This window comes from Allosphingosinicella sp. (assembly GCF_036402135.1).
GTDB lineage: Bacteria > Pseudomonadota > Alphaproteobacteria > Sphingomonadales > Sphingomonadaceae > Allosphingosinicella.
The window spans coordinates 1-54,417 of sequence record NZ_DASWTN010000041.1; the positions used below are offsets into that span (position 1 = coordinate 1).

General features: G+C 64.5%; 59 protein-coding genes, 1 tRNA gene, 2 other RNA genes and 2 pseudogenes (1 of these 64 only partly in view). 28 read left to right on the top strand and 36 right to left on the bottom strand.

From position 1 onward, the window contains the following. Positions 1–331: 331 nt before the first annotated feature. From rplS to VGD10_RS11685, 4 genes are read right to left on the bottom strand one after another with little or no spacing between them, the layout of a single operon-like run. Positions 332–760, bottom strand: coding sequence for a 50S ribosomal protein L19 (gene rplS / locus VGD10_RS11670; protein WP_331040995.1), 429 nt, complete (start codon positions 758–760; stop codon positions 332–334). Positions 761–765: 5 nt separating this feature from the next. After that, the gene (trmD, locus tag VGD10_RS11675; RefSeq protein ID WP_331040996.1) at positions 766–1,503 is read right to left on the bottom strand and encodes a tRNA (guanosine(37)-N1)-methyltransferase TrmD; all 738 of its coding nucleotides are present in this window, start codon (positions 1,501–1,503) and stop codon (positions 766–768) included. Between the two features lie 5 nt (positions 1,504–1,508). Continuing rightward, complete coding sequence (locus VGD10_RS11680) at positions 1,509–2,234, bottom strand: metallophosphoesterase family protein (protein ID WP_331040997.1); 726 nt, start codon at positions 2,232–2,234, stop codon at positions 1,509–1,511. After that, positions 2,231–3,736 (bottom strand): serine hydrolase domain-containing protein, encoded by a 1,506-nt coding sequence (locus VGD10_RS11685; RefSeq protein WP_331040998.1) that lies wholly within the window; start codon positions 3,734–3,736, stop codon positions 2,231–2,233. Before VGD10_RS11685 ends, VGD10_RS11680 begins: the two co-directional genes overlap by 4 nt. Before the next feature lie 89 nt (positions 3,737–3,825). On the opposite strand from VGD10_RS11685, the gene VGD10_RS11690 reads away from it, so the two are divergent. Beyond that, positions 3,826–4,770, top strand: coding sequence for an NAD(P)/FAD-dependent oxidoreductase (locus VGD10_RS11690; protein ID WP_414639529.1), 945 nt, complete (start codon positions 3,826–3,828; stop codon positions 4,768–4,770). A 101-nt stretch (positions 4,771–4,871) separates the two neighbouring features. Here the strand turns inward: VGD10_RS11690 and rimM are convergent, their stop codons facing one another. From rimM to ffh, 3 genes and pseudogenes are all read right to left on the bottom strand, one after another. Next, the gene (gene rimM, locus VGD10_RS11695) at positions 4,872–5,357 is read right to left on the bottom strand and encodes a ribosome maturation factor RimM (RefSeq protein WP_331040999.1); all 486 of its coding nucleotides are present in this window, start codon (positions 5,355–5,357) and stop codon (positions 4,872–4,874) included. Between the two features lie 210 nt (positions 5,358–5,567). Further along, positions 5,568–6,020: pseudogene (gene rpsP, locus VGD10_RS11700) on the bottom strand (30S ribosomal protein S16); the annotation flags it as partial. Between the two features lie 27 nt (positions 6,021–6,047). Then, a complete protein-coding gene (gene ffh, locus VGD10_RS11705) occupies positions 6,048–7,535 on the bottom strand; it encodes a signal recognition particle protein (RefSeq protein WP_331041000.1) in 1,488 nt (495 codons plus the stop codon). A gap of 203 nt (positions 7,536–7,738) precedes the next feature. Here ffh and VGD10_RS11710 point away from each other — a divergent pair, with 203 nt between their 5' ends. From VGD10_RS11710 to VGD10_RS11735, 6 genes are all read left to right on the top strand, one after another. Continuing rightward, on the top strand, positions 7,739–9,361 hold the full coding sequence (locus tag VGD10_RS11710; protein WP_331041001.1) for a putative bifunctional diguanylate cyclase/phosphodiesterase: 1,623 nt from the start codon (positions 7,739–7,741) through the stop codon (positions 9,359–9,361). A gap of 54 nt (positions 9,362–9,415) precedes the next feature. After that, positions 9,416–10,234, top strand: a complete 819-nt coding sequence (dapF, locus tag VGD10_RS11715) for a diaminopimelate epimerase (RefSeq protein ID WP_331041002.1) — start codon at positions 9,416–9,418, stop codon at positions 10,232–10,234. Next, entirely contained in the window at positions 10,231–11,460 is a 1,230-nt protein-coding gene (mtaB, locus tag VGD10_RS11720; protein ID WP_331041003.1) for a tRNA (N(6)-L-threonylcarbamoyladenosine(37)-C(2))-methylthiotransferase MtaB, read from the top strand. Before dapF ends, mtaB begins: the two co-directional genes overlap by 4 nt. After that, positions 11,457–12,383: a signal recognition particle-docking protein FtsY gene (gene ftsY, locus VGD10_RS11725; protein ID WP_331041004.1), complete on the top strand. Its 927-nt coding sequence runs from the start codon at positions 11,457–11,459 to the stop codon at positions 12,381–12,383. Before mtaB ends, ftsY begins: the two co-directional genes overlap by 4 nt. Positions 12,384–12,385: 2 nt before the next feature. Beyond that, on the top strand, positions 12,386–12,994 hold the full coding sequence (locus tag VGD10_RS11730; RefSeq protein ID WP_331041005.1) for a septation protein A: 609 nt from the start codon (positions 12,386–12,388) through the stop codon (positions 12,992–12,994). An 83-nt stretch (positions 12,995–13,077) separates the two neighbouring features. Further along, positions 13,078–13,356 carry a hypothetical protein gene (locus VGD10_RS11735; protein ID WP_331041006.1) on the top strand — a complete coding sequence of 93 codons (279 nt, stop codon included), beginning with the start codon at positions 13,078–13,080 and terminating at the stop codon, positions 13,354–13,356. Here VGD10_RS11735 and VGD10_RS11740 read toward each other — a convergent pair. From VGD10_RS11740 to pspF, 3 genes are all read right to left on the bottom strand, one after another. Continuing rightward, positions 13,353–13,979 carry a superoxide dismutase gene (locus VGD10_RS11740; RefSeq protein ID WP_331041007.1) on the bottom strand — a complete coding sequence of 209 codons (627 nt, stop codon included), beginning with the start codon at positions 13,977–13,979 and terminating at the stop codon, positions 13,353–13,355. The genes VGD10_RS11735 and VGD10_RS11740 overlap by 4 nt on opposite strands. A 58-nt stretch (positions 13,980–14,037) precedes the next feature. Then, on the bottom strand, positions 14,038–14,553 hold the full coding sequence (locus VGD10_RS11745; protein WP_331041008.1) for a tetratricopeptide repeat protein: 516 nt from the start codon (positions 14,551–14,553) through the stop codon (positions 14,038–14,040). Between the two features lie 65 nt (positions 14,554–14,618). After that, the gene (pspF, locus tag VGD10_RS11750) at positions 14,619–15,659 is read right to left on the bottom strand and encodes a phage shock protein operon transcriptional activator (protein WP_331041009.1); all 1,041 of its coding nucleotides are present in this window, start codon (positions 15,657–15,659) and stop codon (positions 14,619–14,621) included. 169 nt (positions 15,660–15,828) lie between these two features. Here pspF and VGD10_RS11755 point away from each other — a divergent pair, with 169 nt between their 5' ends. From VGD10_RS11755 to VGD10_RS11795, 9 genes are all read left to right on the top strand, one after another. Then, positions 15,829–15,996 (top strand): hypothetical protein, encoded by a 168-nt coding sequence (locus tag VGD10_RS11755; RefSeq protein ID WP_331041010.1) that lies wholly within the window; start codon positions 15,829–15,831, stop codon positions 15,994–15,996. A gap of 130 nt (positions 15,997–16,126) precedes the next feature. Then, on the top strand, positions 16,127–16,807 hold the full coding sequence (pspA, locus tag VGD10_RS11760) for a phage shock protein PspA (RefSeq protein ID WP_331041011.1): 681 nt from the start codon (positions 16,127–16,129) through the stop codon (positions 16,805–16,807). 4 nt (positions 16,808–16,811) lie between these two features. Continuing rightward, the gene (pspB, locus tag VGD10_RS11765; RefSeq protein ID WP_331041012.1) at positions 16,812–17,099 is read left to right on the top strand and encodes an envelope stress response membrane protein PspB; all 288 of its coding nucleotides are present in this window, start codon (positions 16,812–16,814) and stop codon (positions 17,097–17,099) included. Next, positions 17,096–17,479 carry an envelope stress response membrane protein PspC gene (pspC, locus tag VGD10_RS11770; RefSeq protein WP_331041013.1) on the top strand — a complete coding sequence of 128 codons (384 nt, stop codon included), beginning with the start codon at positions 17,096–17,098 and terminating at the stop codon, positions 17,477–17,479. Before pspB ends, pspC begins: the two co-directional genes overlap by 4 nt. A gap of 13 nt (positions 17,480–17,492) precedes the next feature. After that, positions 17,493–17,807 carry a hypothetical protein gene (locus VGD10_RS11775; protein ID WP_331041014.1) on the top strand — a complete coding sequence of 105 codons (315 nt, stop codon included), beginning with the start codon at positions 17,493–17,495 and terminating at the stop codon, positions 17,805–17,807. 24 nt (positions 17,808–17,831) lie between these two features. Beyond that, entirely contained in the window at positions 17,832–18,074 is a 243-nt protein-coding gene (locus tag VGD10_RS11780; protein WP_331041015.1) for a hypothetical protein, read from the top strand. Between the two features lie 11 nt (positions 18,075–18,085). After that, complete coding sequence (locus tag VGD10_RS11785) at positions 18,086–18,307, top strand: hypothetical protein (protein ID WP_331041016.1); 222 nt, start codon at positions 18,086–18,088, stop codon at positions 18,305–18,307. A 23-nt stretch (positions 18,308–18,330) separates the two neighbouring features. Then, the gene (locus VGD10_RS11790; protein WP_331041017.1) at positions 18,331–18,738 is read left to right on the top strand and encodes a SufE family protein; all 408 of its coding nucleotides are present in this window, start codon (positions 18,331–18,333) and stop codon (positions 18,736–18,738) included. 23 nt (positions 18,739–18,761) lie between these two features. Next, complete coding sequence (locus tag VGD10_RS11795) at positions 18,762–19,190, top strand: PaaI family thioesterase (RefSeq protein ID WP_331041083.1); 429 nt, start codon at positions 18,762–18,764, stop codon at positions 19,188–19,190. On the opposite strand, the gene VGD10_RS11800 is transcribed toward VGD10_RS11795, so the two are convergent. From VGD10_RS11800 to VGD10_RS11845, 10 genes are all read right to left on the bottom strand, one after another. After that, entirely contained in the window at positions 19,187–19,717 is a 531-nt protein-coding gene (locus tag VGD10_RS11800; RefSeq protein ID WP_331041018.1) for a J domain-containing protein, read from the bottom strand. The two genes, VGD10_RS11795 and VGD10_RS11800, sit on opposite strands and share 4 nt — an antisense overlap. 52 nt (positions 19,718–19,769) lie before the next feature. Next, positions 19,770–20,128, bottom strand: an RNA gene (gene rnpB, locus VGD10_RS11805) — RNase P RNA component class A. A 10-nt stretch (positions 20,129–20,138) separates the two neighbouring features. Beyond that, positions 20,139–20,828: an N-acetylmuramoyl-L-alanine amidase gene (locus VGD10_RS11810; RefSeq protein WP_331041019.1), complete on the bottom strand. Its 690-nt coding sequence runs from the start codon at positions 20,826–20,828 to the stop codon at positions 20,139–20,141. 38 nt (positions 20,829–20,866) lie between these two features. After that, positions 20,867–21,712 (bottom strand): protein-glutamate O-methyltransferase CheR, encoded by an 846-nt coding sequence (locus VGD10_RS11815; RefSeq protein WP_331041020.1) that lies wholly within the window; start codon positions 21,710–21,712, stop codon positions 20,867–20,869. Then, positions 21,709–22,851: a chemotaxis-specific protein-glutamate methyltransferase CheB gene (cheB, locus tag VGD10_RS11820; RefSeq protein ID WP_331041021.1), complete on the bottom strand. Its 1,143-nt coding sequence runs from the start codon at positions 22,849–22,851 to the stop codon at positions 21,709–21,711. Before cheB ends, VGD10_RS11815 begins: the two co-directional genes overlap by 4 nt. Further along, positions 22,848–23,213 (bottom strand): response regulator, encoded by a 366-nt coding sequence (locus tag VGD10_RS11825; RefSeq protein ID WP_331041022.1) that lies wholly within the window; start codon positions 23,211–23,213, stop codon positions 22,848–22,850. Before VGD10_RS11825 ends, cheB begins: the two co-directional genes overlap by 4 nt. Before the next feature lie 60 nt (positions 23,214–23,273). After that, entirely contained in the window at positions 23,274–23,708 is a 435-nt protein-coding gene (locus VGD10_RS11830; RefSeq protein ID WP_331041023.1) for a chemotaxis protein CheW, read from the bottom strand. Beyond that, positions 23,705–26,050, bottom strand: coding sequence for a chemotaxis protein CheA (locus tag VGD10_RS11835; RefSeq protein ID WP_331041024.1), 2,346 nt, complete (start codon positions 26,048–26,050; stop codon positions 23,705–23,707). Before VGD10_RS11835 ends, VGD10_RS11830 begins: the two co-directional genes overlap by 4 nt. 80 nt (positions 26,051–26,130) lie before the next feature. After that, on the bottom strand, positions 26,131–26,766 hold the full coding sequence (locus VGD10_RS11840) for a histidine phosphotransferase family protein (RefSeq protein ID WP_331041025.1): 636 nt from the start codon (positions 26,764–26,766) through the stop codon (positions 26,131–26,133). Between the two features lie 133 nt (positions 26,767–26,899). Beyond that, positions 26,900–27,451, bottom strand: a complete 552-nt coding sequence (locus VGD10_RS11845) for a hypothetical protein (protein ID WP_331041026.1) — start codon at positions 27,449–27,451, stop codon at positions 26,900–26,902. A gap of 120 nt (positions 27,452–27,571) precedes the next feature. Here VGD10_RS11845 and VGD10_RS11850 point away from each other — a divergent pair, with 120 nt between their 5' ends. Further along, positions 27,572–28,420 carry a transcriptional regulator gene (locus VGD10_RS11850; protein WP_331041027.1) on the top strand — a complete coding sequence of 283 codons (849 nt, stop codon included), beginning with the start codon at positions 27,572–27,574 and terminating at the stop codon, positions 28,418–28,420. A gap of 7 nt (positions 28,421–28,427) precedes the next feature. Here VGD10_RS11850 and VGD10_RS11855 read toward each other — a convergent pair whose 3' ends face one another. Next, the gene (locus VGD10_RS11855; protein WP_331041028.1) at positions 28,428–29,966 is read right to left on the bottom strand and encodes a tetratricopeptide repeat protein; all 1,539 of its coding nucleotides are present in this window, start codon (positions 29,964–29,966) and stop codon (positions 28,428–28,430) included. Between the two features lie 170 nt (positions 29,967–30,136). On the opposite strand from VGD10_RS11855, the gene VGD10_RS11860 reads away from it, so the two are divergent. The 3 genes and pseudogenes from VGD10_RS11860 to mtgA all read left to right on the top strand — a co-directional run. Further along, a complete protein-coding gene (locus tag VGD10_RS11860; protein WP_331041029.1) occupies positions 30,137–31,090 on the top strand; it encodes an RluA family pseudouridine synthase in 954 nt (317 codons plus the stop codon). A gap of 62 nt (positions 31,091–31,152) precedes the next feature. Then, positions 31,153–32,058 (top strand): RNA polymerase sigma factor RpoH, encoded by a 906-nt coding sequence (gene rpoH, locus VGD10_RS11865; RefSeq protein WP_331041030.1) that lies wholly within the window; start codon positions 31,153–31,155, stop codon positions 32,056–32,058. Positions 32,059–32,060: 2 nt separating this feature from the next. Beyond that, positions 32,061–32,771, top strand: a pseudogene (mtgA, locus tag VGD10_RS11870) (monofunctional biosynthetic peptidoglycan transglycosylase); the annotation flags it as partial. A gap of 200 nt (positions 32,772–32,971) precedes the next feature. On the opposite strand, the gene VGD10_RS11875 reads toward mtgA, so the two are convergent. From VGD10_RS11875 to VGD10_RS11905, 7 genes are all read right to left on the bottom strand, one after another. After that, complete coding sequence (locus VGD10_RS11875) at positions 32,972–33,295, bottom strand: YbaB/EbfC family nucleoid-associated protein (RefSeq protein WP_331041031.1); 324 nt, start codon at positions 33,293–33,295, stop codon at positions 32,972–32,974. Beyond that, positions 33,295–34,938 (bottom strand): DNA polymerase III subunit gamma/tau, encoded by a 1,644-nt coding sequence (locus VGD10_RS11880; protein ID WP_331041032.1) that lies wholly within the window; start codon positions 34,936–34,938, stop codon positions 33,295–33,297. Before VGD10_RS11880 ends, VGD10_RS11875 begins: the two co-directional genes overlap by 1 nt. Before the next feature lie 257 nt (positions 34,939–35,195). Next, positions 35,196–35,290, bottom strand: an RNA gene (ffs, locus tag VGD10_RS11885) — signal recognition particle sRNA small type. Positions 35,291–35,442: 152 nt separating this feature from the next. Next, positions 35,443–36,912, bottom strand: a complete 1,470-nt coding sequence (locus VGD10_RS11890) for a S41 family peptidase (protein WP_331041033.1) — start codon at positions 36,910–36,912, stop codon at positions 35,443–35,445. Positions 36,913–37,074: 162 nt separating this feature from the next. Then, positions 37,075–37,410 carry a 2Fe-2S iron-sulfur cluster-binding protein gene (locus VGD10_RS11895; RefSeq protein ID WP_331041034.1) on the bottom strand — a complete coding sequence of 112 codons (336 nt, stop codon included), beginning with the start codon at positions 37,408–37,410 and terminating at the stop codon, positions 37,075–37,077. Next, complete coding sequence (locus VGD10_RS11900; RefSeq protein ID WP_331041035.1) at positions 37,407–38,528, bottom strand: cysteine desulfurase family protein; 1,122 nt, start codon at positions 38,526–38,528, stop codon at positions 37,407–37,409. Before VGD10_RS11900 ends, VGD10_RS11895 begins: the two co-directional genes overlap by 4 nt. Next, on the bottom strand, positions 38,525–39,571 hold the full coding sequence (locus VGD10_RS11905; protein WP_331041036.1) for a cysteine desulfurase family protein: 1,047 nt from the start codon (positions 39,569–39,571) through the stop codon (positions 38,525–38,527). Before VGD10_RS11905 ends, VGD10_RS11900 begins: the two co-directional genes overlap by 4 nt. A 97-nt stretch (positions 39,572–39,668) precedes the next feature. Between VGD10_RS11905 and VGD10_RS11910 the strand changes: the two genes are divergently transcribed. Next, positions 39,669–40,325: an alpha/beta hydrolase gene (locus VGD10_RS11910; RefSeq protein ID WP_331041037.1), complete on the top strand. Its 657-nt coding sequence runs from the start codon at positions 39,669–39,671 to the stop codon at positions 40,323–40,325. On the opposite strand, the gene VGD10_RS11915 is transcribed toward VGD10_RS11910, so the two are convergent. Next, positions 40,318–40,476, bottom strand: a complete 159-nt coding sequence (locus VGD10_RS11915) for a hypothetical protein (RefSeq protein ID WP_331041038.1) — start codon at positions 40,474–40,476, stop codon at positions 40,318–40,320. The two genes, VGD10_RS11910 and VGD10_RS11915, sit on opposite strands and share 8 nt — an antisense overlap. A gap of 88 nt (positions 40,477–40,564) precedes the next feature. Between VGD10_RS11915 and VGD10_RS11920 the strand changes: the two genes are divergently transcribed. Together VGD10_RS11920 and VGD10_RS11925 are read left to right on the top strand one after the other, a co-directional pair. Beyond that, complete coding sequence (locus VGD10_RS11920; RefSeq protein WP_331041039.1) at positions 40,565–42,433, top strand: ABC-F family ATP-binding cassette domain-containing protein; 1,869 nt, start codon at positions 40,565–40,567, stop codon at positions 42,431–42,433. Between the two features lie 44 nt (positions 42,434–42,477). Further along, positions 42,478–42,735: a hypothetical protein gene (locus VGD10_RS11925; RefSeq protein ID WP_331041040.1), complete on the top strand. Its 258-nt coding sequence runs from the start codon at positions 42,478–42,480 to the stop codon at positions 42,733–42,735. Here VGD10_RS11925 and VGD10_RS11930 read toward each other — a convergent pair. Further along, complete coding sequence (locus tag VGD10_RS11930; protein WP_331041041.1) at positions 42,711–43,694, bottom strand: threonine/serine dehydratase; 984 nt, start codon at positions 43,692–43,694, stop codon at positions 42,711–42,713. The genes VGD10_RS11925 and VGD10_RS11930 overlap by 25 nt on opposite strands. A gap of 153 nt (positions 43,695–43,847) precedes the next feature. Here VGD10_RS11930 and VGD10_RS11935 point away from each other — a divergent pair, with 153 nt between their 5' ends. From VGD10_RS11935 to VGD10_RS11945, 3 genes are all read left to right on the top strand, one after another. Beyond that, a complete protein-coding gene (locus VGD10_RS11935; protein WP_331041042.1) occupies positions 43,848–45,035 on the top strand; it encodes a type III PLP-dependent enzyme in 1,188 nt (395 codons plus the stop codon). A gap of 107 nt (positions 45,036–45,142) precedes the next feature. Further along, positions 45,143–46,198 (top strand): 1,9-bis(guanidino)-5-aza-nonane synthase, encoded by a 1,056-nt coding sequence (locus VGD10_RS11940; protein ID WP_331041043.1) that lies wholly within the window; start codon positions 45,143–45,145, stop codon positions 46,196–46,198. A 62-nt stretch (positions 46,199–46,260) separates the two neighbouring features. Further along, positions 46,261–46,701 (top strand): MAPEG family protein, encoded by a 441-nt coding sequence (locus VGD10_RS11945; RefSeq protein ID WP_331041044.1) that lies wholly within the window; start codon positions 46,261–46,263, stop codon positions 46,699–46,701. 227 nt (positions 46,702–46,928) lie between these two features. Here the strand turns inward: VGD10_RS11945 and VGD10_RS11950 are convergent. Next, positions 46,929–47,005: transfer RNA gene (locus VGD10_RS11950), tRNA-Arg, on the bottom strand. Positions 47,006–47,086: 81 nt separating this feature from the next. Between VGD10_RS11950 and VGD10_RS11955 the strand changes: the two genes are divergently transcribed. Next, complete coding sequence (locus tag VGD10_RS11955; RefSeq protein WP_331041045.1) at positions 47,087–47,581, top strand: hypothetical protein; 495 nt, start codon at positions 47,087–47,089, stop codon at positions 47,579–47,581. Here VGD10_RS11955 and VGD10_RS11960 read toward each other — a convergent pair. From VGD10_RS11960 to hemB, 4 genes are read right to left on the bottom strand one after another with little or no spacing between them, the layout of a single operon-like run. Then, positions 47,571–48,119 carry a gamma carbonic anhydrase family protein gene (locus VGD10_RS11960; RefSeq protein ID WP_331041046.1) on the bottom strand — a complete coding sequence of 183 codons (549 nt, stop codon included), beginning with the start codon at positions 48,117–48,119 and terminating at the stop codon, positions 47,571–47,573. The genes VGD10_RS11955 and VGD10_RS11960 overlap by 11 nt on opposite strands. Next, entirely contained in the window at positions 48,098–48,643 is a 546-nt protein-coding gene (locus tag VGD10_RS11965) for a GNAT family N-acetyltransferase (RefSeq protein ID WP_331041047.1), read from the bottom strand. Before VGD10_RS11965 ends, VGD10_RS11960 begins: the two co-directional genes overlap by 22 nt. Continuing rightward, complete coding sequence (locus VGD10_RS11970; RefSeq protein WP_331041048.1) at positions 48,640–50,916, bottom strand: fused MFS/spermidine synthase; 2,277 nt, start codon at positions 50,914–50,916, stop codon at positions 48,640–48,642. Before VGD10_RS11970 ends, VGD10_RS11965 begins: the two co-directional genes overlap by 4 nt. After that, positions 50,864–51,862, bottom strand: coding sequence for a porphobilinogen synthase (gene hemB, locus VGD10_RS11975; protein WP_331041049.1), 999 nt, complete (start codon positions 51,860–51,862; stop codon positions 50,864–50,866). The genes VGD10_RS11970 and hemB overlap by 53 nt, the downstream gene beginning before the upstream one ends. A 123-nt stretch (positions 51,863–51,985) precedes the next feature. On the opposite strand from hemB, the gene VGD10_RS11980 reads away from it, so the two are divergent. Then, positions 51,986–52,846: a diacylglycerol kinase family protein gene (locus tag VGD10_RS11980; protein WP_331041050.1), complete on the top strand. Its 861-nt coding sequence runs from the start codon at positions 51,986–51,988 to the stop codon at positions 52,844–52,846. Here VGD10_RS11980 and VGD10_RS11985 read toward each other — a convergent pair. Beyond that, positions 52,843–54,417, bottom strand: partial view of a valine--tRNA ligase gene (locus tag VGD10_RS11985; RefSeq protein ID WP_331041051.1) — the 3' portion only. Its footprint extends 1,062 nt past the window's final position; 1,575 of the gene's 2,637 nt are visible here — the last part of the coding sequence; the start codon falls outside the window, past its right edge; it ends in the stop codon at positions 52,843–52,845. The genes VGD10_RS11980 and VGD10_RS11985 overlap by 4 nt on opposite strands.

The following is a 54,417-nucleotide window of genomic DNA, read 5'->3' on the forward strand; positions in this document are numbered from 1 at the left end:
GCATCTCGCGCCCGACATTGCCGGTCGCCCCCACCACGACTACGCGGTAGCCCATGTCATACTCCAGTCTTTGGTTTGACTGGCGATCTAATGCTTGAGAAGGGGAAAAGGAAGCGCAGCGCCTTATGAGTGGGCTCCGCCGTGAAAGGGAGAACCCGGCGGAGCCCAAACTCGGGAAGCTGCCCCCCAGCTCTCGAGTCCCCGCCTTTCTACCTGCGCCCGTTGATCCAGGTTATTCATCCAGCCGCTAAATCGCCTATCACTTTCGATAGGCAACAAAAAAGGCGGCGATCCGGAGATGCCGCCTTTCTTGTTTCAATGAAGCCGAGGCTCAGCCTTCGGCGGTTTCCGTCTCGGGCGTAGCGACGGGCGCTTCGGCCTGGGCTTCGGAGCCCTGGCGAACATCGCGGCGCTCGGCGATCCGAGCGGCCTTACCGGTGCGGCCACGGAGATAGTAGAGCTTGGCGCGGCGAACGACGCCGCGGCGGACCACCTCAATGCTGTCAATGTTCGGGCTGTAAAGCGGGAAGACGCGCTCGACGCCCTCGCCGAACGAAATCTTGCGGACGGTGAAGCTGCTGCCGAGGCCCTTGTTAGCGCGGGCGATGCAGACGCCTTCGTAATTCTGAACGCGGGTGCGGTCCCCTTCGACGACGCGGACGCCGACGCGGAGGGTGTCGCCCGGGCGGAATTCCGGGATCGACTTGGACGACTTGAACTGCTCGATGGCCTCGGCCTCGAGGGTCTGGATGAGGTTCATTTCCTTTAACCTTCGTCTTCGCGCTGCGCGCCAGAGGGCGACCGCCTTCGTGCGCCCCCGTGGCGCTCGATCAGGTCCGGCCGCCTTGACCGTGTATCTGCCTCCGCCATTTGCTTACGCCAGGCGGCGATCTTCGCATGATCCCCCGATCGCAGCACTTCAGGGATCCTGCGCCCTTCCCATTCATAAGGTCGGGTATAATGAGGGTATTCGAGGAGGCCCGCTTCGAAGCTTTCCTCCTCACCGCTCGAAGGCGCGCCCATTACGCCAGGAAGCAGGCGAACGCAAGCGTCGAGAAGCGCGATTGCCGCGGTTTCTCCGCCCGATAGCACATAGTCGCCAATTGAGACTGGACGAATGGGCCGCGCCTCGAACAGCCGCTCGTCGATCCCCTCGAAGCGGCCGCAAAGAATGGAGATGCCGGGGCCGGAAGCGATTTCGCGCACGAGGCCTTGGGTCAGCGGCTCCCCACGCGGCGTCATGGCGAGCATCGGTGCGTCGCGCTGGCGCTCCAGAACAAGGTCGACCGCAGAGGCAAGCACGTCCGCCCGCATTACCATTCCAGCGCCGCCGCCTGCCGGCGTGTCGTCGACAGAGCGGTGCTTGTCGGTGGCAAAATCGCGGATCTGCACCGCCTCCAGCGACCAGATGCCGTCAGCCAGCGCCCGCCCGGCGAGGCTTTGGCCGAGCGGCCCCGGAAACATCTCGGGGTAAAGCGTCAGTACGGTCGCCGCGAAGGCCATGGAGATTAGGCCATCCGACCAGTGCGGAGCGCGACTGCCCAGTCCAGGCGGCCATTCTGTTCCGCCCGTCGGGCGGCGCTCTCATGATCATATGCCACTTCTACGAATTCGATCTCTCCTTGATCGACATGGGCATAGCGGACGCTGGGCGAACCGCTCTCCATGACGTGAGGGACCGGGAGATCGTCCGCATAGGCGGGCAGTCCCGCGCTTCCAGGATTGGCGATGGTCCGGCCGTCGGGGAGCCGGACAAGGCGAGGCAAATGGGTATGGCCGCAAAGGATCAGGCGCTCGGTTCGGCCGCCGCTTCGTTCGACGACCTCCGCCTCGGTGGCCTGCCGAACCCCTTCCTGATCGACATGCTCCAAGAAATATTCGACATCCCGCCTCGGTGAGCCATGGCAGAGGAAAATGCCGTTCTCGAGCTCCAGCGTCTCAGGCTGTTGTCCAAGCCATTCGAGATGGCTGTCCGAAAGCACCCCAATCGTGTGTCGGTCCGAAAGGTTCATACGCTCCTTAGGCAGCGTCAGGAGTTGACGCTCGTGATTGCCACGGATGGTCGTCCAGTTGCGCGCCATCAGATAATCGGCGGTTTCCGCCGGCCAAAGCGGTCCGGACAGACTGTCGCCCAAGTTCACAAAGTGCGTGCAGCCCGCCGCCTCCGCGCTCCAGACAACTGCCTCAAGCGCCGGTAAATTGCCGTGAATATCCGACACAACAGCTAATTTCACGGCGCGGCGACGCTAAGGCGGAGGGCCTGGATGGTGGCGGGATTGGTGGGCGCGAGGAGGAGGTTGCCGTTGAGGCGGCCGTGCTCGCACCGCCATTGGAAGGTGCCGGCGAGCGCGCCTGTCGCGTTAATCGGCGCGCTGATGTCACAGGCGCCGACCTCGGACTTCAGCCGCGCCAGCTCCTTCGCCCAATTCTCCACCGAGCGGTCCATCAGGAAGTTCATCGCGAGGCTCTTTTCCGAGCCCGCCACCGTTCCTGCCCGATAGATGGAGCCTGCCGCCGCGTAGCTGGCCGCGAGCGAGGGCGCGACGGGCAGCTTGCGGCCCAACAAGGCCCCTGCCCGCTGCAGCGCGACGGCCGCGTCCCAGGCAGCGCCGGAGCCGCCATTATAGGTGCGGTTGCTGAAGACGAAGATGCCGACATTGTGGTCGGGCATGAGCATCATGTGCGAGCCGTAGCCCGGATAGCCGCCGCCATGGCTCAAGGTGAGGCCGAGCTCGCAATCGGCTGCGGCGATGAGGCCCATGCCGTAGGTCGCCGCTTGCCGGCAGGCCTCGGCGCCGCTGCGGCCGAAACGCTGGCGCAGCTGGGGATAATTGGAGCCCTGAGCCATTTCGCGGACGGTGGCGCGGCGGACCGGTCCCCTGTCCGGATCGTCACGGGCCGGCCAGGCGGAGAGCAGGAAGGCGATCCATTTGGCATAATCGTTGGCGCTGGTCTGGACGCCGCCCATCGCACCGAACACGCCGTGGCGCATGGTCGGCTCCTCGCTCCAGGCATTATTCTCCCAGCGATAGCCGATCGCCCGCCGCTCGATGGGCCAGTCGCGCACTTCGTAGCCGGTGCTCGTCATGCCGAGAGGCCGCTGGATGGTGCGGCTGATATATTGGTCGTAGGGAAGGCCGGAGACGTTGGTGATGATGCGGCCGAGCAGCGCATAGCCGAAATTCGAGTATTCGAACGCCGTGCCCGGCGCGCGGGTGAAAGGCACGCCTTCCTTCAGCATGCGCGTAAACTCGGCTTCGCTGATCACCTGCTGGCGGTCGCCCCAGGGATCGTCGGTAACGAAGCCGCCATTGTGCGTGAGGAGGTCGCGAACGCGGATGCGCGGCGAATCCGCGGTCGGATAGCGCCAGCCCTTCAGCTCCGGCACATAGGTTTCGGCGAGCGCATCCAGCGAAAGCTTGCCCTCGTCCCGCAGCTTCAGGATCGCGAGGGCGGTGAAGGCCTTCGACATGGAAGCGATGCGGAACAGGCTGTCGGGCGTAACAGGGCGCCGGGCGATTAGGTCTTGAACGCCGAGGCTTTTCACATGGACGAGGCGGCCGTCGGCGACGATGCCGTAGACGAGACCAGGCGCATGGCTGTCCAGCTGGAAATCCGCGAAAATGCGGTCGATCTGTGGGACCGCCGCGACAATCCTCTCAGGTGCAGGCTGGGCGGCAGACGCGATCGGCGTGAAGGCCAAGGTGGCCGCACAAATCAGCTTCAGAAATTTCATTGCTCTCCCTCTCGTCCCGCTTCTTAACCGGCTACGCAGGCTTGTGCCAGCGAGCCGGAACCAAGGGGCAGGCGCCGCGCTGAGCGGCCATGGACGAAATGGATTATGACTGCCTGGTGATCGGCGGCGGGCCCGCGGGGCTGACTGCGGCGATCTACCTGACCCGCTTTCACCTGAGGCTGAAGGTGGTGGATGCGGGGAAGAGCCGGGCGAGCTGGATTCCCTGCACCCACAATCATGCGGGCTTTCCGGGCGGTATTTCGGGCAAGGAGCTGCTGCAGCGGATGCGGGAGCAGGCGCAGATGTACGGCGCTTCGATCGAAACGGCGCGGGTGACGCGGCTCGACCGGATCGAAGGTGGGTTCCAGGCGGAATGGGGCGGCGGCTGCGTGACGGCGAAGACGGTGCTGCTCGCGACCGGAGTCACCAACCGGCGCCCGCCGATGGACGAGGATCTGCACGATGAGGCGCTTTCGAAGGGTCTCATCCGCTATTGCCCGATCTGCGACGGCTACGAGGTCACGGACAAGCGCGTGGGCGTGATCGGCAGCGGCAGCCACGGCGTCGCCGAGGCCGTATTCCTTCGCGGCTTTACTGAGGACATCACCCTCATCGCGCCTGACAAGGCGCACGACCTCGCGCTCGAGGATCAAGAGAAATTGCGGCAGTTCGGCATTACGTGCGTGGACGGCCCCGCCCATGCGGTTGCCGCCACCGAAGCATGCATCACCATCGACACCGTGGAAGGCCATTATACCTTCGACAGCGTTTATCCGGCGCTCGGCTCCGACACCCATACCGAGCTTGCCGAACAGGTGGGCGCGGTTATTTCCGATACCACCGAATGCGTGGTGGTTGACGACCATCAACGGACCAGCGTCCCGGGCTTCTACGCGGCGGGCGACGTGGTGATCGGCCTCGACCAGATCAGCCATGCCATGGGCGAAGGCGGCGTCGCCGCGACGACTATTCGAAACGACCTCGCCAAGGAGCGGCCGATCGTCCGCGAGGCGCTGCAGAAGAACGTCGGCTAACGTTCACTCGTCAGGCCGGACTTGATCCGGCATCCAGCTTCTTGTCGGGATTCTGAGAAGAAAAGCTGGACCCCGGATCAAGTCTGGGGCGACGCTGAGGTTCAGGCGAGGAAGACGGGGTCCACGGTGATCTTGCCGCCCTGAAGGTCGGCGATGCCGTCGCGGAACGGCACCATAGTGCGCTTCCCATCCGGCTTCTCGATTTCGAGGATGTCGCCCGCACCGAAATTTTCGACTGCGACGACTGTGCCGAGCGCCTCGCCTTCCGCGCTTTCGCAACGGAGGCCAATCAGGTCGGCGTGATAATATTCGCCCTCCTCAAGCGGAGGCAGAGCGGAGCGCGGGACCGTCAGCAGCTGGCCGCGGAGGCCTTCAGCCGAGGTGCGGTCGTTTATCTCGGCGAAGCGGGCGATGGGCGTGCCGCCGCCCGCCTTCACGGACTTCAGCGTTAGAGTGCGTTCGCCGACCTGCACCGTCTGATGACGCTGCAGGCTTTCGGCGCTCTCAGCGAACAGTTTCAGGCGAACCTCGCCGCCGATGCCATGGGCACCTGTGATGGCGGCGAGGGTAACCTGTTGTTCGGGCAATTAGCCCTCGGCCTTTTCCGCACCTTCGGCGGGAGCGGCGTCTTCGGCGCCCTCGGCCGGCTCGTCGGTGGACTCGCCCTTGTTGGCAGCCTCGTCGGCCGGAGTCGCTTCGCCCTCGCCGCCTTCGGCAGCGGCTTCGGAAGCCTCTTCAGCAGCAGGCGCTTCCTCGGCAGGAGCGGCAGCTTCCTCGGCAGCCGGCGCTTCTTCAGCCGCAGGCGCTTCGTCGGCGGCCGGAGCGGCTTCCTCAACGGCGTCCGCAGCAACCTCTACGGTCTCTTCCTCAGCCGCAGGCTCTTCAGCCGGCGCGGCAGCGGCTTCGGCAGCCTCGGCCTCGCGGGTCGCACGCTCCTCGGCGCGCTCCTTGGCCTTCTCGCCCGGCTCACCCTTCTTGGGATTGTTGCGGGTGGGGCGCTCCATCAGGCCGGCCTGATCGAAGAAGCGGAGCACGCGGTCCGATGGCTGGGCGCCGACCGACAGCCAATGCTTCGCGCGCTCGGTGTCGAGCTTAACGCGCTCGGCGCTGTCCTTGGGGAGCAGCGGATTGTAGCTGCCGATACGCTCGATGAACTTGCCGTCGCGCGAATTGCGGGAGTCGGTGACGACGATCTTGTAATAAGGACGCTTCTTCGCGCCGCCGCGAGCGAGCCTGATTGCAACTGCCATTTTCTTCTTCCTTTCTGAAACTTACACTTATTTCTTGATAAACTTGTCGAAGCCGGGCGGGAGGTTGAACGGCTGCCCGCCGCCACCCGCGCCCGGCAGTCCCGGGAGCCCCGCGGGAGGGGCCGCGCCGCCTCCGCCGAGCATGCCTCCAAGGCCGCCGGCACCGCCGCCGCCAAAAAGCGAGCCAAGCTTTCCAAGCCCGCCCATCTTTTTGATCTTCTTCATGGCCGTAGCCATTTCCTGATGCATCTTGAGGAGGCGGTTCACGTCCTGAACGGTCGTGCCGGAGCCGTTGGCGACACGGATCTTCCGCTTGGCGTTCATCAGCTCGGGCTTCGATCGCTCCTTCGGCGTCATCGAGCCGATCATCGCGTCCATGCGAAGGAGGATGCGGTTGTCCATGCCGGACTGATCCATCGCATTCTGGATCTTCTTCATGCCCGGAAGCATGCCGGCGAGCGCGCCGAGGCCGCCCATCCGCTGCATTTGCTGAAGCTGGTTGCGGAGGTCGTTCAGGTCGAACTGACCCTTCGCCATCTTCTTGGCGAGCGCTTCGGCCTCTTCGACCTTGATCGTTTCCTGGGCGCGTTCAACGAGGGAGACAACGTCGCCCATGCCGAGGATGCGGCCGGCGACGCGTTCGGGATGAAAGCCTTCGAGCTTGTCGATGCCTTCGCCGACGCCCGCGAACTTGATCGGCTTCCCCGTGACCGCGCGCATCGACAAAGCCGCGCCGCCGCGGGCATCGCCGTCCATGCGGGTGAGGACGACGCCGGTGAGGTCCACCTGGTCGGAGAAGCTCTTGGCAACGTTGACCGCGTCCTGGCCGGTCAGCGCGTCGACGACGAGCAGGATTTCCTGCGGCCGCGACACTTCGGCCACCGCCTTCATCTCGTCCATCAGCGCCTGATCGACGTGGAGACGACCCGCTGTGTCGAGGAGGAGAACGTCGAAGCCCTGGAGCTTCGCCGACTGGAGCGCGCGCCGGGCGATATCGACCGGCTGCTGGCCCTGAACGATCGGAAGCGTCGCGACTTCGGCCTGCGTGCCGAGAACCGCAAGCTGCTCCTGCGCCGCCGGACGGTTGACGTCGAGCGAGGCCATCATGACTTTCTTGCGGCCGCCCCCTGCCTTGCCGTCGCTCAGGCGCTTGGCCAGCTTGGCGGTGGTGGTGGTCTTACCGGAGCCCTGAAGGCCAACCATCATTACGATTGCGGGCGGCGTCACGTCGACGTTGAGCTCGGATTCGTCAGCGCCGAGCATCTCCACGAGCGTGTCGTGCACGATCTTCACGACCTGCTGACCCGGCGTGATCGACTTCAGCACCTGCTGGCCGACCGCCTTCTCAGTCGCCTTGTCGACGAACTCGCGCACCACGGGCAGCGCGACGTCGGCCTCGAGCAGAGCGATCCGGACCTCGCGCATCGCGCCGCGCACGTCGGCTTCGTTGAGCGCGCCGCGCCCGCGCAGGCGGTCGAATACGCCGCTCAGCCGGTCGCTGAGGCTCTCGAACATGTGCTACTCCAGTCCTTCGCTCATGGCCGCAACGCAAAACACGCCGGCGGGCGAAACCTCGCCGGCCAGCGTGCGTCCTTGGACGCGCCCAAAACTCTATCCCGTTGAAAGGATCGGCGCCCGATACAGGGAGGGAACCTTAAGGTCAAGGTAAGAGCCGTTTAACGCGATTTTCATTCCGCCCGCATTAGCAATGCACCAGAATGTTGAAGCGGTCTCCATTGAACAGCGGCACAGGCGCAGCGCGAAAGGGCAGCCGCGACCTCCTGTTCATCAGTATCGGCCTCTCGGCGCTGGTGATCTTCGCCGGCATCGGCGACACGCTCTTCCACCTCATAGACCAGAGGCTTGGCGAGATCGGCGCCAATCATAGCAGCCTGATCGTCAGCCTTCTGATCCTCAACCTGGGTGTCACTTTGTTCGGCTGGCGGCGCTACCGCTCCGCTCTTCGCGAGGTGGAGGATCTGACGGAATCCGAGAAGCGCGCTGAGGCGCTCGCCGCCGCCGACCCGCTGACCGGTTTCCTCAATCGCCGCTCGCTTTCGGAGGCTGCCGACGCCCTGCTCGTCGCCGCGCCGCAGAAGCGGCAGGCGGTGGCCATGCTCATCGTCGACATCGATGGCTTCAAGACCGTCAACGACCTTCACGGTCACCTGACCGGCGACAATCTCCTCCGCATGACGGCCGAGGTGATGCAGAAGCACCTTCCTGCAGGGGCCGCCGCCGCTCGATTGGGCGGCGACCAATTCGCCGCGGCTTTCGCCTTCGACCCGAACGACCGCGCCTTCGTGGAGGCTGTGGCGGCGAATATCGTCGACCGGCTCGGCAAGCCGTTCGATCTCGCCGGGGTCCATACCCATGTCAGCGCATCGGCCGGCATCGCCCGTTCCGACGTCGATTGTGCTTCGGTCGACGCGCTTATCCGCCGCGCCGACATCGCCATGTATTCGGCGAAGCGCCAGGGGCGCGGACGCCACGCCTGGTTCGACGCGTCGATGCAGCGTGAGCTTCAAAGCCGGAACGCGACCGAAGCCGGGCTCCGCAAAGGCATACCGGCAGGCGAGTTCGTGCCCTATTTCGAGCAGCAGATCGAGCTTCTGACCGGCGAGCTGAAGGGCTTCGAAATGCTCGCCCGCTGGCAGCATCCGGAGCGGGGGTTGGTGCTTCCCGACGAGTTCATTTCCGTGGCCGAGGAATGCAACCTCATCGGCGACCTTTCGATGTCGGTGATGCGGCAGGCGATGGAGGAAGCCCGCAACTGGGACAGTGAGCTGACGCTTTCGGTCAACATCTCGCCCAACCAGTTCAAGGACCCGTGGCTGGCGCAGAAGATCGCCAAGCTGCTTGCGGAGACGGGCTTTCCAGCGGAGCGGCTGGAAGTCGAGATCACCGAAAGCTCGCTGTTCGAAAATCTCGGCCTCGCCCAGGCGATCGTGTCGAGCCTCAAGAACCAGGGCATTCGGCTTGCGCTCGACGATTTTGGCACCGGCTATTCGAGCCTTGCGCACCTCCGTGCTCTGCCATTCGACAGGATCAAGATCGACAGAAGCTTCGTTCGCTCGATCAACGACAATGCGGAAAGCGCGGCGGTGGTGACCGCGATCACGCGCCTTGCTGACAGCCTCAACCTCGCCGTTACGGCGGAGGGCGTCGAAGATGAGGGGATCGAGGCGCGGCTACGTTCGATCGGTGCCTATTGTGGCCAGGGCTGGATATTCGGAAAGCCGATGCAGGTGGAGGAAGTGCGGACGCTCCTCGCCGGCAAGGGTCTCCTCCCGGCCGCTCGTATGCCGGCACCCAAGAAGAAGCTTCGCGCCGCCCGCTGAAGCCCAGCCTCAGCGGAGGTGGACTTGAACCGCGCCGCTCCTTAGATCGCCGCCATGGCGCGCCGCTTCCATAAAATGCACGGCCTCGGCAACGACTTCGTCATCTTCGACGCTCGCGACGAGCCTCTGGAGATGGACGCCGCGCGCGCCCGCGCCATCGCCGACCGGAAGGCCGGCGTTGGCTGCGACCAACTGATCCTGATCGAGCCGTCGGAGACTGCGGACGTCCGCATGCGCATCTTCAATTCGGACGGCGGCGAAGTCGAAGCTTGCGGCAATGCTTCACGCTGCGTCTCTTTGCTCATCGGCGGCGGCAGCATCGAAACGTTGGGCGGCATCATCACGGGCACAGCCAACGGTTCGTCGGCCACCGTCGACATGGGCGAGCCGCGCTTTGGCTGGGACGAAATCCCCCTCGCCTACCCCATGGATACCAGCGCGATGCCGGTCGGTTGGGAGGAGCTTCAGAACCCCGTTGCCGTCAATGTCGGCAATCCGCACGTCGTGTTTTTCGTGGAGGACGGTAGCGGGATCGACCTTGGCCGGCTGGGTCCGCTGATCGAGAACGATCCGCTTTTCCCGGAGCGGGTGAACGTCAACCTTGCCGAAATCCGCGTCGGCGGGATGAATGTCGACGGCGTTCGCCTGCCGGGCATCGACCTTCGCGTCTGGGAACGGGGCGTCGGGCTGACGCAGGCCTGCGGAACGGGCGCCTGCGCGACGGCAGTGGCGGCGATGAAGCGCTGGAACATGGGTCCAGCCATCGGCGTGAGCCTGCCCGGCGGCACGCTGAAGATCGAATGGCAACCCGGCGAGGCGATCCGCATGAGCGGTCCCGCCGCCCATGTCTTCACCGGCGAGATCGAGCTGTGAGCGGGCCTAAAGTCATCACCATGGGCTGCCGTCTCAATGCCGCGGAGAGCGAGGCCATGCGCCTGATCGCGGGCAATCGGGACGACCTCATCATCGTCAACAGCTGCGCCGTCACCAATGAAGCCGTGCGCCAGGCCCGACAGGCGATCCGGCGGGCGAAGCGGGAAAGGCCTGATGCCAGCATCGTCGTCACCGGTTGCGCGGCGCAGGTGGAGCCTGAGACCTTCGCCTCCATGCCCGAAGTGGCGCGGGTGCTCGGGAACCGGGAGAAGTTTGAGGCTTCGAACTTCCTTAGCGACGTTGGCGAGGTCCGCGTCTCCGACATAATGGCTGTGCGGGAGACGGCGCCGCATCTCGCCGCCAGCTTTTCGGACCGCTCGCGCGCGTTCGTCGAGGTGCAGAATGGCTGCGACCATCGCTGCACTTTCTGCATCATCCCGTATGGCCGCGGGAACAGCCGCTCGGTGCCTGCCGGGCTGGTGATCGACAAGATCAAGGCGCTGGCATCGGAAGGCTGCCAAGAGGTCGTCCTAACGGGCGTCGATGTTACCAGCTACGGTCCGGACCTGCCGGGCAGCCCCACCCTCGGACAATTGATCGAGCGTATCCTTCGCCATGTGCCCGAGCTTCCGCGCCTTCGCCTCTCCTCATTGGACAGCGTCGAGATAGACGACCGGCTGGAGGAGGTCATAACGGCTGAGCCGCGCTTCATGCCGCACCTTCACATGAGCTTTCAGGCCGGCGACGACATGATCCTTAAGCGCATGAAGCGCCGTCACAGCCGCACCCAGGCGGTCGAGACCGTGCAGCGGCTCAAGGCCAAGCGGCCGGACCTGGCGATCGGCGCAGACATTATCGCCGGCTTTCCCACGGAGACCGAAGAGATGGCCGAGAACAGCCTGAAGCTGATTGACGATTGCGACATAGTCCTGGGGCACATCTTTCCTTATAGCCCCAAGAAGGGCACCCCTGCCGCCAGGATGCCGCAGGTGCCGCACGCAGCCATTAAGGAGCGCGCCTGCCGCCTTCGCGAGGCGACGGCGCGCCGGAAGACGCTGTGGCTGAAAAGCCTGATCGGCACCCGCCAGAAAGTGCTGGTGGAGAAAGGCGGGCTCGGCCATGCGGAGAATTTCGCGCCCATTCGAATGCGGGGGGAAGCAGGAAAGATCGTGGAGGCAAGGATCGTGGCATCCGAAGGCGGAGTGCTGATTGGAGAGCCGGTTTGAGCGAACAAAGCTGGCTCGAGCGCCTGCGCGGGGGCTTCAGGAAAACGTCGGATCGGCTGGGGGACAATCTCACCGGCCTGTTCACCAAATCCGCGCTCGATGAGAACACGCTGGACGAGATCGAGGAGGCGCTGATCGCGTCGGACCTCGGCCCTTCCACAGCCGCCAAGGTGCGCACGCGGCTTGCAAACGAACGGTTCGAACGCGGCCTGACCGAAGCTGGTGTTCGCGAGATCGTCGCCGAGGAACTCGCCAAAATTCTCGCTCCAGTGGCGAAGCCGCTGGAGATCGACGCTTTTCCGCGGCCGCAGGTGATCCTCGTGGTTGGCGTCAACGGCTCCGGCAAGACCACCACCATCGCCAAGCTCGCCAACCTGTTCCTGGAACAGGATTACGGCGTCCTGCTCGCCGCCGGCGACACATTCCGCGCCGCCGCCATCGGGCAGCTCAAGATTTGGGCGGAGCGGATCGGCGTTCCCATCATCACCGGACCCGAGCGCGGGGATCCGTCCGCGGTCGTGTTCGACGGCGTCAAGAAGGCGACTGCGGAAGGCATCGACGTGCTGATCGTCGATACGGCAGGCCGGCTCCAGAACAAGAAGGAGCTGATGGACGAGCTTGCCAAAATCCGGCGCGTGCTCGGCCGGCTCAATCCGGAAGCGCCCCACAATGTGGTGCTGGTGCTCGACGCCACCACGGGCCAGAATGCATTGAGCCAGATTGAGGTGTTCAAGGAAGTGTCAGGCGTGACAGGTGTCGTTATGACGAAGCTGGACGGCACAGCGCGGGGCGGCGTGCTGGTGGCCGCGGCAGAGCAATATGGGCTACCCATCCACGCGATCGGCGTGGGAGAGCGGATCGACGACCTTCGGCCGTTCGACCCCAACCAAGTCGCCAGAGCCATTGCAGGTGCAGGAGAGTGAGCGTGGAAGCGGCGAAAAAGGCGGAGCCGGGGCCGGGCGCCCGTCTAGCGATCGATCTGGGCCCGCTCCTCATCTTCTTCGGCGTGAACGCCTGGTTCGACGACGTCATCCTAGCGACCGGCGCCTTCATGGTGGCGATGGTCGCGTCAATGGCGGTGTCGCAGCTGAAGTACCGGCATATCTCGCCGATGCTATGGTTTTCGGCCGTGATGGTGGTGGTGCTCGGCGGCATCACGATCTGGCTGCACGACGAGACCTTCATCAAGATCAAGCCGACCATCTATTATACGACGGTGGCGGCGCTGCTGCTGTTCGGCATGGCGACGAAGCGCAACCTCCTGAAGACCGTGCTCGGCAGCGCCTATCCCGGACTGTCTGAAAAAGGCTGGCAGATACTGACCCGCAATTGGGCGATCTTCTTCATCGTCATGGCCTGCGTGAACGAGGCGGTGTGGCGGACCACGAGCACCGATTTCTGGGTCGGCTTCAAACTTTGGGGCTTCCTTCCCGCCACTTTCCTCTTCGCGCTCGCCCACATCCCGATGCTGGTGCGGCACGGTATGGAACTGGAGCAGGGGAAGGAAGAACCGCCCGTGCCGCCTTCCCAGTGACTGCCAAAATCCGGCCCCCTGAAAGGAACCTCACCTGCTCTGAACCGCTTACCTTCCGTAACGTCGTTTAACTGGGGTAACGAGTGGCGCTGCTTTCCAATCCTTTCCGAAAGAACAAAGCGTTCGGGCGGATCAGGCACGCGCCTGCGGTGAATTTCGAACGCGGTCAGAAGGCGGAGCAAGCCATCGAGCGCGGCAAGTATCTCGAATGCGGAACACGGGACGACGGGGCGCTCGTCATGTCGCTGGCGACCGATCCGCCGCTCGTCGTCGTAGCCCGCCTCGAGAGTGGTGAGGGCGCCAAACCGGACCTCACCATCCTTGCGGTCGTCGAAGTGAAGGGCAGTTCGGCAGCGCGCTAGCCGGGCTGGTTCGCCCTCTCCTCACCGCGGCCGTCGAGGTTCTCGGCTACGAACTCCCAGTTGACGATGTTGCCGAGCACCTTCTCGGCGAAGTCCGGGCGGGCGTTCCTATAGTCGATATAATAAGCATGCTCCCACACATCGAGCGTGAGCAGCGGCCTCATGTCCTCGTGAGCGACTGGCGTATCCGCATCGTGAAGCGAAGTGATCCTGAGCGCGTCGCGGTCCAGCACCAGCCAGGCCCAGCCGTTGGAGAAATGGCCGACAGCCTCCTCCTTCAGCTTCGCGAGCAGCTGCTCGGTCGAGCCAAAAGCCTCGTTGATCATCCGCGCGAGCTTGCCGGTCGGCCGTTGCGCTTCCGGCGGGGCAAGGCACTGCCAGTAGAAGCTGTGATTCCAATGCTGCGCACTGTTGTTGAACAGGGGCTGGTCGCCGCGCTCTCGGGCTGCGCGGATCACCTCTACCAGCGAGGCGCCGGCAAGCCCCTTCTCCCCGGCAAGGGCGTTGGTCTTGTCGACATAGGCCTTGTGATGCTTGCCGTGATGGAAGCTCAAGGTTTCGGCGGACATGAATTGGCCGAGCGCACCCTGCCCGTAAGGCAGCTCAGGTAGTGTGAATGGCAATGTGGAACCCTCCTGCGCATGAAACGCGCAGGAAGGCCCAGGTTTCAGCCGTGAAGAACTATTTCTGGTTCACACGGAAGCGGGAGAGGTCCTGCTTCGGTGCGTCCCACTTCGGCGCATTCTCGCTCGCCTTTTTGTAGTCCAGATAGGCTGAGCGGATGTTGCCCAGCTCCTCGTTGGCAACGCCCCGCCCGTAATAAGCGAGGGCTGGCCGTTGCGTGTTCTTCTGCAGTGCCACACTGAACAGAGGCAACGCTCCCTGCGCATTGCCAACTTTTATGAGAGCCGCACCCTTGTTGAGGTAAGCCTCCGCCTGATTGGGGTCGAGCGCGATGGCCTTGTCGAAATCGCGCACACTCCCGTCGATATCCCCACGTCGGAGGAGCAGGATGCCCCGATTAACATGCGTGGCGACAAGGTCGTGTGGTGCCAGCGGCTCACCGGAAATAGCTTCATCGCACGCGGCAAGTTGCTCGCGGGTGGGCATGCTGAGGGAATCGGCTGCCATGAAGCAGCTTTTCGCGGCGCTATTGCCTAAGGATAGAACGCTTGCCGCGGCGGGAGCGGCGATCATGATGCCCGCTGAGAACAAGAAGAATTTTCCGAACGTCATAGCTCAGTACCTCCTGTCCGCTCTGTCTACTCCCTTTTTGGCTCCGATGCCATGATGTCGTGGCGCTTCAGCGCGTGACGCAACTGGTCGTAGCTCAGCTGTAGCGCGGCCGCAGCAGCCCTTTGATTCCAGCGGCATTTTTCGAGCGCGGCGGCCAAGATTGCTTTTTCATATTCGGCGATTGCCAAGCGGAAGTCGGCGCAGCCGGCAGGGTCAAAACGACTCGGGGACACAGAGGAGATCTGGAGGGGAGCTTCGCCCAACTCCTCAATCCTCTGCTCCGAGATCGGTCGCCAAGGGGATTCGAAAGGGTCGAATTGGATCGCGTCGATGGGCAGCGAGGGGTCGGGCCAGCGGTAGACTGCCCGTTCGACCACATTGCGCAATTCGCGCACATTGCCCGGCCAGTCGTAGGAGAGGAGGCGATTGGCGGCGGCGCTGCTGAAGCCGGGCCAGCTCGGCCATTCGAGCTCTAGGGCCATGCGGCGGGCGAAATGGTCGGCGAGGATGGGGATGTCGCTGGTCCGGTGCCGGAGCGGCGGCAGGGTGACCACTTCGAACGAGAGACGGTCGAGAAGGTCGGCGCGGAAGCGGCCCTGCTCGACGAGTGCGGGCAGATGCTCGTTGGTCGCGGCGACGATGCGGACATCAACCTTGGTCGGGCGGCTGGCGCCGATCCGTGTCACTTCGCCATACTCGACGGCGCGAAGGAGGCGGTCCTGCGCGGGCGAGGAAAGCGTGGCAAGCTCGTCGAGGAAGAGCGTGCCGCCGTCCGCTTCCTCGAACCGCCCCGCCCGCGATTTGGCGGCGCCAGTGAAGGAGCCGGCCTCATGGCCGAACAGCTCCGCCTCGATCAGGGTCTCCGGGAGGGCCGCGCAGTTCATCACGACGAGCGGGCCGTCCCAGCGGGAGGAGAGGTGATGGAGGCGCTCGGCGATCAGTTCCTTGCCTGTGCCGCGCTCGCCAATGACGAGCACGGGCCGGTCGAGCGGCGCGGCGCGGCTGGCGCGCTCCACCGCGTCCAGAAAGGAGGATGACTGTCCAACGAGCTGGGTGGTTCGCTCCATCACCAACTTTTGGGACTATTTCCCACGTCTTGGCAAGCTACAGATGGGTGTAAATGCTCGCATTTCAGCAGTTTTCCTCAGTTTTCCGCCACTGCCGAAGTTTGGCATGCTCCCTGCTATAGTTAGGACAAGCCGCCTGAGCGGGCGGGCAAAAGTCAGGGAGACTGTCATGTTCAACTTCGATCGCACTGATCTTCAGCGCTTCGCCGTCGCGGCGGTCGGCGCCCTCATCCTCACCGGAACTGCCGTCGGCGCCGCAGTCGGCCCGGCCCGCGCCGTCGAAAAGGCGCCTGCCCAGTTCGCCCATTTCGTGGCAGCGAGCGAGGCACGTGGCTGATCCGGAAATCTTCGGCCCGTTGGACGACATTCCTCCTCGTCCCACCGGCGCCCCAAGAGGCCCCCGTCCCGTGGGAACTGCAGTCCCGCGCGCGGCGGATTTCATTCGTACCACCAAGGAGTTCCTACCCATGGGTATCTTTTCGCGGACGCGCGATATCATTGCCGCCAATTTCACAGACCTTCTCGACAAGGCCGAAGACCCGGCCAAGATGATCCGGATGATCATCATGGAGATGGAGGAGACGCTGGTAGAGGTTCGCGCCTCCGCCGCGCGTACCATCGCCGATCAGAAGGAAATGCGCCGGCAGATCGGCAAGCTCGAGAAGCTTCAGGAAAGCTGGACCGAAAAGGCCGAGCTCGCCCTTTCCAAGGACCGCGAGGACCTAGCCAAGGCGGCGCTGGTCGAGAAGCAGAAAGCGGGCGACATGGCCGAAAGCCTCAAGGCCGAAGTAGCGGTGCTGGACGATGCGCTCCGTGCGTCGGAGGCCGACATCGCCAAGCTTCAGGCGAAGCTCCGCGAAGCCCGCACGCGTCAGAACGCGATCGTCAGCCGCCTCGAGAGCGCGCACAACCGGGCGCGGATGCGGGAGATGTATGCCGGCACCAAGGTGGACGAAGCCTTCTCTCGCTTCGACATCCTGGAGCGGCGAGTAGATTTTGCCGAAGGCCGCGCGGATGCGCTGAGCCTCGGTTCACCGGCGAAGACGCTGGAAGAGGAAATCGCCGAGCTTCAGGCCTCCGACCAAGTCGAAGCCGAACTGGAAGCGCTGAAGGCCAAGCGCGCCGGCAATCAGAGCCAGGAGGGCTGACAAGATGGAAGAAGTGCTGATCCCGCTGATCGTCGTTCCGACGCTCTTTATTGCCCTCCCCTGGCTGATCTTCCACTACGTGACGAAGTGGAAGAGCCAGGCGACGCTGACGGCCGAGGACGAAAACCTGCTCGACGAGCTTCATGAGACTGCGCGCCGCCTCGACGAAAGGCTCTGCTCGATCGAGCGGATCATGACCGCGGAAAATCCCGGCTGGCGGCAGGTCGCCTGCGATCCGGCAAGCATCGGCATCGAGGACCAGCTTCAGTCGCTGAAGAGGATCAAGCAATGACCGAACCGCGCCGCACGAAATTCTATCGCGACAAACAGAACGGCAAGTGGCTCGGCGTCTGCTCCGGTATCGCCGATTATACCGGCATCGATGCGACCATAATCCGCATCGGCATGGTGCTCGCCACGGTCATGGGTTCGGGCGCACCGATCCTGGTCTATATCGCCGCAGGCATGATCGCGCCGGTGAAGCCGCGCGAGCTCGACTATCAGCGGCCTGAGGACGCCAAATTCTGGCAGGGCGTCCGCGCTTCGCCGCGGCGGACAGTGCGGGACGTGCGCTCCAAATTCCGCGACATCGACCGGCGTCTTGCCGACGTTGAGACTTACGTGACGAGCTCCAACAGCCGCTTGTCGCAGGAAATTGAAAAGCTGCGCTAAGGGGAAACAGACTATGGGTTTTCCGTTCGAGACATTCGCGCCCGTGATTGCGATGATCGGCATTCTCGCCGTCGGCGGGTGGATCTTCACGACCTGGCTCCGCATCAAGCATGGTTATCCGCTGGACGGCGCCTGGGGGCAGGCCGTCTATCCCAAGACTAGCAGCGAGACGATGGAGCGGGTGAAGCTGCTCACCGCCGAAAACGCGCAGCTGAAGGCCGAGCTTGGCTCGATCAAGGACCGCCTCGCCACGGTCGAGCGGATCGTGACCGACGACAGCCATCGCCTGACGCAGGAGATCGAAAGCCTGCGCCTGCCGAAAAACTAACGAAATACCAGAAGGGAATAGGGGATGAATCCGTTTGAAATGGTGGTGATCATTGTGGCGATCACCGCAATTGCCAGCATCTACAGGGCGAAGCACGGCATCCGCCGCGACCGCCGAGGCAATGAATATCAGGTCGACAATGCCGAGAATGAGCGGCTTCGCCATGAGGTGAAGGAGCTTAAGGAGCGGCTTGCGGTGCTTGAGCGGATCACGGTCGAGAAGGAAAACTCCCTCGCCCGGGAGATCGAGCAGCTAAGGGACCGCTGAGGGAGCGGCCGATGGACCCGGCGCTTCTTGCCCTGGCCGTCGCCACAGTCTTAGGGCTCGGCATCGCAGCTGCCGCGGCGCTCAAAGGCTGGCGGGGATGGCTCGAGCTGAAGCAGCTCGAGCTGATGAACCGCCCCGCCGGCGCCCCCTCCTCCCTCTCCCGCGTGGAAATATTCGAGCTGAAGGAGCGTATCCGCCGCCTCGAAGCGATTGCGAACGGTAGCGAGCAATAGCCAAACCCGTCTATGGGGCGGCCATGACTCTCCCCAATCTTGCCGATATCGAAGCCGATTACGAGCTTCTTGAGCCGGACGACCGCTACCGGCTGCTCATCGACCTCGGCCGTGCGCTCGAGCCGATGCCGGATGCGCTGAAGACGGACGCGACGCTTGTCCGCGGCTGCTCGGCCTCCGTCTGGGTCTATCCGACTGAGCTAGACGGCAAGCTCCACTTCCTTGCCGACAGCAACGCTGCCATCACCAAGGGCATCATCGCGCTCGTGCTGACGGCGGTGCAGGACAAAAGCGCGGAGGAGATCCTTGCTACCGATATCGAGGCTGCTTTGGAGCCTTTCGACCTTCGCAATCAGCTAAGCTCGAACCGCACGCAGGGCATTCCGAACATGATCGCCTTGATCAGGGCGACGGCGGAACGCCTCAAGTGACCGCCCGCCCCGATCTCAGCAAGATGGAGGGCTTCGATCCGGAGCTGTTCACCTCCTATGCGAGCCAGGTCGGACATGGCGGCGCGCTCGGCATCTCTTACGTCGGCCATGGCGAGGATTGGGTCGAGCTGGGGCTCGACTATCAGGATAAGCTGATCGGGGTGACGAGGACCGGCGTGATCGCTTCCGGCCCCATCATCAGCCTGATGGACATGGCGCTCAGCATGGCGATCTGGGTGAAACTCAACCGATTTCGGCACCAAGCGACGCTGGACATGCGCGTCGATTATCTCCGCGCGGCGACGCCCGGGCGAAAGATCGTCGGACGCGGCGAATGCTATGCGGTGACGAAAAGCGTCGGCTTCGTCCGCGGCCACGCCCATGACGGCGACCCGGCCGATCCGGTGGCCCACGTGGCAGCCACCTTCATGTTCACGAAGAGCTGGGGTTAGACGGCCGTCCGCCGCTCCTCGGCGCGTTTCAGAACGTCATAAGCCGCCTGCACCGCCTGGAAGCGCTGGGCGGCTTCCTTGTCGTCGGGCTTCACGTCCGGGTGATTGGCCTTAGCGAGGCGGCGGTAGGCAGTCTTGATCTCGTCGAATTCGGCGTCGCCTTCGAGTTCAAGCACGTCGAGCGCGCGCATTTCGTCGCGGCTCCTGCTGCCGTCGCCGGGGCCGCACCAGCCATAATGCTGCGCCTGCTTGAAGCCGCCCGCATCGCGCCGCTCGCCCGCCTCGCGCGCGGCTGCGTCCTCGGCTGAGAGGCCCTCGAAATAATTCCAGTTCTTATTGTATTCGGCGGCGTGCGTTTCGCAGAAGTACCAGCGTTCGGGGCTGTTTGGCGATTTGGGGGCCGGACGGTCGCCCGGTTCGTTACAGCCGTGGCGGTCGCAAAGGCGCACCTGCTTGGTAGCGCGCTCGCTGCCATAGCCCCGCCAGCGCGGAAAACCCCAATCATTAGAACGCGTCTGCTTCGCCATCGTGAGCCCAGATAGAGTGCCGATAGAGCCGCGGCTAGGCGGCGGAGAAGAAAAAGCCAGAGGGTCTGTAAGCCGGGTTCTGTCCAGCGGATCGCTCCGCTTGGACGGCCATTCATCTGGGAGACGGATCGCTCCGCCCCTCAAGCAACCAACCCGGGCCGCAGGCCGGAACTAGCCATGCGCAGCCCCTAGTCGGTCTTGCTCCCGGTGGGGTTGACCGTGCCGCCTTCCGTTGCCGGAGGCGCGGTGCGCTCTTACCGCACCCTTTCGACCTTACCGTGCCGAAGCGCGGCGGTTTGCTTTCTGTTGCACTGTCCCTGGGGTCGCCCCCGCCGGGCGTTACCCGGCACCGTCGTTCCGTGGAGCCCGGACTTTCCTCGGCAATCAAGCCGCGGCCGTCCAACCCTCTGGCTCGGCCTATCTAGTCGTCGCCCTGCGGTTTGGGAAGAAGGAGCGCCAGAAGGATCGCCCGGCATTCACCGTCGATCTCGCCGTCGATCAGTTCGGGGCGGAACCGGCGCTGGAAGGCGACTACGGCGGCAAGCGGGTCTGAAACGTCGTAGCCGAACCGCTCGAGCGCCAACAGGAAACCACTGTCGGTCCAGTTCGGGTCCATCAGATTCTTGGTCGGGCGCGGCAGAGCGAGCCTGAGCTTCGCAAGCGTCCCCCAGGGGAAATATTCGCCCGGATCCTGCTTGCGGGCCGGAGCGACATCCGAATGACCGACGATGTTGCCGCGGGTGATGCCGTGCCGTTCCTTGATGTCGGCGAGGAGCGGGATCAGCGCGTCGATCTGCGCATCGGGAAAGGGGCGGTAGCCGAATTCGTGGCCGGGATTCACGATTTCGATGCCGATGCTGCAGGCATTCACGCCGTGGATGCCGCGCCAGTACGACTTGCCCGCGTGCCAGGCCCGCTTCTCCTCAGGCACCATGCGGAGAATGCTGCCGTCCTCGTCTACCAGATAATGGCAGGATACCTTCGCTTCGGGGTCGCAGAGCCGCTCGATCGCGCCGTCCGCGTCCGGCATGCCGGTATAATGGAGCACGATCATGGAGACCGGCTGGTCCCGATCGTCGCAATTCAGAGAAGGCCGGTCGATGAAATCCATCACCTCCCTTTGCGCTCTAAAACGGCCGCCGCGTCAAGTCAGGCGGCGCTGCGGGCTCGCACGGCCAGCGCCTCGCGCTTGATATAGAGGCCGCGCTGAGCGGGGTCGGAGACGAACTCGTCCGTCTGGCCAATCACCGTTTCGCCGGCGCCGAGCATCAGCACCGCGTCGTGGCGGGCTGCTTCGGCAAGGCGGCCGAACACCTGCCGCCGGGCGGCGTTCGAGAAATAAAGGAGCACGTTCCGGCAGAGGATGATGTCGAACGGCGCGGCCTGCGGCGGCTTGTCCATCAGGCTGTGCACCTGGAAGCGGACCGACTGCCGAAGCTGATCGGAAATCTGCCACTGCTGCCCCTCCCGTTCCTCGAACCAGCGGATCATCTGCAGGACGGGAAGGCCGCGCTGGACCTCGAACTGGGAATAGAGGCCGCGGCGGGCGCGCTCGATAGCGGAAAGCGAGACGTCGGTGCCGATTATATCGATCTTCCAGTCGGCCCAGCGCGCCGCCTGCTCGGCAAAGCTCATGGCGATCGAATAGACTTCCTGTCCGGTCGAGCAGCCTGCGCACCAGATGCTGATCCGCTTTTCCTGCGCCCGCGCTGCTTCCAGGCGCTTCAGCGGCTCGCCGAGCAATGTATCGAACGGCGTGCGGTCGCGGAAGAAATAGGTTTCGTTGTTGAGCAAAGCCTCAACCACCTGATCGGCAAGCGCCGCCTCACGACCCGTGACGAGGAGGGCGATGAGCTGATCGAGCGTCGCGAGATCGCGCTCGCGCATCAGAGACTTCAGCGCCGTTTCGATGCGCCAGCGACGGCTCATGGTGAGCTGCTGCCCGGTGCGGTTCTCGAGGAGCGAGGCGAGGATGCGGCTGGATACGTCGTTCATACCCGGCCCCTTTCGGCGCGTGCGGCAACCCGGCCGGCAAGATCGGCGGGCGAGAGCACGGCGGAGGCGAGCCCCGCTTCGGCGATAGCCCGCGGCATGCCCCAGACCGCGGAGGTTTCCTCGTTCTGGACGATCACGGCGCCGCCATTGTTGACGAGACGCGTGCTGCCGACGAGGCCGTCACGGCCCATGCCGCTGAAGACGACGCCGAGGCCGGCCTTGCCGTACACCTCGCCCATCGACCAGAGCATCGGATCGGCGGACGGGCGGCAGCCGGAGCTGACTGTCTCGCGGCTGATGCGGACGAATACGTCGCTGCCGGCCCGCTCCAGCTCAATATGGCCTTCGCCGGGGGCGATCAGAATGCGCTCGGGATGAAGCGGCATGCGATCTTCGGCAATGTGCGTGAGGCGGCCGGACGCGGCTTCGATCTGGCGAGCGAAGAAAGGCATGAATACGGGCGGCAGATGCTGCGTGATGAGGATCGGGGCGCCGATCTGGTTCGGCAGCGCGCGCAGGAATTCGCTCAAGGCGTGAAGGCCGCCCGTCGAGGCGCCTAACGCAAGGCAGCCGAGCTTGTGGTCCGGCATGGCGCGGAGTTTCACCGCAGCCGGCTTTGCTGCAGCCGGTGCAGGCGCGGGTGCGGTTTGGACGCCCTGGTCTTCCTCGTCGGAGCCAGCACGGCCGATTGCACGGAGGCGCTGGACCAAAATGTCGGAGAAGCGGCCGGCAAAGCTGTTGGCGCCTGGCTTCGGCAAGGTGTCGGCGGCGCCGAGTGCGAGTGCGCGCACCGTCGTTTCCGCACCTTCCTCGGCCAGCGAGGAGACGATCAGCACCCGGGCGCCGTTGCCGGCACGGAGGATGTCGGGAAGCGCGTCGAGGCCGCTCGTGCCGGGCATTTCGACGTCGAGCAGGACCACGTCCACGCGGACGCTCTTCAGCGCGGCGAGCGCCTCGCCTGCATTGCCAGCGGTGGCGACGATTTCGAAATCTTTATGGGCGGAGATCATCCGCGACAGCACCGACCGGGCGATCTGGCTGTCGTCGACGATCATCAGCCGGATCGGCGCGCGCGAAACGCTCGCCTGATCCGCTCTGTCGGCGGAGCGGCCGGGGATGGCCGCCTGTGCCCGGGTCACGCGACCCCGACGATCTGGAGCTTGCTTTCGAGGGTCTCGCGGTCGAACGGCTTCATCACATATTCGTCGGCGCCGGCATCGATCGCCGCACGGATATGCGCCGCATCATTCTCAGTCGTGCAGAAGACGACCTTGGGCTGGACGGGGTGAGCCGCACTGCGGAGGTTCTTGAGGAACTCCATGCCGCTCATCTTCGGCATGTTCCAGTCGAGCAGGACCACGTCCGGCATCCTGTCGCCGCAGCGGTCGAGAGCCTCCTGGCCGTCCTCCGCCTCGTCCACGTTGAAGTTCAGCGTCTCGAGGATGTGACGCGCAACCTTCCGGATAACCTTGGAATCATCGACTACTAGACAGCTCTTCATGCCCGCTCTCACTTTCACGCAAACTCATAAGGGTAATTGGTAATCACAGTCTTAATCGCGTCATGCGGCCTGTGCGGCAGAGCCGGCCAGCAGCGCCTGGGTGTCGATCAGGAGGAGTAGGTCCCCTTCCGCCTCGACCATGCCCTTGGCAACGCGGCGCCAGCCGCCCGAAAGCGTGGTGCGGACGGGGCGGACCTCGCCGTTCGTCTCCACCACATCCTCGACGCTATCGACGATGAGGGCATAAGGATGCCCATCCGCCTCGACGACGATCGCCTCGCGCAAATCCTTTTCCGAGGCGCGGCCAAGCTCCAGCGAAGCGAAGCAGTCGATGACGGTCAGAACGCGGCTGCGAAGCGCCGACAGGCCGGCGACATGGCGCGCCGCCCGCGGCACCGGCGTCAGGCCTTCCAGCTCGACAACCGATTCGACATCGGCGGCCGGAATGGCGACGCGCTCGCCCGCGATCGTCACGATGAGGAGCAGCTCGGTCATGCCTTCTTCCTTTGCGCGGCACTCTGGGTAAGCGCCGTCAGCAGCCCCGCCCGGTCGTAGCGATAGATGCTGTCGTCATTTTTACCCGAGGCGTCGGGCCGCGTCCGGATCTTGAGCACCTTGCTCTTGGGTCCCTTCGGCGTGTCGCCTTCGGCGCTGGCGATCAGTAGGTCGGCCCCTTCCGCCTCGCTTTCCGGTACGACGCGGTAGCCGGCACTCTCGATGATCGGCTTCAGGATATTCTTCATCCAGGGATCGCTGTCGGGCAGCGCGCAGACCGGCCGCTCGGCGGGGTCGGCGGCGCCGTCCAAATGCATTTCGAAGAGCCAGAAGGGATCCAGCAGCTCGACCTGCTCGCCGTTCACGAGCGTCACGCCCGACACTTCGCCGGGGCTTGCGGCCGGAGTCATCTCCTCTTCGAGGCGAACGATGTCGATCACTTCGCGGAAGCCGTAGGCGACCTCGTTCTCGCCATCGGTTAAACGGAAGATTCGGAGCGTCTCCGCTTCAAGCGCGCTTTCGACACCGGCCAGCGGCAGGATACGTCCGTCTAGCGCAACCCGCATCCGGCCCGCGCTCTTCTGAATCGCGCTTGCCGACACGTCCTCGATCCGCTCGACGACGGCCAGCCGGACCGCGCGCCGCTTACCGTCCAGCGTCCAGAACATCAGCGCCGGCTCTTCCTCCCGCGTTTCAGCGGGCGCGGCAGCCTTGGCGGTCAGCTTTTCGATCTCATTCTGGTCGAGCGTTACGCCGGCCACCGAGGCGATGCCGGACGGGTCCAGCAGCAGGATCGGGCTGCCGTCGTCGGCCAGGGTCGTTCCGGCATAGAGACCGGTCGCCATCACGGCGGGCGCGGCGGGCTTCACCACCAGCTCTTCGTGATCGTGCACGAAATCGACGCCGAGCGCGTAGACGTCGCCGCCGGCCGGCTTCAGGACGATCATATTCTGCTCGTCTTCATTGGCGAGGCTTTCGACCCGCAGCACATCGGAAAGGCCGACGAGCGGCACCTTCTTCTCGCGAATGCTGGCGATGCGCGATCCACCAAGATTTTCGACCTTCACGCTGTTGCCCCGGCTCCGCACGATCTCCTCGATCGCCGAGCGCGGGATGGCGTAGTTCTGCCCGCCCACGCTGACGGTCAGCGCGGGGATGATGGTGAGGGTCAGCGGAACTCGTAGCGTCAGGCGAAGCCCCTGCCCCAGCCTGCTCTCTATATCGACGACGCCGCCAATCCGCTCGATATTGGCGCGGACCACGTCCATCCCGACGCCGCGGCCGGAAATGGCGGTCACTTCCTTCGCGGTGGAAAGACCGGCCTCGAAGATCAAAGCGGTGCGCTGCTGCGGCGACAACCGCTCGCCCTGTTCGGCGGTGAGGATGCCGTTAGCCACAGCCTTCTTAACCAGCTTCTCGCCGTCTATGCCGCGGCCGTCGTCCGCCACTTCGATGAGTATCTGATTGCCGGACTGGCGCGCCGCGACCCGGAGGGTGCCGATCACCGGCTTCTTCGTCTTGGAACGCTCTTCCGGCGCCTCGATGCCGTGATCGATCGCGTTCCGAACGATGTGCGTCAGCGGATCGCGGATCATCTCGATCATCTCGCGGTCAAGTTCGACATCTCCGCCGTCGACCTCCAGCGCCACCTGCTTGCCAAGCTCGCCGGAAAGATCGCGCACCATGCGCGGCAGCGACAGGAAAAGGTTCTCGATCCGCTGCATGCGCGTGCGCGTGATTGCGTCGCGCATCTCTGCGATACAGCCGGAGACGCGCTCGAACGCGGCTTCCACGGCCACGTCGCGCTCCGCCTCGCGGAGACGACGCGCAAGCTCGTTCCGCGCCAGCACCATGTCCGACACGCTGCTCATCATTTGGTCAAGGAGATCGACCGACAGGCGGATGGACCGAAGGCTCTTCCGCCCCTCGCCTACTGCCGCGGCGCCATGCGCCGCCTGCGCTTCGACGGGCTCATGATAGGCTTCCGACAACGCGTTGATCAGCTGCTCGTCATCCCGCGATACCGTCTCGCCGGTCTCCAGCGCCTCGACCAGCTCGCCGATCCGGTCAATCACGGCCAGCACTGCGCTGACGAGGCGATGATCCGCAGCCCGCCGTCCGGCACGTACGTCCGCAAGCACATCCTCGGCTGCATGGCTTAGAGATTCGAGCCGGGGCAGATCGAAGAAGCCGCAATTGCCTTTGACGGTGTGGACGAAGCGGAAAATCTCGTCGAGCCGAGCGCGGTCGTCCGGCGCCGCTTCCCAGGCGACGATCTCCCCGCCCAAGGCCTCGAGCATCTCGCGCGTTTCCGCGATGAATTCCTGAATCAGATCGTCCATTGGGCCCTTGTCCGCACCGGCAGTGGGCCCGCTTATGGCGGCAGATGGTAAAGGACCGGTTTACCGGACCCGAGCCTTTCTCAGGCCGGAAGCGAGGCTCCGAACACGAGCACGCCTTCCTCCCCGTCCGCCACCTGGACCTGGCCGCCGCCATCAGTGACGAGGCAGTGGACGAGCCAGGCCGCCGCGGCGCGGGGGGCGATATCCTCTTCGTTGCAGTCGCCGACCAGCGCCTTCTTAAGCTCGGGATCGATGATGATGCGGCTGCCCTCCGCCCGGACGACGATGTCGATGCCGCTCCCGTGCTTCTCCGCGCCAATCGCGAGGGTTCCGCCGCGCACCAAAGCATCGCCGCCGAGTAGAACGAGGTTCAGGAGCACCTTCAGTGCGGATTTGCTCATCCGCTCCTCGGCTACCATCCAGTCGATGTCGACCTTGCCCTCGGCTCCGAACAGCCCCTCGATCGCTGCCCGCGCCTCGCGCGTCTCGACTTCGTCGCCGAAGCCGCCCGCCGCGCCGAACGCCAGCCGGAAGAATTTCAGCTTGTTCGCCGATGCCCGAGCGCTGTCCGCAAGCAGTTCCAGGCACCGCTCGCGCATTTCCGGGTCGGTCTCGTCCGCCAGCAGCTCCAACCCGTTGTTGAGCGCGCCTACCGGCGACAGGAGATCGTGGCAGAGGCGCGAGCAGAGCAGGCTGGCAAATTCGTAAGACTTCATGGACGGACCCTGTTTACCGGACGTCTTGCCAATAGGCGGTGGGCCGCGGGAGAGGCAAGGCGGCTTGCGCCCATTATCCCCACCTTCCCGATCGGCTCACCCCATATTGGCAAGAAGCAGCTCGGTTTCCGGATCAGGCCGCCGCATGCGCCCGCTTTTGATCCTCCCCTGCTTTCCGGAACAGCCCGGCGGCGAGTAGCCAGAAACCGACGAATAGGAGGCTGAGAATGGCGCCTCTCTGGTCCGCACCGAGGCCGCCCAGCGCCACCGCCGCATGCGCGACGGCCGCCACAGTCATCGCGACGGCCATGCCTGTCGCCCGAAAATGCGCCGCGATCGATCCGACCAGCGCCAGCAGGATCACGCCCAGGAACAGGAAGTTGTAGCTATTGTCCTCGTTCCCGATCATGCCGACCGCGGCGTTCGCCCAGATGGTCAGGAAGGCCGCCGCAAGCGCCGCCGCAACGCCGCCTCGATAGGCCCAGTTGCGTGACATCCGCACTGCCAGCTCGAAGACGCCGCCGACGGTGCCGAACAGGACCGCGGCGAAAACGAAGTCGGTTCCATCCCAGTTGACCTCGTTCGTGAACTGCATTGCGACTGCGGGGAGCAGAAGCAGGAGCGCCGCAATGCTCCACCCCGCTATCCGCCAGGGGCTCCCCCTCCTCGTTTCGATATTTGCCATTGCCTTGCCTCCTTGAATGAGTGAGGCTTTGCCCATGGCGCAAGCGGCGGTGAGCGGCATGAGCAACGTCTGAGGTTTCGCTGATAAATGGATTCCGGCCCGTTCCGCTTCGAAAATTTTGTGCTCGACCCAAGGGACCGCCAGCTGAGGCGTGAGGGCGCGCAGGTTGAGCTCAACGCCCGTTATCTCGACGCGCTCACCCTTTTGGTGGGCGATGCGGGCAAGCTCGTGTCGAAGGACCGGTTCTTGGATGAGGTCTGGCGGGGCGTTCCCGTTACGGACGAAGCGCTCACCCAATGTATCAAGACGCTTCGGCGGCAGCTCGGCGACGATGCCGCGCGCCCCCGCTTCATTGAGACGGTGCCGAAGCACGGCTACCGCTTCATCGCGCCGGTCGAGCGGGCCGATGGTGAAGCCGCAATTCCCGAGGCCGTGCCGTCCCCAGCGGTCGTCGAAGCCGCCCCTCTTTCGCGCTGGCGGCAATTCGGCCTTTTCGCGGGTGCGGGCATTTTAGGCGCGGGCGTCGCCGGTATTATCGGCGGCCTGTTCTACGGCTTTGCGGGGGCCTCACAGCCGCTCGGCGCCGCAGTCGGCGCGGCCTCGGTGCTCCTCGTGCTTCTCTGGCTCACCATTGCCGCGGCCCTGATGGGCGGCGCGGGCGTCAGCGCTGGCATTGCCGCGGCAGGCTTCGGACCCGGCCGCGCTTCGCCTTGGGTGATTGCCGGCGGCGCCTTGGGCGGCCTCTTCACCCTCCTTGGCGGACGATTGATGGGCGGAAGCCTCGACCTCCTCGCCCGCACCTTCCCAGATTCCCGCCTTCGGCTCGATCCGATCTCCGGCCTGTTCGGCGAAAACGGCTTCGGCCCCGTCAGCCAGATCGTGACCGGCACCCTAGAGGGAGCTCTTTTCGCCGGCTGCGTCCTCGGCGCCATGCTGTTGGCGCGGAGGAGTATCAACAGCGTAGGTTAGAACGGCTCTACTCTGGCAAAGCGCCTTCAGTTGGAGCCGCGGCGTTCATGGGCCAATCGAAAATCGTCGCATACTTTCGCGCCTCCCCGAGCAAGGCTGGATCATTTCTCAAGCGGCTTGCTCGATCGTGCAGTTCCCGCGCGAAGCCGCTGTCGAACGTCCGGCCATCGACCGGCTGCAGCCAGTTGACCACCTCCGACCGGGTTTGGCCATTCTTCAGCCCCTCCAGTAGCGCCTGCCGCGCACCAGCCACATCGTTCCTGCAAAGGTGGAAATTCGCTAGAGCCGAGGGATCGACGCGACCACGTGAAATCACGATTGCAGCCGAACTCGCTCCTTCCGTAGCACGTCCAAGCTGCTCGAAGGCGCAAGCTCTATAGAGGTGCAAGGTTGCGGACGCGCCTTGATTTACCTGACCGCCCCACTTGTTCGCTTCGTCCAATGCCGCGTTGAGCTGTTTGACTGCTTCTTCGAAATTGCCCCTGTAAATTTGCAGTCTTGCACGGTTGCCGCTGACATTCAGTGCGTTCGCAAAGCTGCCTGCCGGCCAGATCGCAGAAGCCTTCTGAAACAGGCGGTCGACCTCGTTCCATCGACCTAAACGAGCTAACGCATCGGCGAGGGGTGCGACGATGAATATCAGATCATCGGCGTCTTTGGTGTCGGGGTCGATGGGTTGATCGAAGATTGGAAGAAAAGCTGCCACCATGGTTCTGTCATGGCCCGCTGCTTGAAGCGCCCTAACGTACGCTAGTGCCGCCTCAGCGCTTCGACTCGCTTCCCATTCAGCTCGCGTCTGCTCAAGATAAATGGGCCATTGCTTCTCGAGCCGCTGACCCGCCCAGTCTTCCGCAATCAGACGGATCGGCGCAAATGACTTCTCGCCCAACAGTCGACGGAAGGACGCCGGGGACACGATCCGGGGAACCAGGGCAGAAGCGCCTTTTACATCGCCCTTGCTAAGGCGCTCTTCTATAACGGCCATCGCCATGCGGGAGATCGTGCCGGAGCGGCCGCGTGTCCAACCAGTCTCCAACAAGCGTTCGCCGACCAAGGCCAAGCGTCGCTTATCATTCACTTCACTTAACCGAGTCATGAGCCCGGCCATTTCGTAGTCGTCGAGCAAATTCACGATCGACGGATCAATGCGGCTGGCTCGCAGTACATAGTCAGCAGCAGAACCCGATTGATCCTGATACATGAAAATCTGCGAAGCCAACAGCAAAGGAGCGCTGTATCCCGGCAGAAGGCGGACGCTCTCCAACACGGCCTCTGATGCCTGTGCCGGCTTATCAATACGGAGGGCACTAGCGCGAAAGAATTGAACGAGGCCACGCAATTGCGTCGGCTGGGGAAGCTCACCGAGAATGGCATCAAGTTCCGCGACAGCGTCACCCGGTTCGGCAGCCCCGAAAACCGAGATGAATCGCGCCAACTGCGGGCGCTCCGCAGGCTGCGTTACGTCTTCAGGCTTTGGTAGAGGTATAGCCCGGGCCGGTGTAGCCGCGATAGCCAGACAGGCCACTATCCCAATGAAGGTTTTCAAGAACTCCCCTTCCTTCTTCACCTCACATGAACCAACATGACAATGGCCGCAACAACTTAGAGAAACGGGGAGCAATCGACTGCTTGCCAGTTAAAAGTCGCCCGCCAGCGCATTTATCGACTGCGTCCGGCTCTTGATAACGGCGTTTTCGTCGCCACATCGGTTGTGGAATGACCAGGGGGGTCTCTATTATACGGGCTGAGGTCGCTGCGGACGCGGCGGGGTGGCGGCTGGACCGCGCGCTTGCTGCGGCGGTGCCGACTTTGTCGCGCGAGCGGTTGAAGGCGCTGATTTCCAGCGGCGAGGTGCGCGACGATGCGGGTGCGCAGGTGCGCGATCCTGCCTCGAAGGCGAAGGTCGGTGCCTACGAAGTGCGGGTGCCTGAGCCGCGGCCAGCGCATAACGAACCGCAGGACATCGCGCTCGATATCGTCTTTGAGGACGATCACCTCATTGTCGTCGACAAGCCTGCCGGCATGGTGGTCCACCCGGCTGCGGGCAATCTCGACGGAACGCTGGTGAACGCCCTCCTGCATCATTGCGCGGGGCGGCTTTCCAGCATCGGCGGCGTCGCCCGCCCGGGCATCGTCCACCGGATCGACAAGGATACGTCGGGTCTGCTGGTGGTGGCGAAGACGGACAGGGCGCATGAGGGGCTGTCGGCGCAGTTCGCGAAGCACAGCATCCACCGGCGCTACGAAGCGGTGGTGGCCGGCATTCCGAACCCGCCGGAAGGCAGCGTCGATGCGCCTCTCGCTCGCTCCTCAGTCAACCGCCAGAAGATGGCGATCGTCGAGGGCGGCCGCGGCAAGCGGGCGGTGACGCATTACCGGCTCATCCGCCCCTTGAGAGAGGCTTCGCTGGTCGAATGCAGGCTGGAAACCGGGCGCACACATCAGGTGCGGGTGCATATGACTTCGCTCGGTCATCCGCTCCTCGGCGACCCGGTTTATGGGCGCACCAAAAGCGTTCACCGTGACCTATTAAATCAATTGGAGTTCAAGCGTCAGGCGCTGCATGCTGCGGAACTGGGCTTTCTCCATCCGGTATCGAAAGAAGACTTGACCTTCAAAAGCGCCATCCCGTCCGATATGCAGGAACTGTTAAAGGCGCTTACCGTATAAAAACCAAAGTAGCCGCGCGAGGCATAACGCGTTGGTTACGCAGGGAGAATGAGAGTTTAGTTATGGCAAGCGGCAACAAGACTCCAGCGACGATTCCCGCCATGGGCGGCGAGGCGGGCCTCAACCGCTATCTCGCGGAGATCAAGAAATTCCCGATCCTGGCGCCTGAGGAAGAGTATATGCTCGCCAAGCGCTGGACCGAGCATCAGGACACCGAGGCAGCTGCCAAGCTGGTGAACAGCCACCTGCGTCTCGTTGCCAAGATCGCGATGGGCTATCGCGGCTACGGCCTGCCCGTCTCGGAGCTTATCTCCGAAGGCAATATCGGCCTGATGCAGGGGGTGAAGAAGTTCGAGCCGGATAGGGGCTTCCGCCTCGCCACCTATGCGATGTGGTGGATCCGCGCCTCGATCCAGGAATTCATCCTCCGCTCGTGGAGCCTCGTGAAGATGGGCACCACCGCGGCGCAGAAGAAGCTGTTCTTCAACCTCCGCCGGATGAAGAACCGTATCGAGGCGTTCGAGGAAGGCGATCTTCGGCCCGAGGATGTGGCGCAGATCGCCAAGGATCTCGGCGTGTCCGAGGAAGACGTGATCTCGATGAACCGCCGCATGGCGATGGGCGGCGACACGTCGCTCAACGTCCCGCTCCGCGAGGAGGGCGAGGGCCAGTGGCAGGATTGGTTGGTAGACACCGATCCGCTTCAGGACGAGCGCGTTGCCGAGGCCGAGGAGACCAAGGTTCGCCACGAGCTCCTGATGGAGGCGATGGAGGCCCTGAACGACCGCGAGAAGCACATCCTGACGGAACGGCGCCTCACCGACGATCCGAAGACGCTGGAGGAACTCAGCCAGGTCTACGACGTCAGCCGCGAGCGCATCCGCCAGATCGAGGTCCGCGCCTTCGAAAAGCTCCAGAAGGCGCTCATGAACCTTGCCGGCGAACGGCGGCTCCTTCCCGCGCATTAAGCTTGGCGCGGGGGCGAACCAGAAAAACGAGGCGCGGAGGGTCCGGCCGTATCATCGGCTGGATCGTCCGCGCGATCTTCATCTTCATCGTCGGCAGTATCCTTTGGGTGCTGCTCTACCGCTTCATCCCGCCGCCGATCACCTTCACGCAAATTGGCGACCTGCTCGACGGGCGCAAGCTGTCGCGCGACTGGATGCCGATCGGCCAGATCGACGACGATATGAAGCGGGCGGTGATCGCCGCGGAGGATTCCAAATTCTGCGCCCATAACGGCTTTGATCAGGATGCCATTGCAGAGGCCATGCGGCGCAATGCGAAGGGCGGCTCCGTCATCCGCGGCGGCTCAACGATCAGCCAGCAGACGGCGAAGAACGCCTTTCTGTGGCAGGGCGGCGGCTACTTCCGGAAGGGTCTGGAGGCCTGGTTCACGCTCCTTATCGAGACGCTCTGGACCAAGGAGCGGATCATGGAGGTCTATCTCAACATCGCTGAGACCGGGATCGGCACGTACGGGGTGAATGCGGGCGCGGAGCGCTATTTCAGCAAGGATGCGTCCAACCTCAGCCGTAACGAGGCGGCGCGCATTGCTGCCGTGCTGCCGCTGCCCAAGCGGCGGGAGGCGGTGACGCCGGGCGGCTTCACCCGTCGCTATGGGAACAGCATCGTCTCGCGTATCGGCGTCGTCGCTCGCGACGGCCTCGATGCCTGCCTCTACGAAAGCGGCGACAAAGCCTCGGCGGTGGAGCCGGTGGAGCGGCCTAAAGCCAAGGCTAAGGCTCCAAAGCGCGAGGCGGCTCCGGCGCCTGTCGTATCGCCGGAGACGGAATATGAGACGCCTACGCCAGAACCCTCAGCGCCTCCGGAAGCACCTGAACCGGAGCCGGTTCCGGAAGCGCCGGAGGCGAACGGCTTCTAGAACGGCATTTTAAAGCCGGGCGGGAGTTGGAGTCCGCCGGTGGCTTTCTTCATCGCGTCCTGCGCGGCGATATCGGCCTTGCCGCGGGCGTCGTTGATCGCTGCGGCAATCAGGTCCTCTACCATCTGCTTTTCGGACGGCTGAAGCAGGCTTTCGTCAATGTCGACGTTGATGATCCGGCCCTTGGCGCTGGCCTTCACGCGCACCATGCCGCCGCCCGAAACGCCCTCCACCTCGACATTGTCGAGATCGTTCTGCGCCTTCATCAGCTCGTTCTGAGCATTTTGCGCCATTTTGAGGATGTCATCGAGATTGGGCATTACGCACTCCGTTGGTCATTGACTGTGTAGCTTGAAAGCTCGGCGTCGGGAAAAGCTTCGAACGCGGCCTTGACGATCGGCGCATCCAGCACGGCCTGCCGCAATTTTTCCGCCTCCGCCTTCTCCTGATCGAGCAAAGAGGGCTCCGCCGCCTCGTCGGAGGCGATGACGGTCCATGTTTCGTCCGTCAGCGCCTTCAGCGCGGTCGCAAGGTCGCGGGTGAAGTCGCCCGGCAGCGGCTTGGAGGGACGGATGACGAGCTCCGGCGGCGCGTAACGGACGACGCCGACGAAATCGTGCAGCTGCTGGGCGATGTGCGGCTTGCCGTTCTGCGCCAGCATCTCGACCAGCCCGGCAAAGGCGGCAGGCGCCCTCAGCATCGCCCCCTGCCCGCCATTGGCCGGCGCCGATTGCGGAGCGGCGGCAGGCACGGCTTCGCCGCTAGCCAGCTTCTCCATCAACGTGCCTGGATCAGGAAGCTCAGAAGCATGGATGACGCGGAGCAAGGCCATTTCCGCTGCTTCCAGCGGCATGGCGGCGTTGTTGACCTCGGTTAGGCCCTTCAGGAGCAGCTGCCAGAGCCGGTGAACAGCGGCGTAGGACAGGCGGCTCGCCCAGTCGGCATAGGCCTCCCGCTCCTCCGCGCTCTGCGCGGGGTCCTGCGCGCCGCCTACCTTAGCGCGGGTGATGCCGTGCACGCTTTCGAGAAGGCCGCGGATCAGCGCCGAAGGCTCGACGCCGAGGTCATATTGCTCCTTCACCGCCGCAAGCGCGCCCTGCGCGTCGCCCGACAGGAGCAGGCCCAGAAGCCGCCGGATCGCGCCACGGTCGGACAGGCCGAGCATTGCGCGCACCTGCTCGGCAGTGACGCCGCCGCCCGCGCCATGGGCGATCGCCTGGTCGAGGATGGAGAGGCCGTCGCGCGCGGAGCCTTCGGCAGCGCGGGCAATCAGCGCCAGTGCTTCCGGCTCCACCTCCACGCCCTCCTTTTCGGAGACGGCGGCGAAATGGGCGGCGAGCTGCTCGGCCGAGATGCGACGAAGATCAAAGCGCTGACAGCGCGACAGCACCGTTACCGGCACCTTGTTCACCTCCGTCGTGGCGAACAGGAATTTGACGTGGGCCGGCGGCTCCTCAAGCGTCTTCAGAAGCGCGTTGAACGCATTCTTCGACAGCATGTGGACTTCGTCGATGATGTAGACCTTGTAGCGCGCGGAGACGGCGGCGTAGCGCACCGCTTCGATGATCTCGCGCACGTCGTCGACGCCGGTATGGGAGGCGGCGTCCATTTCGACCACGTCGAGATGGCGGCCTTCGGCAATGGCGCGGCACGGCTCGCACTGGCCGCAGGGATCGATGGTGGGTCCGCCCTGCCCGTCCGGGCCGATGCAGTTTAGTGCCTTCGCGATCAGCCGCGCGGTCGAGGTCTTGCCCACGCCGCGGACGCCGGTGAGCAGGAAGGCATGGGCGAGGCGGTCGCGGCGGATCGCGTTGCCAAGCGTCTGCACCATCGCATCCTGCCCGATCAGCTCGGCAAAGCTCTGCGGCCGGTATTTGCGGGCAAGCACGCGATAAGGCTGCGCCCGCGCCGGCTGCGGGGGCTCGTCGAGGCCGAGGCCGAAGCTGTCGGGAGCGTCGCTCATCGCGAAGCCTCGCGAAAGGTCACACTAAGGTCACACCAAAACGGCGCGGAATCGCCGGCCATATCGGGGCTTTGCGCTGCCGGGGATCTGGAGAAGATGTTCATGGCTTCAACATCGCACCCGGAGTGGCCAGTAGGAAAGCAAAAAGAGCAGGTGGAGCGCGTCGCGGCAGAGCCGCGCGGTCAGACCTCGCGAGGCGAGGCTGGCCGCGCTTGCGCGAAGTCGAATTAGCATCGCCAATTCGTGCTCGCGCTGCGCGGTGGGAGCCGGGACGACCCGTGGCGGATATCGTTACGGCTGCTTCCTTCCGGACCTGACCGGGTTGGCGAACGCCTCGTCCGCCCGACTCCCGCGGCGCATATGGGGGAACGGGCAGCGGTGTGCAAGTCAACGCCACTTTGTGCGGACGTCCACTCCCACAAAGCCGTTATTCGCGCAGTGCTGTTTCTTGTTGAGCATTGGCTATGCGGCCAAAGGCTGGACCACAACGCCGAAGTAATAAGATTAGGGCTTGAGCCTGACAACCTCCGTAACCCAATTCTCCAGCTCTGCCGTATCGGCAATGTCTCCGTTGTATTCAAGCCTTGGTATAAATGGCCCCATTTGCCGCGGTGCGCCTAAGTCCACCGCCTGCTGGGTCGAAAAATAGGAAAGGCCGGACGGGAGCAAGACAGTCCTGTTCTCCATATAATGGGTGTTGGCGTCGGTCGTTTGGCCGACATGGGTTGCACCCATACGGCGTAGGCGATCAGTCACACTGAGGCACGAGCTAAAGCACAGTGAGTCCGTCAGCACGACCATCGTAAACTTGCCCGGCCAGGGCAGAGGGGCGGAAGCCTGCGGTCCACGGGTTTTAGGTTTGCAGGCAACGGGGCCAGAGAAAGACTCACCGTTGGCGACAGCGCGCGTCAATCTGTCGATCTCATCTGACGTTTCTCGCTCATAGTCCTTACCTAGGCGGGGGCCGAACTTCGCCTTGTATTCCTGCAGCGTCTTTATGTTGGCTGGCGATGCGCGCCACAGCTTTGGGCAATCTTCCGCATCTTCGAGACTTCGAATGGCAGCGCGGTACAGGCCGGCACCAAGTAACGCTTCGGCGATTTGGTCGCCGTAGGCGGAGTTGCCCCCGCCGTTGCCGCGCATGTCGAGCACCACAGCGCCCGAGGCGCGAAGCTCGTCTGCCCGCTTCCGCACTTCATCTACCACGGGACCGGCTCTGTCGCCCAGACTCTGCAGCGATATCCATGATCCACCAGCGAACTTTCGAACTCCAAAGCCCGCGGCGCCCGCGCCCGCCGCTGCTCGAAGACGGGGGCTGAGCTCGCTACTCTGCTTCTGGCTCCACTTTATGGATATATTTCGGATATCCTCCCCCTTGGCGAAGGTGCAGCCGCTGATCGGAGTGACGAAGGGGTTGCCATCGTCGATGAGCAGCCAGGGCGCAGCGAGCCTTTGTTGCGCCTGAATTTCCCAAATTGCCTTGAATTGCCCGAGCCGTTCCTTCGCGACTGCCTCGGCGGGGCGGCCGTCGCAGCTTAGCAGTCGATATCCTTTAAGGTCCTCTCCCCCGGGATCCTCGTCGGTAACTATCCAGTCAGAACCCTTGCGGGCCACGATGAAACTGGGCCAATTGAGGAGCTCTCGGCGAAATGCCGGCGTTGATCGGATATGCTTGTCGCCGAAGGAGGTGCCGAACGCGGCGAGCGTGGCGATGTAGCCTTCGTAGTTAGCAACCTTCGCTGCACGCTGTTGCGCCAGCCGATATGCGTCGAGTAGCGCCCGCTGAAATTGGACATCCCCCAGTTCCGGCGCAGCGCCGGGATGATTGTCGCGGAGCAACGCATGAGCTGCGGCAAGATCGCCTAGGGTGAATTCCTGCCAATACTTGCCGAAAGAGGCGGCGTTTTGATCCGGCGCAGCGGCGGCGGTGGTCAGGCCGCAGCCGAGCATCAGAAATCTCGTAAATAGCCGCACAAACCCTCCGAATTACCCGCTGTTGTGGCTGTTTAGTACACAGAGTCTGCTATTGAATTGCAAGAGCTGAGCGATTTGAGTCCCCGTTTCAGCCTCCTTAGTTTCGGAGAACAGCCACCCAACGCAGGCAAGTGTCCGCTTCCTACCTTAGCTGACATCCGATCAGCGCCCCTGCATATTGTGCGACGTGCCGGGGATGCGGACGGTGAGGCTCTGAAGCTTTTCCGTAAGCCAGATTTGGCACGACAGGCGCGAGGTGCGGGTGACGTCGGCGGCGAAGTCTAGCATGTCTTCCTCTTCCTCGCTGGCGGGCGGGAGGCGGTCGAAGTCGGGGGCGTCGACGATGACGTGGCAGGTGGAGCAGGCCATCTGGCCTTCGCAGGTGCCTTCGAGGGGCTGGCCGTCGGCTTGAGCGACTTCGAGCAGGCGCTTGCCGGCGGGGGCATCGACTTCCGAGATGCGGCTGCCGTCGGCGGAGATGAAGCGGACGAGGGTCAAGCAAGGCTCCGCTGGCGTTCGGCGGCGGCGAGGATGAGGTCCAGCGCGTCGTTCAGTTCGTCCTCGGTCGTGTAGCGCCCGAAGCCGAGGCGGATGCTCGATTTGGCCTCCGCGTCGCTGAGGCCGAGCGCGGAGAGGACGTGGCTGGGGCGGCCGGAGCCGCTTGCACAGGCCGAGCCTGCCGAGAAGGCGACTTCCCGCACCTCCGAGATGAGCCGCGCGGCGTCGACGGCTTCGGCGCGGACGTTGAGATTGCCCTTGTAGCGCTGCTCGAACGAGCCGTTGAGGATCCAACCCTGCAGGCGCTCGCGGGCTAGGTCCCATAGCCGCGTCACATGCGCGGCGTCCTCGTCGCGACGGGCGGTGATGAGGCGCGCCGCTTCGCCAAAGCCGATGCAGAGGGCGGGCGAGAGGGTGCCGGAGCGGATGCCGCCTTCCTGGCCGCCGCCGTGAAGCAGGGGCTCGATCTCGACGCCCTTCCTGATCCAGAGCGCCCCGATGCCCTTCGGGCCGTGCACCTTGTGGGCGGAGATCGCCACCATGTCGCAGGCGTGGAAGGGGATCGGCACGCGGCCGAAGCCCTGGACGGCATCGCAAAAGACGAGCGCGCCTTCGGCCCGCGCGATGGCGGATAGCTGCTCGACCGGCTGGATGACGCCGATCTCGTTATTGACGAGCATGGCGGCGATGATGCCGGTGCGCTCGTCAATCTCTTCCTCCGCCTTTTCGAGGTCGACGATGCCGTCCGGCTGCACGGGGAGGAAGGCGATCTCCAGCCCCTCGACCGCCAGCCAGTGGGTCGTGTCAATCACGCAGGCATGTTCGGTGGCAATGGCGAGGGCGCGGGTCTTGCCCTCCTCGAGGTCTGGCACCGCGCCCTTCAGCGCCCAGTTGGCTGCTTCGGTGGCGCCGGAAGTGAAGTAGAGATTGCCTTCCTCCGCGCCGGGGCCGAGCGCGTCCATAATGTAGCCGCGGGCGACGTCGATCGCGGCGGAGGCTTCGCGGCCCATGCGGTAGGGGCTGTGGGGATTGCCGAAATTGGTTTCGATCCACGGCCGCATCGCTGCAGCGGCTTCGGGCGCGAGCGGCGTCGTCGCCTGATAGTCGAGATAGATCATGCGGCCCGGCGCTTTCCTGCCATTTCGGTCCAGTGGGCGGCGAAGCGGTCGACCTCTTCTTCGGTGGTGGAGGGGCCGAAGCTTACGCGGACGACCTCGCGGGCCGCGTCTTCGGACCAGCCCAGGGCGGCAAGCACATGGCTGGATTTGAGGCTGCCCGAGGAGCAGGCGCTGCCGGCCGAGACGGAGATGCCGGCCATGTCGAACTGGATCAGCTGCGCGTTCGAGGGAACGCCGGGCATGCGGTAGGCGCCGATGGTGGCGATGCGGGGAGAGGATGCGCCGACTACTTCTCCGCCTGCGGCAAGGATCGCACTCTCCAGTCTTGTACGGAGGGTCACAGCGCGATCCATCCAGGCTGAACCTGTCTCGAGCGCAACGGCCATGCCGATGATGCCGGGCAGGTTCTCGGTTCCAGTGCGGTAGCCCTGCTCCTGCCCGCCGGTGGCGCCGACCAGGCCGTAGTCGCGAAGGAGAAGCGCGCCAACGCCGGGCGGGCCGCCGAACTTGTGGGCGGAGATGGCGATCATGTCGGCTTCGGGAAGCGGCAGCTTGCCTGCGGTCTGGGCGCAGTCGGCGAGGAGAAGGCCGCCTTTGTTTCGGACAGCTACGAGAATTGAGTCGAGCGGCTGCAGAATGCCGGTTTCGTTGTTGGCATGTTGGACCGCCACCAGTGGCTGCTGCCCCTGCACCGGGGTGAGGTCTACGAGGCCCTCGCTGACCACCGGCAGCTTCACCGCGTCCGGCGCGGCGCGGAATACGGCGTCATGCTCGACGGCCGAAACGAAGCGCGGGCCGGCAACAACCCTTTGCAGCGCTATGCCGAGGGCTTCGCTGGCGCCGCTCGTGAAGACGATCTTGCCGCCCCAGCCGAGCGCGGCAACGATGCGGGCACGGGCGTCTTCAAGCGCCGCCTTTGCCGCCCTTCCCTCCGCATGCGGCGAGCTGGGATTGTGCCAGCGGGCAAGCGCCTCGGCCATCGCCTCGCGCGCCGCCGGCAGGACCGGCGTCGTCGCGGCAGGATCGAGGTAGATGCGGGACAAGGCGGATTCCCAACGATTGCGAAGCGGTGCCGGCGCTCTATATAGGTCCGTCCGCGCGGACCGCCACGCGCATCATCCTGAAGCCCCCAAAGGTGCAATGCCCGAAGTCATTTTTCCAGGGCCCGAGGGCCGTCTAGAAGGCCGTTTCAGCCCAGGTCCGCGCCCCCGAGCGCCGGTCGCGATGATCCTTCATCCGCACCCGCAGGCGAACGGCACGATGAACAACCATATCGTGCAGGCGCTCTACAAGACGTTCGTGCGGCGCGGCTTTGCAACGCTTCGCTTCAATTTCCGCGGCGTCGGCAAGAGCCAGGGCGTGTTCGACAACGGCATCGGCGAATTGTCGGATGCGGCGTCGGCGCTCGACTGGGTGCAGCAGATTCACCCGGAAGCGGAGCAGACCTGGATCGGCGGCGTCAGCTTCGGCGCGTGGATCGGCATGCAATTGCTGATGCGGCGGCCGGAAGTGCGCGGCTTCATCTCGATCGCGCCGCCGGCAAACCTCTACGATTTCACCTTCCTCGCCCCCTGCCCTTCGTCCGGCATCATCATCCAGGGCGAGGCGGACGAGGTGGTGACGCCAAGCGCGGTCCAGAAGCTGGTCGATAAGCTGCGGACCCAGCGGCACATCACCATCCACCACGACACCATCCCGGGCGCGAACCATTTCTTCGTCAACGAAATGCCGCAGCTGATGAAGTCGGTGGACGACTATCTCGACTTCCGCCTCGATCCGAGCTGCCCGATCAAATAGTCCAGACCAGCACGTTGCCGAGCATCACCAGAGCGGCGACGAGCATCAGCAGGCCCTTCTTGGTCTCGCGGCGTCGGGCGATCAGCCACATTCCGCCTCCGCCCAAGGCGAAGGCAGCGATTACCATGACGGATAGCAGAGTGGCGGCCATGGCCGCTCCCTGACACGAATGGAGCGTCCGGGAAAGATGGGCGTCCTGCGTCTTGGGTTTGCCACGATTGGCTGGTAAGCGGCCCGCCATGCTGACCATCAACGGAATCACGGTGCGCCTCGGCGGGCGTACGATCCTCGACCGCGCCACGGCCGCGATCCGGCCGAAGAGCCGTGTCGGCCTGATCGGACGCAACGGGGCTGGCAAGTCGACTTTGATGAAGGTGATGATCGGGCAGATCGATCCGGACGAAGGGAATGTTGAAATGCCGCGGCGGACGCGGCTCGGCTATATCGCGCAGGAAGCGCCGAGCGGGTCCGCAACGCCGTTCGAGACGGTGCTTGCCGCCGACATCGAGCGCGCGCAGCTGATGGAGGAAGCCGAGACCTGCGCGGACATGCACCGGCTGGGCGACGTTCACGAGAGGCTGCTGGCGATCGATGCCTATGGCGCGCCGGCGCGGGCGTCGCGGATCCTGCTCGGACTCGGCTTCGACGAGGAGATGCAGGCACGGCCGCTCGACAGCTATTCCGGCGGCTGGAAGATGCGCGTGGCGCTCGCTGCCCTTCTTTTCTCCGAGCCCGACGTGCTGCTGCTCGACGAGCCGTCGAACCACCTCGACCTCGAAGCCACGTTGTGGCTGGAGAATTTCCTGAGGGAGTATCCCGGCACGCTGGTGGTGATCAGCCACGAGCGCGACCTTCTGAACAACGTGGTCGACACCATCCTCCACCTCGATCGGGGCAAGATTACGCTCTATGCGGGCGGCTACGACGATTTCGAGCGGCAGCGGGCGGAACGCGCCGCGCAGATCGCCGCGGCCAAGGCTTCGCAGGATGCTCAGCGGGCGCGGCTTCAGGACTATATCGCGCGGAACAGCGCCCGCGCCTCGACGGCCAAGCAGGCGCAATCGCGGGCCAAGATGCTCGCCAAGATGCAGCCGATCGCCGCGATGGCGGAGGATCCGAGCCTTAGCTTCGCTTTTCCGAGCCCGAGCGAGCTGAAGCCGCCGCTGATCACGCTCGACATGGCCGCGGTTGGCTATGCGGACGCGAAGCCCGTGCTGCGTTCGCTGAACCTCCGGATCGATCCTGACGACCGGATCGCGCTACTGGGCCGCAACGGCAACGGCAAGACCACGCTCGCCCGCCTGCTCGCCGCGCAGTTGCCGCCGATGGAGGGCGCGGTGAACGCGTCGGGCAAGATGCGCGTCGGCTATTTCACCCAATATCAGGTCGAGGAGCTGCACGGGGACGAGACGCCGCTCCAGCACATGAACCGAGCCATGGAAGGCCAGACGCCGGGTGCGGTCCGGGCGCAGCTCGGGCGGTTCGGCTTTTCAGGCGACAAGGCGACGACGCCGACGAGCAAGCTTTCCGGCGGCGAACGGGCGCGGCTGGCGCTGGCTCTGATCACCCGCGATGCGCCGCATTTGCTGATCCTCGACGAGCCGACCAACCACCTCGACGTCGATGCGCGCGAGGCGCTCGTCCAGGCGCTGAACGACTATGACGGCGCGGTCATATTGATCAGCCACGACCGGCACATGGTCGAGCTGACGGCGGATCGGCTGGTGCTCGTGGAGAATGGCGCCGCGGTCGATTATCCGGGCAGCATCGACGATTATATCGACTTCGTGCTGGGCCGTAACCAGCCGAAGGCAGAAGCGGCCGCGAAGCCGGTGAAGCTGGATCGCAAGGCCGCGGCCAAGGCGCGTGACGAAGCCCGCGCGCTAAAGAAAGCCGCTTCGGAGGCCGAGGCGGAAAGCGCGCGGCTGGCCGCGGAATGCTCCGCGATCGACCGGGCGATGTTCGATCCCGCCGGCGCGGACCCGAAGCTTGCCGCCCTGCCGATGAGCGAGCTTTCCCGCAAGCGGGCGAAGGTTGCGGCCGAACTGGCGCTTGCCGAAGCGCGCTGGCTGGAAGTGAGCGAGCAGCTCGAGCAGCAGGCGGCCTAAGCGTTTTTACGCTGGATTAACCCTGCCGCTTTATTCTGGCGTCCATGGGTGACTCACTGCGCCAGCCGAGCATCGACGAAGCTTTCGAGCGGATCGAAGAGACAATCCTGCCCAGTATTTCGATGATGCTGGACACGCTGCTGGACGCCGCGACGCTGGGTAAGCCCGGCGTTGATGCCGACATTTATGCGGCCGAACTCCGCACCATCGGCCTGCAGCTCGAGGAGCTGACGCGGCAGGTGGAGGCAATGTCCCTGCCGAGGAACGGCGACAGCGGCTATCGGGCGGCCTCCGTCGCCTGACGCTGGATGATCTCCGCGTAGAGCAGCGGATCCACATTCCCGCCTGACAGGATCACCGCCGTCCGCTCGGTGACGGCGCCCGCCTTCCCTGCAAGCACCGCCGCAAGCGCGACAGCACCGCCGGGCTCCACCACCAGCCGCAGCTCCCGCATGGCGAAGGCCATGGCTTGCTCGATCTCGGCCTCCGTGACGGACACGCCCCTCGCACCGCTCTTCCGGAGGGCGCCGAAGGTGAGCGGCGACACCAGTTTCGTCTGGAGCGCATCGCAGCGCGTGACAGGTGCGTCGTCCGGCACCGGCACGATCTCGCCGCCCGCCAGAGAGCGGGCCATGTCGTCCCACCCTTTCGGCTCGACGGTGACGACCTCCGCCTCAGGGAGGGCCAGCGCGATCCCTGCGGAAAGCCCGCCGCCGCCGCAGCAGACCAGCACCTTGTCGGGGCGGGCGCCGGTCAACGCCCGCATCTGCTCGCCAAGCTCGACGCCGGCGCTCCCCTGCCCCTCGATAATGTCCACGTCGTCGAAGGAAGGAACGACGGTCGCGCCGGTTTCCGCCCCGATCTGCGCCGCGATCTCCTCGCGGCTCTCCTTCATCCGGTCATATTCCACGATCCTGGCACCCGCGCGGAGCGTCGCGTCCCGCTTCACCGCCGGAGCGTCTGCGGGCATGACGATGGCCGCAGCGATGCCGAGCCGCGCTGCCGCCAGCGCTACGCCCTGCGCGTGATTGCCCGAGGAGAAGGCGACGACGCCGCGCGCGCGTTCATCGTCGCTGAGCTGCAGAAGCCGGTTGGTGGCACCCCGAAGCTTGAAGCTGCCGCCGCGCTGAAGGCACTCCGCCTTGGCCCAGAGCCGCCGCCCCTGCCATTCAAAAGGCAGAATCGGCGTTTTCACCACCTCCCCCGCGATACGTTTCGCCGCTTCTATGACACCATCCGGCGTCGGCTCTCTCTCGTGCATGGGATTCGGCTCATCTCTCTGAGGCTAAAGGGAAATAGCAAAAGTCTTTACAGCGAGGTTACAGGCACATATATCGCTCCCCGCTGCCCCAAGGGGACTTCCAATAACCGCAAGGCAGCCTTTGTCGCCACTACCCTTTGGAGGTCCCTTGAATTGCACAGCCATCATAACGCGCTGGGGCTAGCTGCCGCCCTCCGACCGGTTCAGCCGGTCACGCTCATCCGTCCGCACGCCGCACAGCGCGCCGCCCGCTACTTCGTTGAGAGGTTTCCGGGGAAGTCGCTCTATGCCGTGAAGGCCAATCCCTCGCCGGACCTTCTGAAGGTCCTTTGGGAGAGCGGGATCACGCATTACGACGTTGCCTCGATTGCCGAGGTGCGGCTTGTCGCCCGGACGCTGCCGGAAGCGATGCTGTGCTTCATGCACCCGGTGAAGGCCGAGGAAGCGATCGAGGAAGCCTATTTCACGCACGGCGTTCGCACCTTCTCGCTCGACACGATGGACGAGCTTGAGAAGATCGTGCGCGCGACGAACGGCGCGACCGACCTCAACCTCTGCGTCCGCATCCGCGTGTCTTCGGATCATGCGAAGCTGAGCCTTGCGTCGAAGTTCGGAGCTGAGCCCGGCGAGACCAAGGACCTGCTGATGGCGGCCCGCCAGGCGGCGGACGCGCTCGGCATCTGCTTCCATGTCGGCAGCCAGGCGATGACGGCGGCTGCATACGGCGAAGCGATGGCGCGCGTGCGCGCTGCGATCGTCGAAGCGGCGGTCACGGTCGACATCGTCGATGTCGGCGGCGGCTTCCCGTCCACCTATCCAGGCATGGAGCCCCCGCCGCTCGAAACCTATTTCGAGGTGATCCACAACGCGTTCGAGAGCCTGCCGATTTCCTATTCGGCGGAGCTTTGGTGCGAGCCCGGCCGGGCGCTGTGTGCTGAATATGCGAGCGTGCTCGTCCGCGTGGAGAAGCGTCGCGGCGACGAGCTCTATATCAATGACGGCGCGTATGGCGCGCTGTTCGATGCGGCGCATATCGGCTGGCGCTTTCCGGTGAAGCTCGTCCGCGAAGAGGCTTCGGACGCCCGCGACATGGCGTTCAGCTTCTACGGGCCGACCTGCGACGATCTCGATCACATGACCGGGCCGTTTCTGTTGCCAGCGGACGTTCAGGCCGGGGATTATATAGAGATCGGCATGCTGGGTGCCTACGGCTCCGCCATGCGCACCGGCTTCAACGGCTTCGGCTCAGACCTGACGGTCATCGTCGAGGACGAGCCGATGGCGTCGCTTTACGGCGTTTCGGAGGAACGGCGCACCGCGTCCAACGTCGTCCAGCTGTAGGCGGACTGATAGAATACAGGCTTCCTCTCCTCCTTCGGGAGGAGAGACGACGGGTTTCCGCGTCCCCTCGAACGACGGCGGTTCATTGTGAAGTGATGGAAAAACAGATGAACGACCAGTCAAAGATCAACGACACGCGCAAGCAGGAGTTGCTGTCTAACGTCGTCGAGCATATCGACATCAAGAGCTTCGACGCGCGCCCGATCGTGGACGCGATGAAGAAGATGAGCTTTTCGAGCCGCGACACCGGCCGGGCCGCCGAGCTTTACAACACCATGCTTGCCGATCCGGACTGCTCGGTGATCCTCGTGGTCGCTGGATCGACGTCGGCCGGCGGCTGCATGGATCTCTACACCGACCTCGTGAAGCACAATATGGTGGACGCGATCGTCGCCACCGGCGCCACGATCGTCGACATGGATTTCTTCGAAGCGCTTGGCCACAAGCATTATCAAGCGCTTGAAATCCCTGACGACGATACGCTCCGTTCGCTCTACATCGATCGCATCTACGACACCTATATCGATGAAGAGAAGCTGCAGGAGACCGATCACACGATCGGCGACATCGCCAACAGCCTGGAGCCGCGCCCCTATTCGTCGCGTGAGTTCATCCGGGAGATGGGCAAGTGGCTGCAGACGCACGGCAAGAAGGAGAACAGCCTCGTCAAGCTCGCCTACGAGCATGACGTGCCGATCTTCTGCCCAGCCTTCACCGACAGCTCGGCGGGCTTCGGCCTTGTCAAGCATCAGGTGGACGCGATGAAGGCGGGACGCAGCTACCTCACCATCGACAGCATCGCGGACTTCCGCGAGCTGACGGACATCAAGATCAAGGCGGGCACGACGGGCCTGCTGATGATCGGCGGCGGCGTTCCGAAGAACTTCGTGCAGGATACGGTCGTCTGCGCGGAGATCCTCGGCCACGAGGATGTCGAGGTCCACAAGTACGCGGTGCAGATCACCGTCGCCGACGTCCGCGACGGCGCCTGCTCCTCCTCGACGCTTCAGGAGGCGGCTTCGTGGGGCAAGGTGTCTACCGCGATGGAGCAGATGGTGTTCGCCGAAGCGACCACCGTCCTGCCGCTGATCGCGTCCGATGCCTATCATCGCGGCCACTGGAAGAACCGCGTGAAGCGCGCGTTCGGCAAGATGTTCGACTGAGATTGACGAACTGAACAACGGGAAGCACCTTCCCCGGCTCAACCGGGGGAGGTGCTTTTTTCATGGATCAAGTCAGTCCAATATTGGGACCGGTGGTGGCGCTCGTCGCCTGGTCGCTCGTCATGATGCTGTGGATGTACGCGGTGCGCTTTCCGGCGATGAAGCGGAAGGGGATCAGCCTCAAAGGCCGCGTCGGCAGCAAGACCGGGAGCCTCGAAGGGGTGGTCGAGGACCAGGTGAACTGGAAGGCGCACAACTACAATCACCTGATGGAGCAGCCGACGCTCTTCTACGCGGTCGCGCTGGCGCTCGCACTGATGGACCGCGGCGACGGCATTAATCTTTGGCTCGCTTGGGCCTATGTCGCCTTCCGCATCGCCCATAGCCTCGTGCAGGCGACCGTGAATGTGGTCCGTTGGCGCTTCATATTGTTCGTTGGAGCATCACTCGCGCTCATCGGCCTTACCGTCCACGCAGGCGCGGTGCTGATAAGGACGCTGTAATGCCGTTATGAGCGGGTAGACACCAAAGTGGACTTATCTCGCCTTGCCACGCGCGGAGGGAATGGCAGCCTTGGTCCCAAGGGGTGGGGCATGCGCGACGACTTCGAACCGACGTACCATGGCGCAAAGGTCGTTCGCGCGACGTTAGCAGCGGTTCTCGTGTCGCTGCCTTTGTGGCTGTTCCTGATTTGGCTTTTGAGCTGATGCGCTGAACCAAGAGCGGAGAATGGCGCGCCCGAAAGGATTCGAACCTCTGACCCCCAGATTCGTAGTCTGGTGCTCTATCCAGCTGAGCTACGGGCGCGCGAGAGGCTGCGACATAGGCGGAGAGTTTCGCGGGCGCAACCCCGTTGCTCGCAAAAGCGGCAGAGCCTAGGGACGAGCCATGTTTCGTGCCCTTGCTCCTACCCTGCTGGCCGCACTTCTCGTTGGCGGCTGCACTCAGCAGGGCAGTTTCCCGTCGCTTCGCCCCCGGGCGGTGGAGCGGCTTACGACCGACGAGCCGGTGCGGCCTGTTCCGGTCGTTGCCGCAGACGCGGGACTTGAGGGGCAGGTCTCCGGGCTACTCGCTGATGCACGGCGCGGTCAGGCAGAATTCGAAAGCCTGCTTGGCCCAACGCGGGCTGTTGTAGGACGAGCAGGCAGCGCTGGTACGGATAGCTGGGTTGAGGCGCAGCAGGCGCTGTCGCGGCTGGAGGCGGCGCGGGCGCTGACGGTGACGGCATTGGCCGAGTTGGACAGGCTATCGCTGGAGCGGGCCGGGCAGCCGACGAACAGCGCTCAATATGGGGGCCTCGTTGAGGCCGTGGAGAGCGCGGCCGGTCTTGCAGAAGCACAGCAGGCGGAAATCGACAGGCTCCGGCGCGCGATCAGCGGCTGAGGGCTTCTCGATGCGCCTTGGCTAACGCGACATAGTGCGCGATGCCGGCGAGCATCCCCTCCAGTTCCTCGTCTGTGAGATCGCGCACATATTTGGCGGGGCGGCCGGCCCAGAGCTGGCGCGACGGGATCCTCTTGCCGGGCGTGAGCATCGCGCCCGCCGCAAGCATGGCATCGCTTTCAATCTCGCAGCCGTCCATCACGATCGAGCCGAGGCCAACGAAGGCGCGATCATTGAGGATGCAGCCATGCACCATCGCCAGATGGCCGATCAGCACCTCTTCGCCGATGATCGTCGGATGCCCCTCCGGCGCGCCGGGTTTGGGAGAGTCGACGTGGATGACGCTGCCGTCCTGGATGTTTGTACGGGCGCCGATGCGAATTCGGTTCACATCGCCGCGGAGCACGCAATTGTACCAGATGCTGGCTTCCGGCCCGACTTCGATGTCGCCGATCAGCCGCGCGCCGGGCGCAACGAACGCGCTGGGGTCGACCTGCGGCGTGCGGCCGCCGAAGCTTATGGTCTCCGTCCCTGCCATTCGTCCTTCCTGATCACGTAGACGATGACGGGCGTCTCCGCCCATTCCGGCCCTTCATAGTCGAGGTCGTGCCGGCGGGTCATGCCGAGCCGCTCCATCAGGCCCCAGCTCGGCTCGTTGCCGATTACCGTCAGCGCCACCACCTGTTCAGCCCCGATCCGGTCGAATGCGAAATCCAGCGAGGCGATTGCCGCTTCCTTGGCATAGCCTTGGCCCCAAGCGTCCTCGCGAAGGCGCCAGCCCACCTCATATTCGCCGCAGACGGGACTTCCTTCATCGTCGGCGGTCTTGATGCCGCAGAAGCCGAGCAGCTCGCTGTCGGCCTTGCGCTGGACGACCCAGAAGGTGAAGCCCCTCTCCTCCTGCCACCGCATCATCCGTTCGCGGATGCGCTGCCGGAGGACGTCCGCCGGAGGGACACCGCCCAGCCATTGCATGACCGCAGGCGTGTTGGTGTGCCGGATGAACGGCTCGACATCCTCCTCCCGCCAGTTGCGGAGGATCAGGCGCTCGGTCTCGATCACGGCCAGAAGTCCTTCAGCAGCGGGAGGATGGTCGCGTAATCATCCGACCAGCCGTCGAAATCTTCGGCCTGATTGACGTCGTACCAATCGTGGCCAAGCGCCTCGCTGTAAGAGACGAGCCGCGTAAGCGCCGCGGGATCGCGGGCGAGCGCAACCCAGACCGAGCTGTGCAGCGTCTGTCCGCGCTGCAGGCGGTCGTCGCGGAGCTTAGCGACCCAGCCGCCCGCCTCGGCATTGGCGGCGAGCACCGGCTCCAGGTCGATATAGCGGTTTGAAATATGCATCAGGAGGATGCCGTCCGGTGCCAGTGCGCGGGCGTAGACGTCCAGCGCCTCGTGGGTCAGGAGGTGCATCGGTACGGCGTCGGACGAGAAGGCGTCGACAGCAAGCACATTGAGCCGTCCAGGCGGCTGCCGCGAGAGCGTGAGCCGCGCGTCGCCCAGCACCACCTGCGCCTGCGGCGCGCAGCGGGCAAGGAAGGTGAAGCGGCCGGATTTCTGTGCGATCTTCTGAACCGCCGGATCGATTTCGAAGAAGCGCCAGTCCTGCCCCGGCTTCGCGTAGCAGGAGAGCGTTCCGGTCCCGAGGCCGACGATGCCGATGCGTGCGGCAGGGCCGTAGAAGGCCTCGGCGGCGCTCAAAGCAAGGCCGACGCCGGAGCTGCGGCCGTAGTAGCTGGTGGGCTCGCTCTCGCGTCCCGGCGCAAGGCTCTGGAGGCCGTGAAGCGTCGTGCCGTGGGTGAGCTGGCGGACCTGCTCCGACGGGCGGTCGACGATGGTGTAAATGCCGAAATAGCTGCGGGTGCGGGCATCCTGGACGGAGAGGCGGAGCGTTCCCCAGCCGCCAAAGCCCATCATCAGGGCGGCGAGGCAGACGGCGAAAAGCCATGGGCGGCCGAGGCTGATGATCGCCAGGATGGAGATGAGGATGGTTGCGCCGTTGGTGACGAGGGGCGGCGTCCCGGTACGTAGCCTCTCGTCGGCCACGACGGAGAGAAGCAGGACGAGCAAGGCGATGCCGAGGGATAGCCAGAAGGCCCGGTCACGGTCCGCCCAGAGGCGCCGGAAAAGGCCGAGAAGCGGCGTCTGCGGCAGCAGCAGGGCCGCTGCGAGGATCAGCAGGGGATGCTCGTAGGACCAGTCGAAGATTGCGGGAGCGAGGATGGCGCAGAAGAAGCCGCCGATGACGCCGCCGACCGACATTGCAAGATAAAAGCCGGTGAGCCGGTCGGGCGCTGGGCGGAGGCGGTACATCTCGCCGTGCAAGGTGATTGCGACGACGAAGAGCAGGCTGAGGCCTAATGTCGCGGAGAAGAGCGGGTGCTGCGACCCTTCAGTGAAGGCGAGGCCGCCCGCGATCAGGATGATGAGCGGCGCTAGCTGAGTGATGAACTCGGTCGGGCCGCGGCGGGTGGCGAAGGCGACAACGAAGCTGAGGAGATAGAGGCCCAGCGGCACCACCCAGATGAGCGGCATCGCGACGATGTCGGTGGTGAGGTGGGTGGTGGTCGAGAGCATCAACCCCGAGGGAACGGCAGCAAGCGCTATCCAGTGGAGGACGCGGCGGCGGGACGGCGGCGGCGAGACTTCCTCCCGATGTCGCTCGACGGCGGCGGACGGAATGGTGAGCGCGCAGCCGGCGACGAGGAGGACGAGCAGGGCATAGCCCCCGGTCCAGAGCAGGCTTTGCTGCTGAAGCGTCATCAGCGGCTCGACGACGAGTGGGTAGGAAATGAGGCCTGCAAAGCTGCCGAGGTTGGAAGCGGCATAGAGGGCGTAGGGCTCGCCGCGGGCGCTTTCCAGCGCATACCAGCGCTGCATCAGCGGCGCTTGGGCGGAGACGATGAAGAACAGAGGCCCGATAGAACTCAGCAGGAACCAAGGCACCCAGAGGGCGGGAGAGAAATCGGTCGGCGGCACGGCGGCGCTGAGGCCGATCGGAAGCCACAAGGCGGCGACTGCGAAGAGGGCGAGGTGAAGCCCCGCCTGCCGGCGCGGCCGCATGCGGCCAATCCAGTGCGCGTAGGCATAGCCGCCGAGGAGCAGCGCCTGATAGACCAGCATAGCGCTGTTCCAGACGGCGGGCGCGCCGCCGAGACGCGGTAGCGCCATCCGCGCGATCATCGGCTGGGTCAGGAAGAGGAGGAACGATCCCGTGAGGATCGTCAGCAGGAAGAGCGGCTTTGCGAACCGCTCCCGCCCCTGCGATGCGGCGGCCGCCTCAGCCGTCACGGAGCAGACGCGCAGCCACAGGCGCGTGATAGGTAAGCACACCTGCGCAGCCCGCCCGCTTGAAGGCGGTCAGCGTTTCGAGGATCAGCGCGTTGCGGTCCCCTGCCCCCGCGGCAGCCGCGGCCTCGATCATCGCGTACTCGCCCGACACCTGATAGGCGAAGACCGGCACTTCGAACTGCTCCTTCACCCGCCGGACGATGTCGAGATAGGCGAGCCCCGGCTTCACCATCACGTGGTCCGCCCCCTCGGCGATGTCGAGCGCGACCTCGCGCAGCGCCTCGCCCCCGTTGCGCGGGTCCATCTGGTAGCTTTTCTTGTCGCCCTTCAGCAGCCCCTTGCTCCCTACCGCATCCCGGAACGGCCCGTAGAAGGCGCTCGCATATTTGGCCGCATAGGCCATGATCTGGACGTTGCAGTAGCCTTCCCGCTCCAGCCCCTGTCGGATCGCGCCGACGCGGCCGTCCATCATGTCGGACGGGGCGACAATGTCGGCCCCTGCCCGTGCCTGCACCAGCGCCTGATCGACGAGAATCTTCGAAGTTTCGTCGTTCAACACATAGCCGCAATCGTCGGTGATGCCGTCATGGCCGTCGGCGGTATAGGGATCGAGCGCAACGTCGGTTAGCACGCCGACCTCCGGCACCGCATCCTTCACCGCCCTGATCGCACGGCAGATGAGGTTGTCGGCGTTGAGTGCCTCGCGGCCATCCTCCGTCCGAAGCTCGCGCGGCGTATTCGGGAAGAGCGCCACGCAGGGGATGCCGAGATCCCGCGCCTCGCGCGCCCGCTCCACCAGCCGGTCCACCGACCAGCGGGAGACGCCGGGAAGCGTCGCAATCGGCTCCTCGACGCCGCTTCCATCAGCGATGAAAAGCGGCCAGATGAGATCGGACGGGGTCAGCACCGTCTCGGCGACAAGCGCGCGGCTCCAGGCGGAGACCCGGGTGCGGCGAAGGCGGGTTGCGGGAAAGGAAGCAGCGGTCATGGTGGGCTACGGCTCTAGCGCGCCGTTTCGGCGCTGGAAAGTTCGGAAGGACACCCTTGCACGCTCAGGAGTTAGCGGGAGGTGAGTAGTAGAAGTCCAGTCCCGCGCGAAGCCGTTTTGGTGGTGAACGCGCATTCCCGGCGCGGGCAGGATCTCTTCAACGAAGCCAGAGCGAAACTCGAGATGGCCGGGGTCAGGCTGATCTCCGCCCATCCGGTGCATGACCCGCGAAAGCTCAACGACACGGTGCGGAAAGCCGTGCGGGACGGCGCGCCGATGGTCGTCGTGGGCGGCGGAGACGGATCGCTCTCCTCTACAGTCGACGATCTAGTCGGGCGGGACTGCGTCTTCGCGGTGCTTCCGCTCGGCACCGCCAACAGCTTTGCGCGCACGATCGGACTACCGCTCGACCTCGACGGCGCCATCGATGCCATCGCCAATGGGCAGCGGCGTCGGATCGACCTGGGCGTCATCAACGGCGACTATTTCGCCAATGCCGCGGCCATGGGCCTCTCGCCGATGATCGGGGACACAGTGCCGCATAAGCTGAAGCGGTATCTGGGCCGCGTCGGCTATTTCGTCTGGGCGATCTGGTGCTTCTTCCGGTTCAGGCCGTTCCGCCTGATCGTCGACGACGGCAAAACGGTGAAGCGACTGTGGACGACGGAGGTGCGCATCTTCAACGGCCGCTTTCACGGCGGTGTGGAGCTGACCGAAAGCACCGACGTCGACAGCGGCGACATCGTCGTCCAAGCGGTCACCGGCCGAAGCCTCGCCCGCCTCGCCTGGGACTGGTATGCCAAGTTCTTCAAGCTGAGCTCGCGCGACGCCACGACGATGGAGTTTCGCGGGCAGAGGCTGAATATCGATACGCGGCCGCACCACCGCATTTCCATCGACGGAGAAATCCTCGCGCGGACGCCCGCAGTCGTGGAAGTCGCGGAGCGCGCTATCGAAGTGGTGGTGCCCGCCGAGGCGAGCTAACCGAGCCGCGCCAAGGCCGCCTGTAGCCGTTCCGCTTCCGCCGCTTTCTCCGCGTGGTCGGCGCGGGCTTTTTCCACCGCTTCCGGCTTTGCCTTTTCGACGAATGCCGGATTGCCGAGGCGTTGCGACAGGGAATCCCGCTCCTTCGCCGCTGCCTGCATCGCCTTTTCGAGGCGCGCCTTTTCGGCGGCGACGTCGATCACGCCTTCCAGTGGAAGAACGAAGGTCGCTTCCTCGACGACGATCTGCGCGGCGCCTCCCGCCGGTGCGGCATCGCCGCTGATCGTCTCGATGCGGGCGAGACGCTGGATGGCCGCCTCATGCCGCTGAAGCCGTTCGACCGTACGGGCATCGGCATCGCGGACGTGAAGCGGCAGCTTCGCGCCCGGCGGCACGCCAAGTTCCGTCCGGGCCGCGCGAATGCCGCTGACGAGGCGGATGAGCCAGTCGATTTCCGGTCCTGCCTCCGGATCGAGCGCTCGGGCGTCCGGCATCGGCCATTTGGCCAGGATGATCTCGTAAGGCCGCTCGCCCATCGCATGCCACAGCTCTTCGGTGATGAAGGGCATGAACGGGTGGAGCATGACCAGGATCTGGTCCAGCACCCAGCCGGCGACGATGCGGGTTTCCTCAGCGCCGTCACCCTGCAGCGCCGGCTTGATCAGCTCCAAATACCAGTCGCAGAAGCTGCCCCATACGAAATGGTAGATGGCGTTGGCGCTCTCGTCGAAGCGGAACTCAGCCATGGCGAGGTCGAGCGCCTGCACCGTCTTCACAGTCTCGCCGATGATCCAGCGGTTGACCGGCAGCTCGGCCTTGGGCGGCTCGATCTGCTTCGATGCACCGATGCCGTTGGCCTGGCAGAAGCGGGCGGCGTTCCAGAGCTTGGTCGCGAAGTTGCGATAGCCCTCGATGCGCTTTTCATCGAGCTTGATGTCTCGGCCCTGGCTTTCCAGCGCCGCAAGCGTGAAGCGGAGCGCGTCGGCGCCGTACTTCTCGATGAGGCCGAGGGGATCCACCGTATTGCCCTTCGACTTCGACATCTTCTGCCCCTTGGCGTCGCGGACGAGGCCGTGGAGGTAGAGCGTCTTCCAGGGCTTCTCGCCCATGAACTGAAAGCCCTGCATCGCCATGCGGGCGTCCCAGAAGAAGATGATGTCGAAACCCGAGATGAGGACGTCGTTCGGATAATGCCGCTTCAGCGCCTCGGTTTGCTCCGGCCAGCCGAGGGTGGCGAAAGGCCAGAGGGCTGAGGAGAACCAGGTGTCGAGAACGTCATTGTCGCGGCGGAGCGGGCGGTTGCCGGCTTCCCGCTGCGCTTCTTCTTCGGTTTCGGCGACGAAGACATTGCCCTGATCGTCATACCAGGCGGGAATCTGGTGCCCCCACCAGAGCTGGCGCGAGACGCACCAGGGCTGGATGTTCTCCAGCCAATTGAACCAGGTCTTCTTCCAGGTCTCCGGCACGACGCGGATGTCGCCGGAGCGCACCGCCTCGATCGCGGGCTTCGCCAGCGTCGCCGCATCCACATACCATTGGTCGGTGAGCCATGGCTCGATCACGACGCCCGA

What these genes read in the sequence shown, in the direction of transcription:
- rplS (WP_331040995.1), bottom strand. Translation starts at nt 760, where the DNA reads ATGAACCTCATCCAGACCCTCGAGGCCGAGGCCATCGAGCAGTTCAAG.
- trmD (WP_331040996.1), bottom strand. Translation starts at nt 1,503, where the DNA reads ATGGCCTTCGCGGCGACCGTACTGACGCTTTACCCCGAGATGTTTCCG.
- VGD10_RS11685 (WP_331040998.1), bottom strand. Translation starts at nt 3,736, where the DNA reads ATGAAATTTCTGAAGCTGATTTGTGCGGCCACCTTGGCCTTCACGCCG.
- VGD10_RS11690 (WP_414639529.1), top strand. Translation starts at nt 3,826, where the DNA reads ATGGACGAAATGGATTATGACTGCCTGGTGATCGGCGGCGGGCCCGCG.
- ffh (WP_331041000.1), bottom strand. Translation starts at nt 7,535, where the DNA reads ATGTTCGAGAGCCTCAGCGACCGGCTGAGCGGCGTATTCGACCGCCTG.
- VGD10_RS11710 (WP_331041001.1), top strand. Translation starts at nt 7,739, where the DNA reads ATGTTGAAGCGGTCTCCATTGAACAGCGGCACAGGCGCAGCGCGAAAG.
- dapF (WP_331041002.1), top strand. Translation starts at nt 9,416, where the DNA reads ATGGCGCGCCGCTTCCATAAAATGCACGGCCTCGGCAACGACTTCGTC.
- VGD10_RS11745 (WP_331041008.1), bottom strand. Translation starts at nt 14,553, where the DNA reads ATGATCGCCGCTCCCGCCGCGGCAAGCGTTCTATCCTTAGGCAATAGC.
- pspF (WP_331041009.1), bottom strand. Translation starts at nt 15,659, where the DNA reads ATGGAGCGAACCACCCAGCTCGTTGGACAGTCATCCTCCTTTCTGGAC.
- VGD10_RS11755 (WP_331041010.1), top strand. Translation starts at nt 15,829, where the DNA reads ATGTTCAACTTCGATCGCACTGATCTTCAGCGCTTCGCCGTCGCGGCG.
- pspA (WP_331041011.1), top strand. Translation starts at nt 16,127, where the DNA reads ATGGGTATCTTTTCGCGGACGCGCGATATCATTGCCGCCAATTTCACA.
- pspB (WP_331041012.1), top strand. Translation starts at nt 16,812, where the DNA reads ATGGAAGAAGTGCTGATCCCGCTGATCGTCGTTCCGACGCTCTTTATT.
- pspC (WP_331041013.1), top strand. Translation starts at nt 17,096, where the DNA reads ATGACCGAACCGCGCCGCACGAAATTCTATCGCGACAAACAGAACGGC.
- VGD10_RS11775 (WP_331041014.1), top strand. Translation starts at nt 17,493, where the DNA reads ATGGGTTTTCCGTTCGAGACATTCGCGCCCGTGATTGCGATGATCGGC.
- VGD10_RS11780 (WP_331041015.1), top strand. Translation starts at nt 17,832, where the DNA reads ATGAATCCGTTTGAAATGGTGGTGATCATTGTGGCGATCACCGCAATT.
- VGD10_RS11785 (WP_331041016.1), top strand. Translation starts at nt 18,086, where the DNA reads ATGGACCCGGCGCTTCTTGCCCTGGCCGTCGCCACAGTCTTAGGGCTC.
- VGD10_RS11790 (WP_331041017.1), top strand. Translation starts at nt 18,331, where the DNA reads ATGACTCTCCCCAATCTTGCCGATATCGAAGCCGATTACGAGCTTCTT.
- VGD10_RS11795 (WP_331041083.1), top strand. Translation starts at nt 18,762, where the DNA reads ATGGAGGGCTTCGATCCGGAGCTGTTCACCTCCTATGCGAGCCAGGTC.
- VGD10_RS11800 (WP_331041018.1), bottom strand. Translation starts at nt 19,717, where the DNA reads ATGGCGAAGCAGACGCGTTCTAATGATTGGGGTTTTCCGCGCTGGCGG.
- VGD10_RS11810 (WP_331041019.1), bottom strand. Translation starts at nt 20,828, where the DNA reads ATGGATTTCATCGACCGGCCTTCTCTGAATTGCGACGATCGGGACCAG.
- VGD10_RS11815 (WP_331041020.1), bottom strand. Translation starts at nt 21,712, where the DNA reads ATGAACGACGTATCCAGCCGCATCCTCGCCTCGCTCCTCGAGAACCGC.
- VGD10_RS11825 (WP_331041022.1), bottom strand. Translation starts at nt 23,213, where the DNA reads ATGAAGAGCTGTCTAGTAGTCGATGATTCCAAGGTTATCCGGAAGGTT.
- VGD10_RS11830 (WP_331041023.1), bottom strand. Translation starts at nt 23,708, where the DNA reads ATGACCGAGCTGCTCCTCATCGTGACGATCGCGGGCGAGCGCGTCGCC.
- VGD10_RS11835 (WP_331041024.1), bottom strand. Translation starts at nt 26,050, where the DNA reads ATGGACGATCTGATTCAGGAATTCATCGCGGAAACGCGCGAGATGCTC.
- VGD10_RS11840 (WP_331041025.1), bottom strand. Translation starts at nt 26,766, where the DNA reads ATGAAGTCTTACGAATTTGCCAGCCTGCTCTGCTCGCGCCTCTGCCAC.
- VGD10_RS11845 (WP_331041026.1), bottom strand. Translation starts at nt 27,451, where the DNA reads ATGGCAAATATCGAAACGAGGAGGGGGAGCCCCTGGCGGATAGCGGGG.
- VGD10_RS11860 (WP_331041029.1), top strand. Translation starts at nt 30,137, where the DNA reads ATGACCAGGGGGGTCTCTATTATACGGGCTGAGGTCGCTGCGGACGCG.
- rpoH (WP_331041030.1), top strand. Translation starts at nt 31,153, where the DNA reads ATGGCAAGCGGCAACAAGACTCCAGCGACGATTCCCGCCATGGGCGGC.
- VGD10_RS11875 (WP_331041031.1), bottom strand. Translation starts at nt 33,295, where the DNA reads ATGCCCAATCTCGATGACATCCTCAAAATGGCGCAAAATGCTCAGAAC.
- VGD10_RS11880 (WP_331041032.1), bottom strand. Translation starts at nt 34,938, where the DNA reads ATGAGCGACGCTCCCGACAGCTTCGGCCTCGGCCTCGACGAGCCCCCG.
- VGD10_RS11900 (WP_331041035.1), bottom strand. Translation starts at nt 38,528, where the DNA reads ATGATCTATCTCGACTATCAGGCGACGACGCCGCTCGCGCCCGAAGCC.
- VGD10_RS11910 (WP_331041037.1), top strand. Translation starts at nt 39,669, where the DNA reads ATGCCCGAAGTCATTTTTCCAGGGCCCGAGGGCCGTCTAGAAGGCCGT.
- VGD10_RS11915 (WP_331041038.1), bottom strand. Translation starts at nt 40,476, where the DNA reads ATGGCCGCCACTCTGCTATCCGTCATGGTAATCGCTGCCTTCGCCTTG.
- VGD10_RS11920 (WP_331041039.1), top strand. Translation starts at nt 40,565, where the DNA reads ATGCTGACCATCAACGGAATCACGGTGCGCCTCGGCGGGCGTACGATC.
- VGD10_RS11925 (WP_331041040.1), top strand. Translation starts at nt 42,478, where the DNA reads ATGGGTGACTCACTGCGCCAGCCGAGCATCGACGAAGCTTTCGAGCGG.
- VGD10_RS11930 (WP_331041041.1), bottom strand. Translation starts at nt 43,694, where the DNA reads ATGCACGAGAGAGAGCCGACGCCGGATGGTGTCATAGAAGCGGCGAAA.
- VGD10_RS11940 (WP_331041043.1), top strand. Translation starts at nt 45,143, where the DNA reads ATGAACGACCAGTCAAAGATCAACGACACGCGCAAGCAGGAGTTGCTG.
- VGD10_RS11945 (WP_331041044.1), top strand. Translation starts at nt 46,261, where the DNA reads ATGGATCAAGTCAGTCCAATATTGGGACCGGTGGTGGCGCTCGTCGCC.
- VGD10_RS11955 (WP_331041045.1), top strand. Translation starts at nt 47,087, where the DNA reads ATGTTTCGTGCCCTTGCTCCTACCCTGCTGGCCGCACTTCTCGTTGGC.
- VGD10_RS11960 (WP_331041046.1), bottom strand. Translation starts at nt 48,119, where the DNA reads ATGGCAGGGACGGAGACCATAAGCTTCGGCGGCCGCACGCCGCAGGTC.
- hemB (WP_331041049.1), bottom strand. Translation starts at nt 51,862, where the DNA reads ATGACCGCTGCTTCCTTTCCCGCAACCCGCCTTCGCCGCACCCGGGTC.